The 56497-nt window shown below is 63.2% G+C and carries 55 protein-coding genes, 2 tRNA genes and 1 other RNA gene (1 of these 58 cut by a window edge); 27 read left to right on the forward strand and 31 right to left on the reverse strand.

The window, feature by feature from the left end; all coding sequences use genetic code 11:
• Together V6767_RS19430 and V6767_RS19435 are read right to left on the reverse strand one after the other, a co-directional pair.
• The coding region (locus tag V6767_RS19430) for a hypothetical protein (protein WP_448474970.1) at positions 1–203 on the reverse strand (203 nt) is incomplete at its 3' end.
• A gap of 294 nt (positions 204–497) precedes the next feature.
• Positions 498–572 (reverse strand) — tRNA-Gln (locus V6767_RS19435).
• A 438-nt stretch (positions 573–1010) separates the two neighbouring features.
• On the opposite strand from V6767_RS19435, the gene V6767_RS19440 reads away from it, so the two are divergent.
• Positions 1011–1913, forward strand: coding sequence for an MBL fold metallo-hydrolase (locus tag V6767_RS19440; RefSeq protein ID WP_448474971.1), 903 nt, complete (start codon positions 1011–1013; stop codon positions 1911–1913).
• Here V6767_RS19440 and ppdK read toward each other — a convergent pair.
• The 4 genes from ppdK to V6767_RS19460 all read right to left on the reverse strand — a co-directional run bounded on the left by ppdK (position 1895) and on the right by V6767_RS19460 (position 9801).
• Complete coding sequence (gene ppdK / locus V6767_RS19445; protein WP_448474972.1) at positions 1895–4570, reverse strand: pyruvate, phosphate dikinase; 2676 nt, start codon at positions 4568–4570, stop codon at positions 1895–1897. The two genes, V6767_RS19440 and ppdK, sit on opposite strands and share 19 nt — an antisense overlap.
• Before the next feature lie 170 nt (positions 4571–4740).
• A complete protein-coding gene (locus V6767_RS19450; protein ID WP_448474973.1) occupies positions 4741–8202 on the reverse strand; it encodes a chromosome segregation SMC family protein in 3462 nt (1153 codons plus the stop codon).
• A gap of 306 nt (positions 8203–8508) precedes the next feature.
• The gene (locus tag V6767_RS19455; protein WP_448474974.1) at positions 8509–9171 is read right to left on the reverse strand and encodes a DsbA family protein; all 663 of its coding nucleotides are present in this window, start codon (positions 9169–9171) and stop codon (positions 8509–8511) included.
• Between the two features lie 120 nt (positions 9172–9291).
• A complete protein-coding gene (locus V6767_RS19460; protein WP_448475020.1) occupies positions 9292–9801 on the reverse strand; it encodes a DUF721 domain-containing protein in 510 nt (169 codons plus the stop codon).
• A gap of 101 nt (positions 9802–9902) precedes the next feature.
• Between V6767_RS19460 and mutY the strand changes: the two genes are divergently transcribed.
• Both mutY and V6767_RS19470 read left to right on the forward strand, forming a co-directional pair.
• Entirely contained in the window at positions 9903–10973 is a 1071-nt protein-coding gene (mutY, locus tag V6767_RS19465; protein ID WP_448474975.1) for an A/G-specific adenine glycosylase, read from the forward strand.
• Positions 10963–11577: an HAD family hydrolase gene (locus tag V6767_RS19470; protein WP_448474976.1), complete on the forward strand. Its 615-nt coding sequence runs from the start codon at positions 10963–10965 to the stop codon at positions 11575–11577. The genes mutY and V6767_RS19470 overlap by 11 nt, the downstream gene beginning before the upstream one ends.
• A 160-nt stretch (positions 11578–11737) precedes the next feature.
• Here V6767_RS19470 and V6767_RS19475 read toward each other — a convergent pair whose 3' ends face one another.
• The gene (locus V6767_RS19475; RefSeq protein WP_448431257.1) at positions 11738–12859 is read right to left on the reverse strand and encodes a DNA methyltransferase; all 1122 of its coding nucleotides are present in this window, start codon (positions 12857–12859) and stop codon (positions 11738–11740) included.
• Between the two features lie 227 nt (positions 12860–13086).
• Here V6767_RS19475 and V6767_RS19480 point away from each other — a divergent pair, with 227 nt between their 5' ends.
• Complete coding sequence (locus V6767_RS19480) at positions 13087–14511, forward strand: DUF1254 domain-containing protein (RefSeq protein WP_448474977.1); 1425 nt, start codon at positions 13087–13089, stop codon at positions 14509–14511.
• A 55-nt stretch (positions 14512–14566) separates the two neighbouring features.
• Here V6767_RS19480 and V6767_RS19485 read toward each other — a convergent pair whose 3' ends face one another.
• A complete protein-coding gene (locus V6767_RS19485) occupies positions 14567–15079 on the reverse strand; it encodes a DUF6790 family protein (protein WP_448474978.1) in 513 nt (170 codons plus the stop codon).
• A 189-nt stretch (positions 15080–15268) separates the two neighbouring features.
• Here V6767_RS19485 and V6767_RS19490 point away from each other — a divergent pair, with 189 nt between their 5' ends.
• Positions 15269–16030, forward strand: a complete 762-nt coding sequence (locus tag V6767_RS19490) for a MauE/DoxX family redox-associated membrane protein (protein ID WP_448474979.1) — start codon at positions 15269–15271, stop codon at positions 16028–16030.
• Positions 16031–16051: 21 nt separating this feature from the next.
• Here V6767_RS19490 and V6767_RS19495 read toward each other — a convergent pair whose 3' ends face one another.
• The 5 genes from V6767_RS19495 to V6767_RS19515 form a co-directional block, all read right to left on the reverse strand.
• Positions 16052–16876 (reverse strand): TIGR00282 family metallophosphoesterase, encoded by an 825-nt coding sequence (locus V6767_RS19495; RefSeq protein WP_448474980.1) that lies wholly within the window; start codon positions 16874–16876, stop codon positions 16052–16054.
• A 107-nt stretch (positions 16877–16983) separates the two neighbouring features.
• Positions 16984–17577 (reverse strand): 5-formyltetrahydrofolate cyclo-ligase, encoded by a 594-nt coding sequence (locus tag V6767_RS19500; protein WP_448474981.1) that lies wholly within the window; start codon positions 17575–17577, stop codon positions 16984–16986.
• A 22-nt stretch (positions 17578–17599) separates the two neighbouring features.
• Positions 17600–17763, reverse strand: a non-coding RNA gene (gene ssrS, locus V6767_RS19505) — 6S RNA.
• 83 nt (positions 17764–17846) lie between these two features.
• Entirely contained in the window at positions 17847–18212 is a 366-nt protein-coding gene (locus tag V6767_RS19510) for a cell division protein ZapA (RefSeq protein WP_448474982.1), read from the reverse strand.
• A gap of 12 nt (positions 18213–18224) precedes the next feature.
• Complete coding sequence (locus tag V6767_RS19515) at positions 18225–18506, reverse strand: DUF4164 domain-containing protein (RefSeq protein WP_448474983.1); 282 nt, start codon at positions 18504–18506, stop codon at positions 18225–18227.
• Between the two features lie 473 nt (positions 18507–18979).
• Here V6767_RS19515 and tkt point away from each other — a divergent pair, with 473 nt between their 5' ends.
• Positions 18980–20962: a transketolase gene (gene tkt / locus V6767_RS19520; RefSeq protein WP_448474984.1), complete on the forward strand. Its 1983-nt coding sequence runs from the start codon at positions 18980–18982 to the stop codon at positions 20960–20962.
• Between the two features lie 211 nt (positions 20963–21173).
• Positions 21174–22175, forward strand: coding sequence for a type I glyceraldehyde-3-phosphate dehydrogenase (gap, locus tag V6767_RS19525; RefSeq protein WP_448474985.1), 1002 nt, complete (start codon positions 21174–21176; stop codon positions 22173–22175).
• Positions 22176–22455: 280 nt separating this feature from the next.
• On the opposite strand, the gene V6767_RS19530 is transcribed toward gap, so the two are convergent.
• Positions 22456–23370: an EamA family transporter gene (locus V6767_RS19530; protein WP_448474986.1), complete on the reverse strand. Its 915-nt coding sequence runs from the start codon at positions 23368–23370 to the stop codon at positions 22456–22458.
• Positions 23371–23642: 272 nt separating this feature from the next.
• Here V6767_RS19530 and V6767_RS19535 point away from each other — a divergent pair, with 272 nt between their 5' ends.
• From V6767_RS19535 to V6767_RS19560, 6 genes are all read left to right on the forward strand, one after another.
• Entirely contained in the window at positions 23643–24335 is a 693-nt protein-coding gene (locus V6767_RS19535; RefSeq protein ID WP_448474987.1) for a pyrimidine 5'-nucleotidase, read from the forward strand.
• 111 nt (positions 24336–24446) lie between these two features.
• Positions 24447–25235 carry an EF-hand domain-containing protein gene (locus V6767_RS19540; protein ID WP_448474988.1) on the forward strand — a complete coding sequence of 263 codons (789 nt, stop codon included), beginning with the start codon at positions 24447–24449 and terminating at the stop codon, positions 25233–25235.
• A gap of 186 nt (positions 25236–25421) precedes the next feature.
• Positions 25422–26273: a 2,3,4,5-tetrahydropyridine-2,6-dicarboxylate N-succinyltransferase gene (gene dapD / locus V6767_RS19545; protein WP_448474989.1), complete on the forward strand. Its 852-nt coding sequence runs from the start codon at positions 25422–25424 to the stop codon at positions 26271–26273.
• Between the two features lie 38 nt (positions 26274–26311).
• Positions 26312–27496: a succinyl-diaminopimelate desuccinylase gene (gene dapE, locus V6767_RS19550; protein ID WP_448474990.1), complete on the forward strand. Its 1185-nt coding sequence runs from the start codon at positions 26312–26314 to the stop codon at positions 27494–27496.
• Positions 27480–28064, forward strand: coding sequence for a hypothetical protein (locus tag V6767_RS19555; RefSeq protein ID WP_448431287.1), 585 nt, complete (start codon positions 27480–27482; stop codon positions 28062–28064). Before dapE ends, V6767_RS19555 begins: the two co-directional genes overlap by 17 nt.
• Positions 28065–28127: 63 nt before the next feature.
• Positions 28128–28592: a hypothetical protein gene (locus V6767_RS19560; protein WP_448474991.1), complete on the forward strand. Its 465-nt coding sequence runs from the start codon at positions 28128–28130 to the stop codon at positions 28590–28592.
• Between the two features lie 25 nt (positions 28593–28617).
• Here the strand turns inward: V6767_RS19560 and arsH are convergent, their stop codons facing one another.
• From arsH to def, 5 genes are all read right to left on the reverse strand, one after another.
• Entirely contained in the window at positions 28618–29310 is a 693-nt protein-coding gene (arsH, locus tag V6767_RS19565) for an arsenical resistance protein ArsH (protein WP_448474992.1), read from the reverse strand.
• Between the two features lie 20 nt (positions 29311–29330).
• Positions 29331–29744, reverse strand: a complete 414-nt coding sequence (gene arsC, locus V6767_RS19570; protein WP_448474993.1) for an arsenate reductase (glutaredoxin) — start codon at positions 29742–29744, stop codon at positions 29331–29333.
• Positions 29745–29825: 81 nt separating this feature from the next.
• On the reverse strand, positions 29826–30578 hold the full coding sequence (truA, locus tag V6767_RS19575) for a tRNA pseudouridine(38-40) synthase TruA (RefSeq protein ID WP_448474994.1): 753 nt from the start codon (positions 30576–30578) through the stop codon (positions 29826–29828).
• On the reverse strand, positions 30578–31516 hold the full coding sequence (fmt, locus tag V6767_RS19580; RefSeq protein WP_448474995.1) for a methionyl-tRNA formyltransferase: 939 nt from the start codon (positions 31514–31516) through the stop codon (positions 30578–30580). Before fmt ends, truA begins: the two co-directional genes overlap by 1 nt.
• Before the next feature lie 262 nt (positions 31517–31778).
• Positions 31779–32294, reverse strand: coding sequence for a peptide deformylase (def, locus tag V6767_RS19585; RefSeq protein WP_448474996.1), 516 nt, complete (start codon positions 32292–32294; stop codon positions 31779–31781).
• Between the two features lie 158 nt (positions 32295–32452).
• On the opposite strand from def, the gene V6767_RS19590 reads away from it, so the two are divergent.
• On the forward strand, positions 32453–33625 hold the full coding sequence (locus tag V6767_RS19590) for a DNA recombination protein RmuC (protein ID WP_448474997.1): 1173 nt from the start codon (positions 32453–32455) through the stop codon (positions 33623–33625).
• 176 nt (positions 33626–33801) lie between these two features.
• Entirely contained in the window at positions 33802–34701 is a 900-nt protein-coding gene (locus V6767_RS19595; protein ID WP_448474998.1) for a ribokinase, read from the forward strand.
• A gap of 465 nt (positions 34702–35166) precedes the next feature.
• Here the strand turns inward: V6767_RS19595 and mmsB are convergent, their stop codons facing one another.
• The 4 genes from mmsB to chvE (V6767_RS19615) form a co-directional block, all read right to left on the reverse strand.
• The gene (mmsB, locus tag V6767_RS19600) at positions 35167–36363 is read right to left on the reverse strand and encodes a multiple monosaccharide ABC transporter permease (protein WP_448474999.1); all 1197 of its coding nucleotides are present in this window, start codon (positions 36361–36363) and stop codon (positions 35167–35169) included.
• 7 nt (positions 36364–36370) lie between these two features.
• Positions 36371–37891 carry a multiple monosaccharide ABC transporter ATP-binding protein gene (gene mmsA / locus V6767_RS19605; RefSeq protein WP_448475000.1) on the reverse strand — a complete coding sequence of 507 codons (1521 nt, stop codon included), beginning with the start codon at positions 37889–37891 and terminating at the stop codon, positions 36371–36373.
• Between the two features lie 139 nt (positions 37892–38030).
• Positions 38031–39104, reverse strand: coding sequence for a multiple monosaccharide ABC transporter substrate-binding protein (gene chvE / locus V6767_RS19610; RefSeq protein ID WP_448431309.1), 1074 nt, complete (start codon positions 39102–39104; stop codon positions 38031–38033).
• Positions 39105–39287: 183 nt separating this feature from the next.
• Positions 39288–40358, reverse strand: a complete 1071-nt coding sequence (gene chvE, locus V6767_RS19615) for a multiple monosaccharide ABC transporter substrate-binding protein (protein ID WP_448470551.1) — start codon at positions 40356–40358, stop codon at positions 39288–39290.
• Positions 40359–40770: 412 nt separating this feature from the next.
• On the opposite strand from chvE (V6767_RS19615), the gene V6767_RS19620 reads away from it, so the two are divergent.
• Positions 40771–40847: transfer RNA gene (locus V6767_RS19620), tRNA-Arg, on the forward strand.
• A gap of 120 nt (positions 40848–40967) precedes the next feature.
• Here V6767_RS19620 and V6767_RS19625 read toward each other — a convergent pair.
• Positions 40968–41459 carry a hypothetical protein gene (locus V6767_RS19625; RefSeq protein WP_448475001.1) on the reverse strand — a complete coding sequence of 164 codons (492 nt, stop codon included), beginning with the start codon at positions 41457–41459 and terminating at the stop codon, positions 40968–40970.
• Between the two features lie 232 nt (positions 41460–41691).
• Positions 41692–42576, reverse strand: coding sequence for a VHL beta domain-containing protein (locus V6767_RS19630; protein ID WP_448475002.1), 885 nt, complete (start codon positions 42574–42576; stop codon positions 41692–41694).
• 67 nt (positions 42577–42643) lie between these two features.
• Between V6767_RS19630 and V6767_RS19635 the strand changes: the two genes are divergently transcribed.
• Positions 42644–43117, forward strand: a complete 474-nt coding sequence (locus V6767_RS19635) for a VOC family protein (protein WP_448475003.1) — start codon at positions 42644–42646, stop codon at positions 43115–43117.
• A gap of 39 nt (positions 43118–43156) precedes the next feature.
• Here V6767_RS19635 and V6767_RS19640 read toward each other — a convergent pair whose 3' ends face one another.
• Genes V6767_RS19640 through V6767_RS19655 form a run of 4 tightly spaced genes read right to left on the reverse strand, consistent with a single transcriptional unit; the run spans position 43157 to position 47484 of the window.
• Positions 43157–44665 carry an AMP-binding protein gene (locus V6767_RS19640; protein WP_448475004.1) on the reverse strand — a complete coding sequence of 503 codons (1509 nt, stop codon included), beginning with the start codon at positions 44663–44665 and terminating at the stop codon, positions 43157–43159.
• Positions 44662–45819: a thiolase domain-containing protein gene (locus V6767_RS19645; RefSeq protein WP_448475005.1), complete on the reverse strand. Its 1158-nt coding sequence runs from the start codon at positions 45817–45819 to the stop codon at positions 44662–44664. The genes V6767_RS19640 and V6767_RS19645 overlap by 4 nt, the downstream gene beginning before the upstream one ends.
• 1 nt (position 45820) lies before the next feature.
• A complete protein-coding gene (locus V6767_RS19650; protein ID WP_448475006.1) occupies positions 45821–46789 on the reverse strand; it encodes a fumarylacetoacetate hydrolase family protein in 969 nt (322 codons plus the stop codon).
• Between the two features lie 26 nt (positions 46790–46815).
• Positions 46816–47484: a TetR/AcrR family transcriptional regulator gene (locus tag V6767_RS19655; RefSeq protein ID WP_448475007.1), complete on the reverse strand. Its 669-nt coding sequence runs from the start codon at positions 47482–47484 to the stop codon at positions 46816–46818.
• 113 nt (positions 47485–47597) lie between these two features.
• On the opposite strand from V6767_RS19655, the gene V6767_RS19660 reads away from it, so the two are divergent.
• Genes V6767_RS19660 through V6767_RS19680 form a run of 5 tightly spaced genes read left to right on the forward strand, consistent with a single transcriptional unit; the run spans position 47598 to position 52185 of the window.
• Positions 47598–48671: a C4-dicarboxylate TRAP transporter substrate-binding protein gene (locus V6767_RS19660; protein WP_448475008.1), complete on the forward strand. Its 1074-nt coding sequence runs from the start codon at positions 47598–47600 to the stop codon at positions 48669–48671.
• A 57-nt stretch (positions 48672–48728) separates the two neighbouring features.
• Positions 48729–49250, forward strand: coding sequence for a TRAP transporter small permease subunit (locus V6767_RS19665; RefSeq protein WP_448475009.1), 522 nt, complete (start codon positions 48729–48731; stop codon positions 49248–49250).
• Positions 49247–50560 (forward strand): TRAP transporter large permease, encoded by a 1314-nt coding sequence (locus V6767_RS19670; RefSeq protein WP_448475010.1) that lies wholly within the window; start codon positions 49247–49249, stop codon positions 50558–50560. Before V6767_RS19665 ends, V6767_RS19670 begins: the two co-directional genes overlap by 4 nt.
• An 11-nt stretch (positions 50561–50571) precedes the next feature.
• Entirely contained in the window at positions 50572–51579 is a 1008-nt protein-coding gene (locus tag V6767_RS19675) for an MBL fold metallo-hydrolase (RefSeq protein WP_448475011.1), read from the forward strand.
• Between the two features lie 18 nt (positions 51580–51597).
• Positions 51598–52185, forward strand: coding sequence for a glutathione S-transferase family protein (locus V6767_RS19680; RefSeq protein WP_448475012.1), 588 nt, complete (start codon positions 51598–51600; stop codon positions 52183–52185).
• A gap of 115 nt (positions 52186–52300) precedes the next feature.
• Here the strand turns inward: V6767_RS19680 and V6767_RS19685 are convergent, their stop codons facing one another.
• Entirely contained in the window at positions 52301–53500 is a 1200-nt protein-coding gene (locus V6767_RS19685; protein WP_448475013.1) for a winged helix-turn-helix domain-containing protein, read from the reverse strand.
• Positions 53501–53650: 150 nt separating this feature from the next.
• On the opposite strand from V6767_RS19685, the gene V6767_RS19690 reads away from it, so the two are divergent.
• Genes V6767_RS19690 through V6767_RS19700 form a run of 3 tightly spaced genes read left to right on the forward strand, consistent with a single transcriptional unit; the run spans position 53651 to position 55517 of the window.
• Complete coding sequence (locus tag V6767_RS19690; RefSeq protein ID WP_448475014.1) at positions 53651–54328, forward strand: energy-coupling factor ABC transporter ATP-binding protein; 678 nt, start codon at positions 53651–53653, stop codon at positions 54326–54328.
• Positions 54328–54948 carry an energy-coupling factor transporter transmembrane component T family protein gene (locus V6767_RS19695; RefSeq protein ID WP_448475015.1) on the forward strand — a complete coding sequence of 207 codons (621 nt, stop codon included), beginning with the start codon at positions 54328–54330 and terminating at the stop codon, positions 54946–54948. Before V6767_RS19690 ends, V6767_RS19695 begins: the two co-directional genes overlap by 1 nt.
• Positions 54945–55517: a biotin transporter BioY gene (locus V6767_RS19700; protein WP_448475016.1), complete on the forward strand. Its 573-nt coding sequence runs from the start codon at positions 54945–54947 to the stop codon at positions 55515–55517. Before V6767_RS19695 ends, V6767_RS19700 begins: the two co-directional genes overlap by 4 nt.
• A 29-nt stretch (positions 55518–55546) precedes the next feature.
• Here the strand turns inward: V6767_RS19700 and V6767_RS19705 are convergent, their stop codons facing one another.
• Entirely contained in the window at positions 55547–55945 is a 399-nt protein-coding gene (locus tag V6767_RS19705) for an acyl-CoA thioesterase (protein WP_448475017.1), read from the reverse strand.
• Positions 55946–56183: 238 nt separating this feature from the next.
• Here V6767_RS19705 and V6767_RS19710 point away from each other — a divergent pair, with 238 nt between their 5' ends.
• Both V6767_RS19710 and V6767_RS19715 read left to right on the forward strand, forming a co-directional pair.
• Positions 56184–56438, forward strand: a complete 255-nt coding sequence (locus V6767_RS19710) for an exodeoxyribonuclease VII small subunit (RefSeq protein ID WP_448470589.1) — start codon at positions 56184–56186, stop codon at positions 56436–56438.
• A 34-nt stretch (positions 56439–56472) separates the two neighbouring features.
• A protein-coding gene (locus V6767_RS19715; protein WP_448475018.1) for a pirin family protein crosses the window boundary here: on the forward strand, positions 56473–56497 show its start. 905 nt of this gene lie beyond the right edge of the window; only the first 25 of its 930 coding nucleotides appear in the window; its start codon is at positions 56473–56475; the stop codon falls past the right edge of the window.

Here is a 56497-nt window from a genome sequence, read left to right on the forward strand (position 1 = left end):
GCGAGGCCTGTCGCGCAGTCAGCCAGATCGCGCGCGTAGATCCTGCACGCCTCTTTCCAGTCCGCGGCGTCTTTCACCCTGGTCTGCATCAGCTTGCGCCTGACCTGGCGCCGGATGACGAACGGACGCGACCAATCCAGCGAGCAGGTGCTGGCTGATGACTTCCATTCTGCGGTCAGAATTGTCGGCGGATGGCTCGGCATCCGGTCGGACTGAGACGATCGCGGTGACAAGGTCGACGACCAAGAAGGGAACGTGTGTGCAGGCTTACCTGAATATAACCAGCTTTGGTTGCATTTCCAGAGCGAACGAGAACACGGCGGCGCCAAGTGTAAACGGCGCCTCGGCGGAAAACATGGGCAATCGTCGGCATCGGCTTCAACCTCGTCTGACGCAGCCTGATGCCGTTTGTGTTACAGTTATGTGTGACACTGCGGGTTTGACGCGCAGTGAAACAGACAAAACTGTTTTTTATTTCAATGACTTGAATATCAAGTTGGCTGGGGTGGCTGGATTCGAACCAGCGCATGCCGATACCAAAAACCGGTGCCTTACCGCTTGGCTACACCCCAGCAAGGGCCCGCAGGCATGGGCCGGCGGTGCGCACAGCCTCTTAGCAAAGCTCGCGGCCGGTCTCAACGTCTAAATCTGTCCGCCTGAAGAGATTCTGGGTCATCGGGCGGGTAGCCTGCAGCCCAGATGATCCAGCTCTTTGTTTTGATCCATCGGCTGATCGAAAACCGGATTCCATTTTTTCGCCCCATGCGTGGATTCAAAAAGTGTGAGCGCCTTTGTGCATCCGAATGGATTCGCAGAGGGCGTTCTGGCCGGCGATAGGCACGGACGGCATTGAGCGCCGTGCCTTGGTTCGCACGCTTGGAGCGCGCACATTGGTCGAATGCACGCATAATGCTCTCAGGAGTTCATTCCGATCTTCGGGCCAGTGCTCCGGCCTTGCATTTTGCGCGCATGGTGTCAGACAGGCAGGGCAGAAATTGAAGGAAATGCGAATGGGCATACCCGAATTCGATCCGGCCTATGGACACGCCGTGCCGCTGGCGGAAGGCATTGCGCGGTTGACGGCGAACAATCCCTCGCCGTTTACTTTCTATGGCACGAACGGCTATCTCGTCGGCCGCGACGAGGTGGGCATCATCGATCCCGGTCCCGATATCGACGGACATCTGGAGCACTGGCTTGCCGCGATCGGCGGGCGCAGGGTCCGCTTCATCGCCGTCACCCACACCCATATGGATCATTCGCCGATGGCCCGCAGGCTGAAAGCTGAGACCGGGGCGCCGATCGCCGGCTTCGGCCCGCACGAGACCGCCCGCCCGCTTTTTGCCGGCGAGGTCAATCCCTTTGCCGAAAGCGCGGATAGCGCGTTTCAGCCGGATATCGTTCTCGACGATGGCGATACGATCGCCGCCGATAATGGCTTCGCGCTCCAGGCCGTGCACACGCCGGGCCACACCGCCAATCATCTCGCCTTCGCGCTTCAGGGCACGCCCTATCTGTTCTGCGGCGACCATGTGATGGACTGGTCGACCACGATCGTGGCCCCGCCCGATGGCTCGATGGGCGATTACATGGCTTCGATCGAGAAACTGCTGGAGCGCCCGGAAACCGTTTATCTCTCCGGCCACGGCGACACGATCCGCGATGCCAAGGGCGTGTTGCGGGCCACCCGCTCGCACCGGCGCATGCGCGAAAAGGCGATCCTCGAACGGATCGCGACCGGAGACGAGACCATCGCCGAGATCGTCAAGGTGATCTACCGCACCACGGACCCGAAGCTCCATGGCGCGGCAGCGCTTTCCGTACTGGCCCACCTGGAAGATCTGGTCGAACGCGGCCGGGTGGAAACGGATGGCGCGCCGATGCTCGACAACCGCTACCGGCTTTCCGGCTGAGACTGGCCGATCGTCGCCTGGGCGGCGGCAAGGCGGGCAGTCGGCACGCGGAAGGGCGAGCAGGACACATAATCGAGCGCCAGCCCCTCGCAAAAGCGGATCGAAACGGGGTCGCCGCCATGCTCGCCGCATATGCCGATCTGGAGATCGCCTCGGGTCTGGCGGCCGCGCTCTGCGGCCATCCGCATCAGTTCGCCGACGCCGTCGAAATCCAGTGAGACGAAGGGGTCGCGCTCGATAATGCCCTTCTTCTGATAGGTTCCGATGAAGCCCGGCGCATCGTCACGCGACATCCCGAACGTGGTCTGGGTCAGATCGTTGGTGCCGAGCGAGAAGAAAGCGGAGGTTTCGGCGATCTTGTGGGCGCGAAGCGCCGCGCGCGGCAGCTCGATCATGGTGCCAACGAGATATTCGATCTCCATGCCGGCCTCAGTCATCACCTCGCGGGCAACCGCATCGATGCGTTCCTTCACATAGTCGAGCTCGGCGCGCAGCGACACAAGCGGCACCATGATCTCCGGCACCACGGCCTCGCCGGTTGCGCGGGCTGCGGCAACGGCGGCCTCGAAGATCGCTCGCGCCTGCATTTCGGTGATCTCGGGATAGGAGATCGCCAGCCGACAGCCGCGATGGCCCAGCATCGGGTTGAATTCATAGAGCGCGTCGAGCCGATGCCGGAGCGCCTGCTTGTCCATGCCGAGCGCGTCGGCGACGTCGTCGACCTCGCTTTCGGTCTTAGGAAGGAACTCGTGCAGCGGCGGGTCCAGCAGGCGGATCGTGACCGGCAGGCCGTGCATGATCGAAAACAACGCCTCGAAATCGTCCCGCTGCATCGGCAGAAGCTGGTCGAGCGCGGCGCGCCTGCCCTCCTCGGTTTCGGCGAGGATCATCCGCCGCATCATGTGGATGCGCCCGCCTTCGAAGAACATGTGCTCGGTGCGGCAAAGGCCGATCCCCTCGGCGCCGAAATCGCGCGCGGCGCGGGCATCGGAAGGCGTGTCGGCATTGGTGCGCACCTTCATCCGCCGCACATCGTCGGCCCAGACCATCAGCCGCTGGAAATCCTCCGATAGCGCGGGCTTCTGCGTGGGCGCAGCCCCCTTCATCACCCGGCCCGTCGCGCCGTCGATCGTCACCTTGTCGCCGGCATGGAGCATCACCCCGCCAGTGCCGTGAAGGATATTGTCGAACCGGTCGACGCGCATATTGCCGGCGCCGGTGACGCAGGGAACGCCCATGCCCCGGGCGACGACCGCCGCGTGGCTTGTCATGCCGCCGCGCGTGGTCAAGACGCCGACCGCCGCCGTCATGCCCTGGATATCCTCCGGACTGGTTTCGGTGCGCACCAGGATGACGTTGCGTTTTTCCGCCTTGGCGGCAATCGCCTCCTCGGCAGTGAACACGATCTCGCCGGTCACCGCCCCGGGCGAGGCCGGCAGGCCGGAACCGATCTGGGTGCCGCGATATTCCGGCCGGATGGTCGGATGCAGCATCTGATCGAGCGTTGCTGGATCGATGCGCATGATCGCCTCGGCACGGCTGATCAGTCCCTCATCGGCCATATCCATAGCGATCCTGACGGCCGCTCCCGCCGCGCGCTTGCCGCTGCGGGTCTGCAGCATCCACAGCTTTCCGCGCTCGATGGTGAATTCCATGTCCTGCATGTCGCCATATTGGCGCTCGAGCCGCGCGGAAATGGTCACGAGCTCGCCGAATGCTTCCGGCATCAGCTTTTCGAGCGAGGGCTTTTCGCTGCCCGAGGCGATGCGCCCGGCTTCCGTGACGCTTTGCGGCGTGCGGATGCCGGCGACGACATCCTCGCCCTGCGCATTGACCAGAAACTCACCGTAGAGCGCATTCTCGCCGGTGGACGGGTTGCGGGTAAACGCGACGCCGGTTGCCGATCCATTGCCGAGATTGCCGAACACCATTGCCTGAATATTGACCGCCGTTCCCCATTCCGTCGGAATATTGTGGAGCGTGCGGTAGGCGATGGCGCGCGCGCTGGTCCAGCTTGCGAAAACCGCCGCGATCGCGCCCCAGAGCTGCTCGAACGGGTCCTGCGGGAAGTCGCAGTCGAGCTCTTCGCTGAGCAATTCCTTGTAGCTTGTGACGATATCCTCGAGCTGGCCGGCGGTAAGCTGGGTCTCGGCCTGGTGGCCAAGCTCGGACAACCGCTCCTCGAGAAGCTCCTCGAACACTTCCTGGTCGAGCCCGAGCGCGACATCGCTGTACATCTGGATGAACCGGCGATAGCTGTCCCAGGCAAAACGGGCATCGCCGGTGTCGCGGGCAAGCGAGAGCACGGTCTCGTCATTGAGGCCGAGATTGAGGATCGTGTCCATCATGCCGGGCATGGAGACGCGTGAACCGGAGCGGACAGAAAGCAGAAGCGGCCGGTCGCCCGAGCCGAAGCGGCGGCCGGTTGCCGCCTCCACGGCGGCAAGCCCTTCGGCGACCTCGTCCTTCAACCCGTCGGGAAAGCTGCGGCCATTGTCGTAGAAATAGCGGCAGACATCGGCGATGATGGTGAGGCCGGGCGGCACCGGCAGGCCCATGCGCGCCATTTCGGCGAGCCCCGCGCCCTTGCCGCCGAGCCGGTCGCGGTCAATCTCGTGCTCATCTCCCGCGCCGAAGCCGTAAACCCAATTCGCCATGCATCCGCCTTCATGCGCCTTCCGGATCATCTCCACCATTTCCCGGAAAGCGCGAATTCCTCTTCTGCTGCGAGACGTTAGAGCATCGCGGACGAAATGAGAATTGGGGACTTGCGAAAAAAGCAGCGCGAACGCCATTCTTTGGTCGATAGCTGAGGGCGAGACGGCCCTCAGACCTCCTCGACCAGTTTTTCGGCGGTCTGCAGGTCGACGGAAACCAGTTGCGACACGCCCTGTTCGGCCATGGTGACGCCGAACAGCCGGTCCATGCGCGCCATGGTGATCGGGTTATGGGTGATGACGATGAAGCGGGTCTCGGTGGTCGCCGCCATCTCGTCCAGCAGGTTGCAGTAGCGCTCGACATTGTGGTCGTCGAGCGGCGCGTCGACCTCGTCCAGCACGCAGATCGGGGCCGGGTTGGTGAGGAACACGGCGAAGATCAGCGCCATCGCCGTCAACGCCTGCTCGCCGCCGGAAAGCAGCGTCATGGTCTGCGGCTTCTTGCCCGGCGGGCGGGCGAGGATTTCCAGCCCCGCCTCCAGCGGATCGTCGGATTCGATCAGTTGCAGTTCCGCCATGCCGCCGCCGAACAGGTGCACGAACAGCCGCTGGAACTGATCGTTGACGGCGTCGAAGGCGGCCAGCAGCCGCTCGCGCCCTTCGCGGTTGAGGCTCTGGATCGCGCCGCGCAGCTTGCGGATCGCCTCGATAATATCGTCGCGCTCGTTGACCAGAACGTCGAGCTGGGCCGAAAGCTCGCTCTGCTCCTCCTCGGCGCGCAGGTTGACCGCGCCCAGCCGCTCGCGCTCGATCTTCAGCCGCTCCAGCGCGCGCTCGACCGAAACCGGTTCGGGAAGCTCGGCATCGGGGGCAAGGCCGGTCAGGCGGAAGGCTTCGTGGGGGGCGACTTCCAGCACCTCGGAAATACGCTTTTCCGCGCCCTCGCGGCGCTCGCGGGCGGAGACCAGCCGCTCCTCGGCGCGGCCGCGCTGCTCGCGCGCCTCGGCCAGATTTGAAAGCGCCTGGGCGGCAACCCTGTCGGCCTCGCGCTGGGCGGTTTCGGCCTCGGCCAACCGGTCGGCGGCGGCCTTGCGGGCCTCTTCGGCCTGCTCCAGTTCGCGGGTCAGCTGCCGGCGCTTCTCCTCGAACTCCTCAGGCGCCTCCTCAAGCGCTTCCAGTTCCGCGCGGGCTTCCTCCTCGCGGGACTTCAGGGTTTCGATCTGCGACTCAGCGCTTCTGGCGCGGTTCTGCCAGCCTGCCCGCTCCTGCCCGATCGCGGTCAGGCGGCGCTGGCGGGAATCGTTTTCGCGCAGCAGACCGTCATGGCGGGCGCGGGCCTCGGCCAGTTCGCCGCGATGGCGCGCCACCTCCGCGCCCTGCGCCGAAAGCCGGTTTTCGAGCGCGGAGTAATCCGGCGTTTCGGCAAGCGCCGCCGAGGCATTCTCGAAGCTCAGCACGATATCCTCGCCCTGCGCCTGCAACTGGCTCAGCGTTTCGGCGGCGACATCGCGGCGGCGCACCAGTTCGCCGGATGCGCGCTCGGCCTCGGCAAGCGCTGCCCGTGCATCGGCCACGGCGCGGCCCGCCATGCGCACCGCCTCGCGCGCTGCGGCCACCGCCTGCTCGTTTGCGCGAACGGCCTCGCCGGCCTCGGCCTGTGCCGCCTGGGCATCCTCCAGCGCCACCTCGGCCTCGCGGCGTTCCTCTTCGAGCGCTGCCAGCCGGTTCTTCTGGGACAGCCTGAGGGCCGCGGCACTTGGGGCATCCGCCCCTTTGATGAAGCCATCCCAGCGATAGACCGCGCCCGCCTCGGTGACCAGTTCCTGGCCCGGTGCGAGCTTTGCCATCAGGGCAAGGGCTTTGTCTTCGGCCACAAGCCCCACCTGGCGCAGGCGACGCGACACTTCGGCGGGCGCATCGACAAGCGTGTTCAGCGGACGGCAGCCTTCAGGAAGCGCGGCATCGCCGTCGCCATCGCCATTGCCGTGCCAGTGGGCCGGGGCATCGGCCTCCAGCGGGGCATCGAGATCGTCACCAAGCACCGCGCCGAGCGCGGTCTCGTACCCCTGCTCGATGCTCAGCAATTCGGCAAGCGGGGTGAAATCGCCGGCGGCAGCGCTTGCGGCCAGCATCCTGTCGATCGTGCGCGCCTCGGTCTCGATTTCCGAAAGCCGCGCACGCGCGGCCTCCACAGGCTGGCGGGTCAGCGCCTCGTTGCGACGCGCCTCGGCAAGCCGCTCGTCGGCTTCCTCGGCGGCGGCAAGCGCCTCTTCTTCAGCGACCGTCGCTTCTTCCAGCGCCGCCTGTTTTTCCGCCGGGTCCGGCAGGCCGGCAATGCGTTCGCTGATTGCGGAAAACTCGGATTGTGCGTCGCCGATCTGGCGCTCGATCCGCTGGCGGCGGTCGGTGAGGTCCGCGATGGTGCGCTCGAGCTGGCTGCGGTTGGCCGCAGCCTCGGCCCGCTCTGCCGTCAGCGTGGTGAACACCGCCTCGCTTTCGCCAAGCCGAGCCGCGGCTTCGTCCATCTTCTCCCGGGCCTCAGCAAGCTCCTCGCCGGACAAGCCGATCAATTCCGTAAGCTCGGCCTCCTCCTCGTCCAGCCGCGCGAGAATGGCACTGTTGTCGGCGATCATGGCCTCCTCGCGGCGAATGTCCTCGCCAAGCTGAAGCAGCCGACGGGAGAGTTCATCGCGGCGCTGGGTCTGGCGCGAGGCATCGTCCTCAAGCTGGCGGCGGGCGATCTGCAGACGCTGGAGAAGCGCCGCGGCCTTGACCTCAGCATCGCGCAGTTCCGGCGTCTTCAGGCCGGCGATCGCCTGGGCCTTGGCGGCTTCCATTTGCTGGTTGGCACGCTCGGCCACCGTCGCGGTCAACTGGTTGAGCGCGCTGGTCGCCTCGCCTTCCGCCGTCTTGGCATCGACCCATCGCAGATGCAGCAGGATCGCGTCATGAGCGCGGATATCGGCCGAAAGCATCTTGAACCGGGTCGCCTGCCGGGTCTGGCGCTTCAGGCTTTCGATCTGGCTGGTCAACTGCCCGGTGACGTCCTCGAGCCGCTCCAGATTGGTTTCGGCGGCGCGCAGGCGGAGTTCCGCCTCATGGCGGCGGGAATAGAGCCCGGAAATCCCGGCGGCCTCTTCCAGAAGCTGGCGGCGCGCCTGCGGCTTGGCCTGGATCAGCTCGCCAATCCGCCCCTGCCCGACCATGGAGGGCGAGCGTGCCCCGGTCGAGGCGTCGGCGAACAGCAGTTGGACATCCTTGGCGCGCGCCTCCTTGCCGTTGATGCGATATTGCGAGCCCTGCTCGCGCATGATCCGGCGCGAGACCTGGATCTCGTCGCTGTCGTTGAAGGCGGCGGGCGCGGTGCGGTCGGAATTGTCGATATGAAGGCCGACTTCGGCGGCATTGCGCGCCGGGCGATTGCCGGAGCCGGAGAAGATCACGTCGTCCATGCCCGAGGCGCGCATGTTCTTGTAGGAATTTTCTCCCATCACCCAGCGCAGCGCCTCGACAAGGTTCGATTTGCCGCAGCCATTCGGCCCGACGACGCCCGTCAGCCCCGGCGCGATGATGAAATCACTTGTTTCGACAAAGGATTTGAAGCCGATAAGGCGCAGGCGGGTGAACTTCATGCCGCGCGCCCCTTGATGGCGATCGGCTGGCCGAAGCCATCCGTGCCTGCCGCCGCCGCATAGCCCCCCCATCTTCTCGCCCCGGAGGGGAGAGATGTCGCGAAAGCGACAGTGAGGGGGGAGTCTTTCCTCTCGAACACCCTCACGATTGGATACGCTGCTTCACCCTCACTGCCCCTTTCGGGGCATCTCTCCCGCAAGCGGGAGAGAGTATCGGGAGCAAGCCGCAAGGCCAGATACACTCGCCCAAACGCAAAAAAGCGCGCGCCGTTGCTGGCGCGCGCCCGAAATTCTTCGAACGTACGGTCAAAGCATGCTGTTGATGAGGGCCGACATGGTGTCAACCGACATATCCCCCGCATATTTCTTTCCGTTGATCAGGAAGGTCGGCGTGGCGTTGACCCCGAATTCATCCGCACCGCGCGTTCTGACTGCGTTAATGTCATCAAGCAGCTTCTGGTCCGTCAAGCAAGCCTGAAAGCTTTCCTGTGTAAAACCGGCAAGTTTCGCCATTTGCAGCATGGCGGCGCTGCCGTCTTCGGCTGTCGCCCAGGTGCGCTGCTGCTGGAACATCATGTCGACGAACGGCAGATACTTGTCGTTCGGCGTGCAGCGGGCAAGCATGAAGGCCGCCATGGCGCGCGGATCGAAGGGAAATTCGCGGAAGATATAATAGACCTTGCCGGTATCGATGAAGTTTTCCTTGATCGCCGGGAAGGTCTCTTCCTGATACTTGGCGCAGTGGGGGCAGGTCATGGAGAGATATTCGATGATCTTGACCGGCGCATCCGGTTCGCCGAGCGCAATATCGGGAAGGCTGCCGGGTTCCAGCGCCTTTTCCATATCGACGCTGCCCTGGCTCTTCGGCAGGTCCTGCGCCATGGTGGATGAGAAGCCCATGGAGCCGATTGCCGCGCCGACAGCCGCGCCGCGCAGCAGGTTCCGCTTTGTGATCTCGAATTCAGGCATAGTCTCTACCTCGTCTGTTTCCCGTAGCTCTCACTAGCGACCGCAGCCCGAATGTACAAGCCGCCCGCCGCGCCAAGGCTTCAAACAAATGTGACCTGAGCATGCTGAACGATGGCTGAATTAGCGGCGCCCTTTGCGCTTCTCGCTCATGACACCGGCACCCAGTCGCATGATCGCTTTCCTGAGCGCCTCGGATTCGATGCCTTCGAGCCGCGCCTCAAGGTCACGCTTTTCCGATGGCGAGAGCATGGGCTTGGGACGATGATTTCCGCCGAGCGGCTGGACCGGCTTTTGCACCACCCTCACCCGCTCGATCGCCACATAGCCGAAGAAGCCATTGACCCGGTGGATCAACTCGTCCTGGGCGTGGGTGAGAAACAGAACCCGCGCGCCCTCGCAGGCAATCGTCAGCGTTCCCGGCCTGAAACCGCCATCCTCCTCAGCGCCCGACCGTTTCGGCCAGGCGATCTTTTCGGGGCGGGAGAATTCGGCATAGGTCTCGCCGGCAATCTCCGGCCAGGCATTGAGAAGCGCTGTGGAGATGCCGGCGCGTTTTGCGAGAATCGGATCGATGAGGCCGTTGGCGACATCGGCAATCTGGCTGGCGCTTCTTGAACGGGTGGGACGCATCATGCTCTTTCGACAATAAATATGAAAACGGGCAGCAGATGTTGCCCGTTCGCGCCCGGCACTGTACGCGATCAGGAGAAAAAGCACAGCACCGGAATTTCATGGATCATTTTTCTCACGACCTGCTCACCTGGTACGACCGCCATCACCGCGACCTGCCCTGGCGGACCGGCCCCGGTGACCGGCTGAAGGGCGCGCGAGCAGACCCCTACCATGTCTGGCTTTCCGAGATCATGCTGCAGCAGACCACGGTGCAGGCGGTCAAGGCCTATTACCAAAAGTTCCTCGCCCGCTGGCCGAGGGTCGAGGACCTGGCCGCAGCCGAAACCGACGAGGTCATGGCCGCCTGGGCCGGGCTCGGCTATTACGCCCGCGCCCGCAACCTGAAGAAATGCGCAGAAACCGTCGCGCGCGAACATTGCGGCGTGTTTCCCGACACGCTCAAGGGGCTGAAGGCGCTGCCCGGCATCGGCGATTACACCGCAGCAGCAATCGCCTCGATCGCCTTCGACCGCCCCGAAACCGTGGTCGACGGCAATGTCGAGCGCGTCGTCACCCGGCTTTTCGCAATCGAGACACCGCTGCCCGCCGCCAAGCCCGAAATCCGGTCATGGACCGCGAAGCTGACGCCGCGCGAACGGCCCGGCGACTTCGCCCAGGCGATGATGGATCTCGGCGCCACGATCTGCACGCCGAAGCGGCCGACCTGCGCGCTCTGTCCGTTCCGCGGGCACTGTCTGGCGCTTGCCAATGACGATCCCGAACGGTTTCCGCTGAAGATGCCGAAAGCCGCACGGCCGGTGCGAAAGGGTGCCGCCTTCGTGGCCGAAACGCCGGATGGCCGCGTGCTGCTGCGCACCCGCCCCGGCGCGGGACTTCTCGGCGGCATGGCGGAACCGCCGACCACCGGCTGGACGGCCCGCCAGGATGGCGAGACCGGCAGCGACGCCGCCCCTTTCGCCGCCGACTGGAGCCATGCCGGCGAGATCACCCACGTCTTCACCCATTTCGAGCTGCGGCTTTCCGTCTGGCATGCGGTGACGGCGGAGCAGCCCGTTGATGGCGGGCGATGGGAAACCGGGCTTGGCGAAAAAGCGCTTCCCAGTGTAATGAAGAAGGCCATTTCCAAGGCCATCCCCGATGCATTCAAACGGAGACCCCATGACCGCTGAAATCCGCCATATCGTCTACGACATCGGCCATGTTCTGGTGCATTACGACCCGCTGATCCCGTTCAAGCGCATCATTCCGGACGAGGCGAAACGCAACTGGTTTTTCGCCGAAGTCTGCACCAATGCCTGGAACCACGAGCAGGATCGCGGTCGCCCCTGGGCGGAAGCCGAGGCGGTGGCGATTGCCCGCCACCCCGAGGAGGCCGACAATATCCGCGCCTTCCGCGCCCACTGGCCGGAGATGATCCCCTATTGCTATGACGATTCCGTGGCCCTGTTCCGCAAGCTCGCCGCCTCAAAACACGACGTCACCCTGCTGACCAATTTCGCGTCAGACACTTTCAGCATCTGCCGCGCGCGCTATCCGTTTCTGGAGGAAGGCCGGGGCATCACGGTTTCCGGCGAGATCGGCATGGTCAAGCCCGACCGCGATATCTTCGAGCGCCATGCAGAAACCTTCGGCCTGACGCCGGAGGCGACGCTGTTCATCGATGACAAGGCGGAAAATATCGAGGGCGCGAAGACTGCCGGCTGGCACGGCATCCGCTTCGTCAACGCCGCCCAGCTGGAACGCGACCTCGCCAAATACGGCATCACCGTATGAAATAATTCGGGCCCGGCAGGGACCGGGCCCGAAGGATGCGTCTTGTCTGGAGGTCAGGACGCCTTTTGCAGGGTTTGCCTAACAACCGATAAACGATAATGCTAAACAAATTCTATATTTAGTTGCATTATCGCTAATATAGGTTGTGACTGGCGGCCGCTCAGATTGCCGCCGTCGCCGCGCGGATTTCGCCGCGCAGCCGGTCGATCGGATGGCGTTTGCCGGCCTCCTCATAGTGCCAGAAGGTCCAGCCATTGCAGGCCTCCGCGCCCTGCACCTGAGCGCCGAGCCGGTGGATCGAGCCGGCGGTCTGGCCGCTGACCAACGTTCCGTCGGCGCGCACCAGCGCCACATGGTCGCCCTTGGGCGAGGTCAGGCGGTCGCCGGGCGAAAGCAGGCCGCTCTCGATCAGCGACACGAAGGCGACGCGGGGCAGCGATTTCTTGCTCGGCAGCGGCTTCAGCATATCCGCCGAAAGCGGATCGATCGCGTCGATACGCGCCTGGGCGGCGTCGATATACTCCTGCTCGCGCTCGACGCCAACGAAATGGCGGCCGAGCCGCTTGGCGACAGCGCCGGTGGTGCCGGAGCCGAAGAACGGATCGAGCACGACATCGCCGGGTTTCGTGGAGGACAGGATGATGCGCGACAGCAGCGCCTCGGGCTTCTGGGTCGGATGGACCTTGCGGCCCTCCTCATCCTTCAGCCGCTCGCCGCCCGAGCAGATCGGGAACAGCCAGTCGGAGCGCATCTGCACATCGTCATTGGCCGCCTTCATCGCGTCGTAATTGAAGGTATAGCCCTTGGTTTCCGCATTGGGGCTGGCCCAGATCATGGTCTCATGCGCGTTCTGGAACCGGCGACCCTTGAAATTCGGCATCGGATTGGTCTTGCGCCAGACAATGTCGTTCAGGATCCAGAAGCCGAGATCCTGCATCTTGGCGCCGACGCGGAAGATGTTGTGGTAGGAGCCGATCACCCAGATCGTGCCGGTGGGCTTCAGCACCCGCTTGCAGGCAAGCAGCCAGGCGCGGGTGAAGGCGTCATAGACTTCAAACGAAGCGAACTGGTCCCAGGCGTCGTCGACGGCATCGACCTTCGACTGGTCGGGTCGATGGAGCACGCCGCCAAGCTGGAGGTTATAAGGCGGATCGGCGAAGATCGCGTCGACCGAGTGATCCGGCAGGTTTTCAAGCGCTGCAACGCAATCGCCCTTGATGATGGTGTCGAGCCACGGCGCGGGACGCGCCGCCTTTGCCTGAAGGGCGGAAACCGGAACCATGTGATACTCGCTTTTTACACATACTCGAAAACTGGTGACGAACCGGATTTTCCGCGAGTTTGGTTACCAAAGCCTGAAGCCCGCGCAAAAATGTCGCGCCCTGCTTTTCCCGCATCACAAGTGTTCGGCCATGCTGTATTCATATTTCAGGTTGTATAGAGGCCAGGATTGAAACCGCCGCCGGCACGCGCAGCTTGCGACGGCACTGTGCGCAACAGGAGATACAGATGTACAAGCTCTTCATCGCCGGCCTTGCGGTTGCCGGCCTTCTTCTTGTCCCGGTCAGCGGCATTGCCGCCGACAGAACTAACGATACCGCCAGGATCGCCGAGGAGGCGACCGTCTACGGCCTGCCGATGGTGGACCTCTACAAGCTGATGTACGATCAGGCGATCGACACGGGCAATTCGCAGTTCAAGGCCCCGTTCAACACGCTGCACAATGAATCCAACGTGTTCACGCCTGCCGATACCTCGATCGTCACGCCCAACAGCGACACGCCCTATTCGGAGCTCTGGATGGACCTGCGCGCCGAGCCGCTGGTGCTGTGCGTGCCCGCAATCGACAAGGACCGCTACTACTCGGTGATGCTGACCTCGCTCTACACCTTCAATTTCGGCTATATCGGCTCGCGAACCACCGGCAATGACGCCGCCTGCTACGCCGTGGCCGGGCCCGACTGGAAGGGCGATGCGCCGAAGGGCATTGCCAAGATGTTCCAGTCCGAGACCGAGTTCGCGACCGCGCTCTATCGCACGCAGCTCTTCAACCCGGCCGATATCAACAATGTCCGCAAGATCCAGGCCGGCTACACGGTCGAGCCGCTTTCCGCCTTCCTAGGCGAGCCGGCGCCTGCGCCGGCCCCTGCGATCGACTGGCCGAAGATCGACGACCAGTCGGCGAAGGAGAATCCCCTCGGCTATCTCGCCTTCCTGCTCGAGTTCGCTCCGGCAACCGGCCCGGCGGCGGTCGAGAAACCGCTGCGCGAAGAATTCGCCAGCATCGGGCTGGAAGCCGGCAAGCCCTTCCCCCCGGCAGATGCCGGCGAGGCCGAGCTTGCGGCGATCGAACAGGGCGTGAAGGCCGCCCGCGCCGATATCGCCAACGCGATCAAATCCATGGGCAAGATCGAGAACGGCTGGAGCGTGAGCACCGGCGTTCAGGGCAACCGCGATGGCTATGACGGCAATTGGGGCCTGCGCGCCGCCGTCGCCGTGGCTGGACTGCTTGCCAACGACACCGCCGAGGCGGTCTATCCGATCACCAATATCGACATCGACCACAACAAGCTCGACGGCTCGAAATCGGATTACACGATCACCTTCAAACCCGGCGAACTGCCGCCCGCCAACGCCTTCTGGTCGGTCACCATGTATGACGGCAAGACCCAGCATCTCGTGCCGAACCCGATCGACCGCTACCTCATCAACGCGCCAATGCTGCCCGAGCTTTCAAAGAACGCCGATGGCTCGCTGACCCTCTACATCCAGAAAGACGCGCCGACGGACCCCGCGAAAAAGGCCAACTGGCTGCCCGCGCCCGACGGGCCCTTCTATGTCGCGATGCGGATCTACTGGCCGAAACAAGCCGTCCTCGACGGCGACTGGCAGCCTCCGGGCATCGTGCCCCACGCTCTCGCTGAGAAGGGTTGATGAAAGAGGCGACCGGGTCTTTGCGACTTGGCCGCCTCGAGACAGACCGGCCCTTTCAAGCTGAGCGGTGCGCCCCCTCCCGGCTCATCGCCAGCAGTGCCAGCCCGAAGACCGGCAGAAGGATATCCGTCCAGAACACGACGCCGGCATTGCCGGGTGCGAAATTGTGGGTGCGGACCATGTCGATCACGTGGCCGACCGCGGCACCCCAGAGAAAGCAGGTGGGGCCGACGATCGCGGCGATCCTCAGGCCGCGGTTGCCGGCGACAGCCATGAACCCGACGACCGCGAAGCCGAGGCTGGCATAGCCGACCTCCGCCTGGAACGGGCTATCCGCCCAGCCGATGAACGAGGCCGTCATCTTGCCGAAGAAGACATGCATGATGAAATTATAGAACAGCGAAACGCCGATCGAAAAGAACAGGAACCATGCGAGCAAGGCCTCGACCACGGCGCCTTGCGGACGCGGCGGTCGCTGAGCGGCAAGCGCGATCGCCGCGGCGATCAGGCCAAAGACGAAGCAGGTCAATGTGAAATTCGAAAGCGCAAAGGTGATCGCAGCGGCCATCCGGCCCTCCCTTTCCCCGCCGCCCATCGCGGCGCCGGCTCACATGATAGTCTCAGTCGGGGTTTCTGGAAATCGGCTTTCGCTTCCCCCGGGGAACATAACCGACGGCGTTTCGTTGGGCCTGAAAGAGCCGTTTCCCGATCTCCATAACGGGCACGGCCACAACGCCTGCAGGATTGGAGGGAAGGAATGGCCGAGTCCGCGAAAACCACCAGACTTTACCGGATGGTGATGCCCGATCACATCTGCCCCTATGGCCTGAAATCCAAGGACATGCTGGAACGGCACGGCTATGAAGTCGAAGATCATCATCTGAAGACCCGCGAGGAGACCGACGTCTTCCAGCGCGAGCATGATGTGGAGACAACGCCGCAGACTTTCATCGATGGAGAGCGGATCGGCGGCTATGACGATCTCAGGGTGTTTCTTGGCGTTGATCCGCCCGAGGAGGAGCAATCCGACACCAGCTATCGCCCGGTGATCGCGATCTTTTCGGTCGCGGCCCTGCTCGCGCTGGGCTTGGCCTTTCACCAATACGGCACTGTGTTGACATGGCAGAGCGTGATCTGGTTCATCTCTCTCTCGATGACGATCCTCGCGATCCAGAAGCTGCAGGATGTGGAACAGTTTTCGATCATGTTCCTGAACTATGATCTGCTGGCGAGGCGCTGGGTGCCCTATGGCAAGGTCTATCCCTATGGCGAGGCCCTTGCGGGCATCCTGATGACGGCCGGCCTGCTGCCCTGGCTCTCCGCGCCGGTGGCGCTGTTCATCGGGACGGTGGGCGCAATCAGCGTGTTCAAGGCCGTCTATATCGACAAGCGCGAACTGAAATGCGCCTGCGTCGGCGGCAATTCCTCCGTTCCGCTCGGCTTCATCTCGCTCACCGAGAACCTGATGATGATCCTGATGGGCCTTTGGATGGGCGGACGGTTCCTTCTGGGCTTTTGATGGCAGGGAGCCGAAGGGTCCCTAAGCCCAGAACGCCGGCACCGTTTCCTCAAGCCGCGGCCCCAGACGCAACGGCGCGATCTTTTCCGCCAGTCCCGTGCGATCCGATATCTCGACCCCGAGGCCGCAGATGGTGGCCGGGCCGGTGGCAGCTTCGAAGCGGGACTTGTTCATCTTCGAGATGAAGCGGTTGAGCGGCTCTTCCTTGTCCATGCCAAGGGAGGAATCGTAATCGCCGCACATGCCGGCATCCGACATGAAGCCGGTGCCGCCATTGAGGATCTGGCAGTCGGCGGTGGGCACATGAGTATGGGTGCCGACGACGAGGCTGGCGCGGCCATCGACGAAATGGCCGAAGGCCTGTTTCTCGCTGGTTGCCTCGGCATGGAAATCGAAAACGATCGCATCGGCCTCGCTCTTCAGCGGGCAGGCCTCCAGAATGGTCTCGGCGGCCTTGAAGGGATCGTCAAGTTCCGGATGCATGAACACCCGACCCATGATGTTGGCCACCAGAACCCGCGCGCCGTTCCTGGCGTAGTAGAGCGAGGAGCCGCGGCCGGGCGTGCCCGCCGGATAATTGGCGGGGCGCAGAAACTGCTCGTGCCGGTCGGCGAAGATGATCGCGTCCTTCTGGTCCCAGACGTGGTTGCCGGTGGTCACAACGTCTGCGCCGGCATCGATCGTATCCTGGAAGATCGACTCGGTGATGCCGAAGCCGCCGGCGGCATTCTCGCCGTTGACGACGACGAAATCGAGCTTCAGCTCGCTGATCAGGCCGGGCAGCCGTTCCCACACCGCCGTGCGCCCCGTCTTGCCAACCATATCCCCCAGAAAAAGCAAACGCATGAAAAATCCATCCTGCCGCGCGCGCCGCGCATTGGTTTTGCGGCCGGTTTAGAGCCGTTGAGGCGGTCATGGCAATGATTTTGTGCCGCAAGAGGCAACGCGGCAGCTCAGAGACCTTCCGGCGGATCGCCGAACCAGGCGAGCCCCGCCTCGGTGATCACGCCGTCGAGCGGCATGTCATGGGCTTCGGCGGGCACCGCCGGCGCTTCCTGCAAATCGAAGGCGACGGCGATCAGCAACGGCTTGCGGCCCTTGGCGGCAAGCCGCTCGATCGCGCGGTCATAGTGGCCGGCGCCATAGCCGATACGGTTGCCCTTTCGGTCGAACACGGAAAGCGGCATCAGGAGAATATCCGGATCGACGATCTCAGCGTCCTCCCCCGGCGCCATTGTGCCGAAGCCGCCGGGCACCAGCGTCCCGGCCGCACTATGGGCGCGGAAGACGATGGTCTCGCGATCGAGCACCGCCGGCAGCGCCAGCCGCGCGCCGGCATCCTCCAGCATATGGGCAAGCAGCGTGACATCGACTTCGGAGCGGATCGGGTGATAGGCGGCAACGCACTTGCCGGCGGCAAGCCCGGACAGCGCCTCGGCGCCATGGGTGGCGATCGCGAGGCTCTTTTCCTGCCGCTCGTCAACGGACAGCGCGTCGCGCCGTTTCAGGCTTTCATTGCGCAGTTCGGGCTTTGTGGGAAGGGCCAAGAGGGTTCTCCCCCGGTGAGAAGTGCGGTCCACGGCGACCGATGGAATCGGTTGGATCCTGGGCGCCTACAGAAGTAGGTGGGCGCCATATAACCCAGCCCACGGGCCGGGTCAGGGACAGCTCCCTTAGGATCGAGTAAGGCCCCGGGGATTCGTGTTGACTCCTGTCGAGAAGCGCAGACCGTATCTCCTATATAGAGCGTCCGATGGTCCTCTGGAAGGGGGAGGCAGACCGATATTTTCGGCCGCGAGCCGGGACATGGCAGCAGCTATTTCGTGACGCCGGAGACCTTGCGCGACAGCGTCGTGATCCGCTCGGCGAGGTTTTCCAGCCTGTCGGCCAGCGCATCTGCCTCGGCGGTGCGCGCCTCGTCGGCGGAGCCGGCGGCGCGGCGCAATTCCGCAAGCTCGGCAGCATTGGCGTCCACTGCCGTCTGCAGATCGTGGAGTTCGTCCATGATCATAATGCCGGCCATCACGGTCAGGCGCAGGTCGCCGATCTCGCCGAAACTGCCGCGCAGATTGGAGATGTAGGAATCGAAGCGAGCTGCGAGGTCCAGCAGGTGCTCCTCCTGACCTTCCTCGCAGGCCATGCGGTAGGCCTTGCCGTCGATATTGACCGTGACTTGCGCCATCTGCCTCGCCTCTTATTTCTCGTGAGCGAGAACGGAGCGTATGGTCTCCATTGCCGCCACCAGCCGACCGGAAACCTCGCGGTTGACTTCCTCGAGCCGGTTCGCGCGAAACTGCGCCTGATCGAGTTCGCGCGCGAGACCGGCCCGGTCCTCATGCACGATCCGGACCTCGTTTTCGAGCTCCTCGCGGTTCTGGAGGTTTTCCGCGCGGGCGTCGATCGCATTCTCGAGAGACGAAAAAGCCTTTTCGAGCGCGGCAAGCGCGGCGTCCAACCGGTCAGTGTTTGCGACCATTCTTTACAACCCCGTGAGGGAATTTGACCCGGCATCTTCTGCAAGCCGTCACGTCGCCGGGAGCGAATCGCCAAGATGCTCTAATTATCATCATGATCTTAGGGAGAGTTGAGAGCAGAGGTCAACGCAGCCTGATAGTTGTCAATAGGAAACTTCGTTCGCGCGACCTGACAGATTCGCCTGTCGTATCAGGCAGGTTTTGCCGCAACGGGCCTTGCCACCAGCAAATATGAGAGAGCAGCAGCGCCCGCAAACTTGCCGATTTAAGCGGTGGCAGGCCCGTATGAAATGGTGTAGGGTCCCGACGTTTCCGGGCAAGGGGGCGCCTGAGGACGGCTGCCTTGTCGTCCGGATCAACATAATAGTTTTCGCGGCAGCATTGCCGTCCGGCGATTTCGCCGGTAATCCGTCGACCAGTGTCACTCCCGAAGACCGATGTCATTCCCACAGACTCAAGAAAAGCGAAGAAGAACATGACTTCTCTTGATAAACACAACCGGATGGCCAACGCGATCCGCTTCCTCTCCATGGACGCCGTGCAGAAGGCCAATTCCGGCCATCCCGGCCTGCCGATGGGCGCGGCCGATGTCGCCACGGTGCTGTTCACCCGCTTCATGCGTTTCGATCCCAAGAACCCGAACTGGCCGAACCGCGACCGTTTCGTGCTCTCGGCCGGTCATGGTTCGATGCTGCTTTACTCGCTGCTTTATCTCCTCGGCTACGAGGATATGACGATCGAGGATATCAAGAACTTCCGCCAGCTCGGCTCCAAGACCGCCGGCCATCCCGAATACGGCCACGCCTGCGGCATCGAGACCACCACCGGTCCGCTCGGCCAGGGCATTGCAAATGCGCTCGGCATGGCGATCGCCGAACGCAAGCTCGCCAATGAATTCGGCGACGAGCTGATGGACCATTACACCTATGCGCTGTGCGGCGATGGCTGCCTTATGGAAGGCATCAGCCAGGAGGCGATCTCGCTCGCCGGTCACCTGAAGCTCAACAAGTTCGTGCTGTTCTGGGACAACAACTCGATCACCATCGACGGCGCGGTTTCGCTGGCCGATTCGACGGACCAGATCGCCCGCTTCAAGGCCTGCAACTGGCACACGATCGACATCGACGGCCACAATCCGGACGAGATCGCGGCCGCGATCGAGGAAGCCCACAAGTCCGACAAGCCGACCCTGATCGCCTGCAAGACCACGATCGGCTACGGCGCGCCCAAGAAGGCCGGCACCAACAAGGCCCACGGTTCGCCGCTCGGCGACGAGGAAATCGCAGCAACCCGCAAGGCGCTTGGCTGGGAATACCCGGCATTCGAAGTACCGGAGGAAATCCTCGATGCCTGGCGCGTTGCCGGCCTGCGCTCGACCAAGATGCGCGTCGAGTGGGAAAAGAAGCTCGACGCCGCCAAGGCCGACGTGAAGGCTGAGTTCAACCGCCGCTTCGCCGGCGACCTGCCCGGCTCCTTCGATCGCGCGATCCAGAAGTACAAGAAGGAACTTGCAGAGGAAAAGCCGACGCTCGCCTCGCGCAAATCCTCGCAGAACGCGCTTGAAGTCATCAATGGCGTTGTTCCGGAAACCATCGGCGGCTCGGCCGACCTGACTGGTTCCAACAACACCAACACCAGCCAGACCGCGCCGATCAAGCCGGACGATTTCTCCGGCCGGTTCATGCACTGGGGCATCCGCGAGCACGCCATGGCCGCCGCCATGAACGGCATCGCGCTCCATGGCGGGCTGATTCCCTATTCCGGCGGCTTCCTGATCTTCTCCGACTATTGCCGCACCTCGGTGCGTCTGGCGGCGCTGATGGGCATTCGCGTCATCCATGTGTGGACGCATGATTCGATCGGCGTCGGCGAGGACGGCCCGACCCACGAGCCGGTTGAGCAGATGGCGTCGCTGCGCGCCGTGCCGAACCTTCTGATGTTCCGCCCGGCCGATGCCACCGAAACCGCCGAATGCTGGCAGTTGGCGCTTGAAAGCAAGCACGCCCCCTCCGGCATCGCGCTCACCCGCCAGAACCTGCCGGCGGTGCGCACCCATTATTCCGAGAAGAACCTGTGCGCGACCGGCGCCTATGATCTGATCCCGGCCAATGACGCCGAGGTCACGATCTTCGCCGCCGGCTCCGAAGTCGGGCTCGCCGTCGAGGCGCAGAAGAAGCTGAGCGACAAGGGCATCGCCACCCGCGTCGTTTCCGTGCCGTGCATGGAACTGTTCTTCGATCAGCCGGAAGATTACCAGAAGGCGATCATCGGCAATTCGCCGATCAAGGTCGGCGTTGAAGCCGGCGTGCGCATGGGCTGGGACGCCTTCATCGGCACCGACGGCATCTTCATCGGCATGACCGGCTACGGCGCGTCGGGCAAGGGCGAGGCCCTGTTCGAGCATTTCGGCATCACCGCCGATGCCGTGGTCAAGGCCGTGGAAAAGAAGCGCGCCTGATTTGACGAAACGCAAGCCGCCCGGCCCCAAAGCCGGGCGGCGCGCCGGAAATTGGTGCAAACCGAAGATGTTTGCTGAAATTCCGGCCATAACCGCTTATATCGGGGTCAAGGCCTCGCAAGACCGTTTTCTCCGCTCCCTTCCCGGAGGCTTCCAGAGATGTGCGGGCTTGAGACTTTGTGAAACTATTCGCGAATAGGGAGTTTCTTACATGACTGTAAAAGTTGCCATCAATGGCTTTGGCCGCATCGGCCGCAATGTTCTGCGCGCCATCATCGAATCCGGTCGCAAGGATATCGAGGTCGTTGCCATCAACGATCTCGGCCCGGTCGAAACCAACGCCCACCTTTTGAAATACGACTCCGTGCATGGCCGTTTCCCGCATGAGGTCAAGGTGGATGGCGACACGATCGACGCCGGCCTCGGCCCGATGCGCGTCACCGCGATCCGCGATCCGAAGGACCTGCCCTGGAGCGACGTCGACATCGCGCTGGAATGCACCGGCATCTTCACGGCCAAGGAAAAGGCCGAAATGCTGCTGGCAAGCGGCGCGAAGCGCGTTCTGGTGTCCGCGCCGTCCGCCGGCGCCGACAAGACCATCGTTTTCGGCGTCAACCACGACAGCCTGACCAAGGACGACATCATCGTCTCCAACGGTTCGTGCACCACCAACTGCCTGGCGCCCGTCGCTTATGTGCTGAATGAAAAGTTCGGCATCGAGCGCGGCTACATGACCACGATCCACTCCTACACCGGCGATCAGCCGACGCTGGACACGATGCACAAGGATCTCTACCGCGCTCGCGCGGCGGCCCTTTCCATGATCCCGACCTCGACCGGCGCCGCCAAGGCGATCGGCCTCGTCGTGCCGGAACTGAAGGGCAAGCTGGACGGTTCCGCCATCCGCGTTCCGACCCCGAATGTCTCGGTCGTCGACCTTAAGTTCGTGCCGAGCCGCGACGTGACCGAGGAAGAAGTCAACGCCGCGATCAAGGAAGCCGCCGAAGGCAAGCTGAAAGGCGTTCTGGAATACAGCGACGAGCCGCTGGTCTCCAAGGACTTCAACCACGACCCGGCCTCCTCGATCTTCTCCGCCCAGCAGACCAAAGTTCTCGAAGGCAAGCTGGTGCGTGTGCTGTCATGGTACGACAATGAATGGGGCTTCTCCAACCGCATGGGCGACGTCGCCGTCGCCATGGGCAAGCTGCTGTAAGCAGCGCTACGCGGTTTGAACGCCATCGAGGCCGGGTTCGTCCCGGCCTCTTTTTTGTTGGACATTCCCGAAGCGCTGTTGGCTCTGGCAGTGCGTGCAAACAGCGCTCATCGTGTGGCCTGGATGCTCGTGTCAAGCACGAGCATGACACGGAGTGGGGTGTGCGGCAGAGGATGACGGCGGCTGTTTTTCCAACACCCTCGCCCCCTCTCCGGGTCACCCTCGGGCTTGACCCGAGGGTCCAGGCAGCACTCTCCGCGTGGCCGTAAGGGCGAGACCTTCACGCAAACAGCAGCACCAGCACGCCGCAGACCACCAGCCCGCAGCCGAGCAATTCCACGCGGGTGATTTTTTCGCGGAAGAAAAGCACCGAGGTGGCGATGGTGAACAGCATTTCGACCTGCGCCACCGCCTTGACGATCGAGGCCTGCTGCAGGGTCATGGCGATGAACCAGCCAAAGGATGCGGTCGCGCCGACAAAGCCGACGGCAAGGGCGGGACGCCATGCGCGGATAACCTTCCCAAGCTCGGCGCGATCGAAGACGAGCATGTAGGCGATCATCGCGACGGCCTGGATCACGATCACCACCAGCAGTGTGAAGGCCGCCTGCATGATGCTGTCCGGCTGCGGCAGCGTGGGCGCCAGCGCCAGCGAGGCCGCGCGGTAGGAGACCGCCGAAAGCCCGAACAGCGTGCCGGACGCGATACCGATCAGCGCCGTCCGGGTCATCAGACCGGCAATCAACGCAGACAAGCTGACGGCGCTGCGCGACAGCGAAATCAGCATGACGCCGGCAATCGAAATCAGGATGGCGATCACCGCCACATAGGAGATCGTCGCCCCGAAGAACAGGAAGGCTAGGATGGCGGCCTGCGCCGGCTCGGTGCGCGAATAGGCCGTGCCAACCGCGAAATTGCGGAAGGAAAACAGATAGACGAGCAGGAAGGTCGCCGCGATCTGCCCTGCCGCGCCGATCACCGACCAGAACAGGAAATCACCGGTGACCGAGGGCACGGGCCGGTCGAGACCATAGGCGAGAATCGCGAAATAGAGCGCGGCAAACGGCACGCCGAAACCGAAACGGGTGAAGGTGGCGCCAAGCGTGGCCATGCGCCCTTTCAGATATTTCTGAAGGGATGAACGCAGATTTTGCAGGAATGCGGCCGCGAATGTGATGCCGATCCAGATTTCCATGGGAATTGACCTTGAAGAGGATGAAAGGGGTATATCTGACGGCGGAGGCCGCCGTTTACCGCTTCAAAGTCGTCCGTTCACCGTCTTGCAGAAATCGGCAAAGAACCGCACCGGCAGGCGCTTTCGGTCCTGCAGGATGATCGGGCTCTGGCGAATGCGTGTCGACATAGCCCCTGTCTACCACGCCCCGGGCAATAGCGCCAGTTGGCCAAAACGCAAAGCCCGTTCCCTTCCCGCCCGCACTCTGCCATAAGGCAGGCATGACAACACCGATGACGCATCCGAACAAATCCGATTTCGACACCGTCCGCGACTGGGTTTTCGATCTCGACAACACGCTTTACCCGCATCACGTCAACCTGTTCTCGCAGGTCGATCGCAACATGACGGACTATGTCGCCCGGCTGCTCTCGTTGCCGCATGACGAGGCGCGGGTCTTGCAGAAGCAGTATTACCGCGACCACGGCACCACGCTGCAGGGGCTGATGATCAACCACCAGATCGACCCCAACGACTTCCTCGAAAAGGCGCACGAGATCGACTACACGGTGATCGAGCCCAATCCGGTGCTGGGCGAGGCGATCAAGGCGCTGCCGGGCCGCAAGTTCATCTTCACCAACGGCTCCGTGCCGCATGCCGAGAAGACTGCTGCCGCACTCGGCATCCGCGATCATTTCGACGATATCTTTGATATCGTCGCCGCCGGCTTCGTTCCCAAGCCGGATGCGATAGCCTATCGCAAGTTCCTCGACCGCTCCGGCGTCGACACCAGTCATGCGGCGATGTTCGAGGACCTGCCCCGCAATCTGCGGGAGCCGAAGGCGCTCGGCATGCGCACCGTGCTGATCGTGCCGCCCAACCTGGAATACGGGTTCGCGGAGGCCTTCGAGCAACTCGGCGACGAGACCGGCCACATCGATTATGTGACGGAAAACCTGACGGGCTTCGTGACAAGTCTATTATGATGAACAGAGTATAAATTACCGATTATTCAGGCTACCTTTCCGTAAATTAAGTCGTCTTTCAGCAGGCGCTCACCTACTCTTTCCTCGTAGCCCCAACACGAGGAAGAAGTCATGAATCGCAAGCAGTTCACCGTCTCCGCCCTTGCCGCGACGCTGGCGCTCGGCGCCGCCGCAACCCCGAGCCTTGCCCGCGACATGCGCGGTCAAGCTCCCGAGCGCGGCTTCATCTATCTGCTCAAGACCTCCGACGCCAACAAGGACGGCAAGATCACCGAGGACGAGGTCGTGTCCTTCCAGGACGGCCGGTTCGAGGAAATCGACGTCAATGGCGACGGCGTGATCACGCCCGGCGAATATTCCGACTTCCGCAAAGCCCAGTGGCAGGCGTTCCGCGACGCCCATCCCCGCCCTGAAGGCAAGATGGCCGCCCGCGACGACGCGCCTGGCAAGCCCGGCCCCGGCGGCAAGATGGCAGCGCAGAATGGCGGTCCGGACGGCATGCCCGGCCCCGGCGGCAAAATGGCGGCGCGGAATGGCGGCCCGGACGGCATGCCCGGCCCCGATGGCAACCCCGGCCGCAAGATGGCAAACAATGAAGCCGGCCCCAAAGGCATGAACGAGGATGCCCCGCGGCGCATGGCGATGAACGGCGACGGCCCGCAGCACCGCATGGGCGGCCGCGACGACGATCACGGCAGGAACCGGGATGGCAAGAATTGGGGCGGAAGGCCCGGCAATGTCGAGCGCATCTTCTTCATGCGCGCCGACACCGACCGCAGCGGCCAGGTGAGCCAGGAAGAGTTCGCCCAGCTCGCCGCCAAGATGTTTTCCCGCATGGACCGCAACGGCGACATGGTGATCACGGTCGAAGATCTGCCGGATCGCCGTCCGATGCGCTGATCGGCGGCTTACAGACCTCCATCGAAGTGCCCCCGCCCCTGCGGGGGCATTTTTCGTTTGGCATGACGGCGGCTTGTCCGGGAAGAACGGTCGGCAAAGATTGACGCCGTGGCTGGGCTCGCTTAGATCGGTTCAGACCAAGGCTTATCTTTGCGCCCATCGGCGCGACCGGCACAGGATACCAGCATGACCGATCTCACATCCCTCGAGAAAACCATCGACAACGCCTTCGAAAACCGCGGCGAAATTTCGGTTTCGACCAAGGGCGAGGTGCGCGATGCCGTCGAAGAGGCGCTGAACCTGCTCGACAGCGGCGAGGCAAGGGTCGCCGAAAGGCAGGAGCACGGCGCGTGGAAGGTCAACCAGTGGCTGAAGAAGGCGGTGCTGCTGTCGTTCCGCCTGAACGACATGGAAGTGGTCAAGGGCGGCCCCGACAACGCGACATGGTGGGACAAGGTGCCCTCCAAGTTCGAAGGCTGGGGCGATAACCAGTTCCGCGCGGCCGGCTTCCGCGCCGTGCCCAACGCGGTCGTGCGCCGCTCGGCCTATATCGCGCCCGGCGTGGTGCTGATGCCCTCCTTCGTCAATCTCGGCGCCTATGTCGATGAAGGCACGATGGTCGACACCTGGGCCACCGTCGGCTCCTGCGCCCAGATCGGCAAGAATGTGCATCTGTCCGGCGGCGTCGGCATTGGCGGCGTGCTGGAGCCGATGCAGGCGGGCCCCACCATCATCGAGGACAATTGCTTCATCGGCGCGCGGTCCGAAGTGGTCGAGGGCTGCATCGTGCGCGAGGGCTCCGTGCTTGGCATGGGCGTCTATATCGGCCAGTCGACCAAGATCGTCGACCGCGCCACGGGCGAGATCAGCTATGGCGAAATCCCGCCCTATTCGGTCGTCGTCGCCGGCACGCTGCCGGCCGCAAAGCCGATGGGCAATGGCGCGCCCGGCCCCGGCCTCTATTGCGCGGTGATCGTCAAGCGCGTCGATGAAAAGACCCGTTCCAAGACCGGCATCAACGAGCTTCTGCGCGACTGACCACTGGCAATCGCCGTGGAAATATCCAGATAGAGATGATGAGCGCCACCGATCCCGTCGAGAACCTGAAAACCCTGATCCGCTGCCCCTCGGTGACCCCGGAAGAAGGCGGCGCGCTCTCGGCGCTTGAGGCGATGCTTGCCACGCTCGGCTTTACCGTCGAGCGAATGACGGCGCGCGGCGGCGACACGCCGGATGTCGAAAATCTCTACGCCCGGCTCGGCGCGGACGGCCCGCATCTTATGTTTGCGGGCCATACCGATGTGGTGCCGCCCGGCGACGAAGCCTCCTGGAGCCATCCACCCTTTGCCGCCGAAATCGCCGACGGTCTGCTTTACGGTCGCGGCGCCGTTGATATGAAGGGCGGCATCGCCAGTTTCGTGGCGGCGCTCGCCCGCTTCATCGGCGAAAACGGCAGGCCCCCGGGCTCCATCTCGCTGCTGATCACCGGCGATGAGGAAGGTCCGGGCATCAACGGCACGGACAAGCTGCTACAATGGGCGGTTGCCCGCGGCGAGCACTGGAACGCGGCCCTTGTGGGCGAGCCGACCAATCCGGACGCGCTCGGCGACATGATAAAGGTCGGCCGCAGGGGCTCGCTGACCGGCCGGTTGACCGTGACCGGCGTTCAGGGCCATGTCGCCTATCCGCACCTTGCAGACAACCCGCTCAGGACCATGGCCGGCATGCTGGACGCGCTGATGGGCAAACCGTTGGATGAAGGCACGGACCTGTTTCCGCCCACCAATCTGGAGGTAACCTCGGTCGATACCGGCAATCCGGCCACCAATGTGATCCCTGAAAAGGCAACGGCGACCTTCAACATCCGTTTCAACGATCTCTGGAGCGAGGAAACGCTGAAGGCCGAAATTCTTGACCGGATCGGACGCGCGGCCGCGGCCGGCGGAAAGGACACCACCCGTTTTGCGGTCGAATGGCTCGGCCGCGTCAGCCCCGTGTTTCTCACGCGTGACGAACAGCTTGCCGGCAGCCTGTCTGATGCGATCGAGGCGGTCACCGGCAAAACGCCGCAGCTTTCCACCACCGGCGGCACGTCCGATGCCCGCTTCATCAAGGATTACTGCCCGGTTGTCGAATTCGGCCTGGTCGGCCAGACCATGCACAAGGTGGATGAGCGTGTGGCGGTCGCCGATCTCGAAAAGCTCACCGAAATCTACCGGCATTTCATAGAGAGGTGGTTCGCGCTTGCCGCTGCTTGCTGAGGTCCTTTTCTACCTGCGCGGACTTTGGCTGTTGTTCAAGGCCGATCCGGCCCATGCGCGCTATCTGGATTTCACCGAGCGGGGCGTGGCGCGCTCGTTCTGGGCGCTTGCCTATTGCCTTCCGCTGATGGTGGCGAGCGAGCTGGTGAGCCTTACCCGCCTTGTGCAGCCCCCGATCGACCTCACGCTCGTAACGCTTCTGCGCACCACGCTGATCCAGGGACTGAGCTGGATGGCGCCGCTGGTCGTGCTCGGCGTCGTTTGCATGGTCTCCGGCCTGCCGCGCGCCTTCCTCAAGATCATCGTCGCCACCAACTGGCTGAGCCTGCCGGTGAACATCTTCGCAGCACTCGCGATCTTCCTGATCGCGACCGGGCTGCAGCCGCTGGCGACCATCGTGCTGATCGTGTTCCAGACCGTGCTGCTCGGCGCCTTTCTGTTCGAAATCCGGATCGTCTACATGCTGATGGATGAAAAAGTGCTGCCGACGGCGGCGGCGATCATCGCCTCGGCGATCACCGCGCTGCTGGTCACCGATATCGGCACGCGCTATATCGTGGGTGGGTGAGAGCGCCCTTACTTGACAGGTGCCGCCGCTCACGCAAAGATTGTATGCATCGGGGGATATGTCATGACCAGAAAAGCGCTGGCGCTCGCCGTTCTGCTGGGGCTCGTCGCCTGCCAGACGGGGCCGGTTTCGATTTTGTACAAGGAAGGCTCGACCCGCGCCGAGCGGCAGGAAGCCTATGACCAGTGCTTCATCGCCGCGCTGAAGGATGTGCCGCAAAACATGGTGACCGAAGTGACCGGCGGCTACAGCTACCCCGGCTTCGTGAGCTGCGACACCAATGGCGACACCACCATATGCGGCGAAGTGGGCGGCTACACCACCCCGGTGGAAAGCTATAGCTACGACACCAACGAGAAACTGCGCCAGCGCCTGATCAACCGCTGCCTTGCAGACAAGGGGTTTTCCGACGTCACGATACCCTATTGCCAGACCAAGGAAGAGCGCGCCGCCTATCAGATGCAGGTCGCCCAGCCGCCGCTCAGCGAACTCACCTGCGTCACCGGCCAGACCGTTTCAACGCAGTGAGGATGCGCCGCCGCGCGTTCCGGCGTCAGGCGCCGGTCTGGCGCGCGTGTTTCTCGGCCGCCTCGATCCGCTCGGAATAGCGCTCCGTGAGGTATGCGCTCTGCCCGCGCAGCAGAAGGGTGAACTTCACCAGTTCCTCCATGACATCGACGACGCGCCGATAATACGGTGACGGCTGCATCCGCCCGCTCTCGTCGAATTCGTTGTAGGCCTTGGCAACGGAGGATTGGTTGGGAATTGTGAACATCCGCATCCAGCGGCCGAGAATGCGCATCTGATTGACGGTATTGAAGCTCTGTGATCCGCCGCACACCTGCATCAGCGCCAGGGTCCGCCCCTGTGTCGGCCGCACGCCGCCCGCCGAAAGCGGCAGCCAGTCGATCTGGGTTTTCATGACCGAACTCATCGCGCCGTGCCGTTCTGGCGAGCACCAGACATGCGCCTCGGACCAGATCGAGGCGGACCGCAGCTCCTGCACCTTTGGATGATCTTCATCGGTGCTGCCGACCAGCGGCAGGCCATGCGGATCGAAAATCCGCACCTCCGCGCCGAATGCCGCAAGCAAACGCGCCGCCTCCTCGGTCAAAAGCCGGGAATAGGAGCGTTCGCGCAGCGACCCGTAGAGCATCAGCACCCTGGGCGGATGCGCGATCCGGTTGCCGGAAAACAGGCGTTCGGGATCGACAGGGCGGAAGGCCGTTTCATCCAGCGCGGGCATTGATCCCGCGTCCGGCAGGTTCACTTTTTGCCCTGCGGCGAGACCACCTCGCCGTCTTCCTTGGTGAAGCCGCCGATTGCCGGGTTCGGCAGGATTTCGAGCACGGTCTCCGACGGACGGCACAGTTTTGCGCCTTTTTCGGTCACCACGATCGGGCGGTTGATCAGGATCGGATGCGCCATCATGGCGTCGAGCAGTTCGGCATCGGAAAGCGCCGGATCATCGAGGCCGAGGTCTTCATAGGGCGTGCCCTTACGGCGGAGCAGATCGCGCACCGGAATTCCCATCGCCGCGATCAATTCCTGAAGCTTTTCGCGCGTCGGCGGGGTCTTCAGATATTCGATGACCTCCGGCTCCTCGCCGGATTGCCGGATCATCGCCAGAACGTTGCGCGACGTTCCGCAGGCGGGATTGTGGTAGATGGTGACGGACATTGCAACCTCAAACATATCCATAAAGCTGGAAATATAGATATATTGGAAGACCGAACGACGCAAGCCCCGGCCGGATGTCGTTCAATCGCCGGGATAGTCCACCTGCATGAAATAAAGCCCTTCCGGCGGGGCCACCGGGCCGCAGGCCTTGCGGTCGCGCGCCTCCAGCGCCTGGCGCACGTCTTCCGCCGACATCTTGCCCTCGCCGGCAAGTTTCAGCGTTCCGGCAAAGGAGCGGATCTGGTTATGCAGGAAACTTTGGGCGGTGGCGCGGATTTCGATGATATCGCCGTCGCGCGTGACATCGAGCCGGTCGAGCGTGCGCACCGGCGATTTCGCCTGGCACTGCACCGAGCGGAAGGTCGTGAAATCATGCCTGCCGACAAGCACCTGGGCCGCCGCATGCATCGCCGCATGATCGAGCGGCTTCGGCACCCACCAGCCGCGCTTCCACTCCAGCGCCGGATGGGCGCGGCGGTTGATGATGCGATAGAGGTAATGCCGCCGAAGTGCGGAAAACCGGGCATCGAAATCCGGCTCGGCCTCGACCACATCGACCACCGAAATACCATCGCCGGCAAGCCTGAGATGCGCATTGACCGCATTCAGAATCGTGAACGGGCTCCAGGGCTTCGCGAGATCGACATGCACCACCTGGCCGCGGGCATGAACGCCTGAATCCGTGCGCCCCGCCCCGCGGATGGAAACGGTCTCGCCGGAGAACCCAGCCACCGCCTCCTCCAACGCGCTCTGCACCGAGCGCCCCTCGGCCTGGCGCTGCCAGCCGACAAAGGCCGTGCCGTCATATTCGACCTTCAGGCGGTAACGCGGCATCAGGCAAGCACCGTTGCCGGGAGAAGCGGCGTGCCGCGCAGGAAATCCTCTGCCGATAGCGGCTTTCCGCCGGCCTTCTGCAGCCGGAGGAGCCGCACCGCGCCGTTTCCGCAGGCGATCGTGAGGTCTGGACCCGCAAGCACCGTGCCGGGCGCCCCCTCGCCTTCGCTGAGCGCGCTTTCATGCACCTTGACCCGCTCCAGCCGCTTGCCCGCCGGCACCTCCATCCAGGCGCCCGGAAACGGCGCGAGCCCCCGGATATGATTGTGCACCTCGGCGGCCGGCCGGCCGAAATCGATCCGGGTTTCGCCCTTGTCGATCTTCTTCGCATAGGTCACGCCATCTTCGGCCTGCGGCGTCAGCGGCAGATCGCCCGCCTCGAGCTTTACCATCGCCTCCGCCATCAACCGCGCGCCGTCATGCATCAGCCGGTCGTGCAGCACGCCTGCCGTCATGTCCGGACCGATCGCGACCCGCTTGGTCAGCGCCACCGGCCCGGTATCGAGCCCCTTTTCCATCTTCATGATCATCATGCCGGTCTCGCTGTCGCCGGCCATGATCGCGCGCTGGATGGGTGCCGCGCCCCGCCAGCGGGGCAGGAGCGAAGCATGGCCGTTATAGGCGCCAAGCCGCGTTCCGTTCAGAATAGCCTCAGGCAGCAGCAGACCATAGGCGACCACCACCGCGACATCGGCATCGAGCGCGGCGAAGGCGGCGCGATCTTCGGATTCACGGAAATTTTCCGGCGTGCGTACCGGCAGGCCAAGCAGTTCGGCCGCCTGATGCACCGGCGATTTGACTTCCGTAAGCCCGCGTCGGCCTGCTGCCCGCGGCGGCTGGGTATAGACGCACGCAATATCGTGGCCCGCCTCCTTCAGCGCCCGAAGGGTGGGAACGGAGAATTCCGGCGTGCCCATGAAAATGATTCTGAGGGTCATGATCGCTCCTTCCGGCCCACGCAATGCGGCAACCGCGAAACCGCAGCAACCGGATAGATAGAACGCGGCCGCCGCGTTGCCAAAGACAAATCTCCCGCACCCGGAAATACACCGAACCGCAACGGCCTCCCAGCGGGCCGAAACGACGCGCTTCGATGTCGCAAGCAGGCCTTCAGGGTTCGCCAATCAACGGAAGCGCGGACCCGCTCTCACCATGCCGTTTCGAGCGTCTTGCAGGCATGCCGCCTCGATGAAGCATGTCCTAAAGCTTGTGCTTGGCCGCCTTGGTGAACTTCTTGATCACCCGATCGCGCTTCAGGCGCGACAGATAATCGATGAACAGCGCGCCGTCGAGATGGTCGATCTCATGCTGCAGGCAGGTGGCGAGCAGGCCGTCGGCCTCGATTTCCTGTTCCTTGCCGGCAAGGTCTGTATAGCGCACCCGCACGCTCGCCGGACGTTCCACCTCGGCATAAAACTCCGGTATCGACAGGCAGCCCTCCTCATAGACCGAGCGCTCGTCCGAGGTGTGCAGCACGGTGGGGTTGATCACCACCATGGGCTGCTTTTCGCCCTCGTCCCTGTTGGCGACATCGAGCACCAGCATGCGCCGGGGCACGCCGACCTGGATCGCGGCAAGGCCTATGCCCGGAGCCTCATACATGGTCTCCAGCATATCGTCGGCAAATTTCTTCAGGTCGTCGTCTATGCGCTCGACCGGTTTCGAGACCGTACGCAGCAGAGGGTCCGGCAAAATAATCAATGGCATCGTGGTCATGCCCACCCCATAGCGCATGTTCGCGCCGGGGGAAATATTTTCATACGGTCTACCTCAACCCTCCCGTCCTCTTTGTTGCCTGCTAATCATTTTGTTCACGTTTTGATCTTTATTTCAAGAGAAATCTGCGCTAGGTTTGAGATAAGAGAGGTAACGTTATGGATGCAGTGATGGCCCGACTGGCAGCAATGGACACGGCGACGCTCGCCATGGCCGGCGCGTTGTGCATTCTGATAGCCGCCCTCGTCATTCTCCTGGCCCGGCGCGGCGGGGCGCGGCAGGACAAGGGCCTCGAACGCGAGCTGCAGCAGCTGGTGCAGGCGCAAAGCGAGATGCAGGGCCGCATGGCGACGATGGCGGAACTGTTCGGCAGCCGCCAGTCGGAGCTGAATGCCGCGCTCGGCTCTCGCCTCGACGGTCTTTCGCAAAGGATCGGCACCACGCTGCACCAGCAGCACCAGACCACCCACGAAAACCTCAGACGCCTGCAGGAGCGGCTTGCCGTCATCGATGCGGCGCAGAACAATATCCAGTCGCTGGCCAAGGATGTGGTGGGCCTGCAGGCGATTCTGTCGAACAAGCAGACCCGCGGCGCTTTCGGCCAGGGGCGGATGGAGGCGATTATCGCTGATGCCCTGCCCGCCGGCAGCTTCCGGTTCCAGGCGACGCTGTCGAACGGGACCCGGCCCGACTGCGTGGTGGACATGCCGAACGGCGCGCCGCCCCTGATCATCGACGCCAAGTTTCCGCTGGAATCATGGAACGCCATGCGCGCGGCGGACAGCGACGAGGCGGCGCGCGCCGCGAGCCAGCGTTTCCGGCGTGATCTTGATACCCATCTCCGCGATATCGCCGGCAAATATCTGTTGCCCGGCGAAACCCAGGACACGGCCTTTCTGTTCGTGCCTTCCGAATCGATTTTCGCCGATATTCACGAGCACTATGAGGCGGTGGTGCAGCGCGCCCATGCCATGCGCGTGGTGATCGTCTCGCCGACGCTGCTGCTGTTGTCGATCCAGGTCGTGCAGGCGGTGATGAAGGACCAGCGCATGCGCGAACAGGCGCATCTGATACAGGGCGAGGTCGCCAATCTGTTGGCAGACCTCACCCGCCTCAACGAGCGCGTGGCAAAACTGGAAAGCCATTTCAACCAGGCCCGTCAGGATGTCGAGACGATCCGGATATCCACGGGCAAGATCGCCCGGCGCGGCGAACGGATCGCGACGCTGGAATTCGAGACCGGCCGAAAGGATGCTGAACTGTCTTCCACGCCTGATGAGGAACAGCAGGGGCTCGGTCGCATGAAACTGCGCGTCGTCGATGAGGACTGATTGCCATCGCGGCTTGCGCGCAATAAAAGCGCAAGAGAGAGCACCGGCGGCCGGTTTCGCAATAGGCCGACTGGATGCGATGTTTGAGTGTGCCGGACCGGCGAGGCGTGAAAGACGGCCTCGCCTTCCGGCGGAAGGCTTCGCGTAGACCAGGCGAGGCTGACGGGAGTACTGCCATGATCACGGTTTTCGGTTCCATCAATATGGATCTCATCGCCACCACGCCGCGCCTGCCGAAGCCGGGCGAAACCGTGGCGGGAACCTCCTTTGCCACGGCTCAAGGCGGCAAGGGCGCAAACCAGGCGCTTGCCGCGCGCCGCGCGGGCTCCGCCGTGGCCATGGCAGGCGCCGTCGGCAATGACGAGTTCGCATCCGCCGCAACCGCCCTTCTTGCCGAGGCCGGCGTCGACCTTTCAGCCGTGAAAACCACCGATGGCCCCACCGGCACGGCGATGATCCTTGTCGGCGGCGACGGCGAAAACGTCATCGTCATCAATGCCGCGGCCAATGGCGAGGTCACCGAGGCAGATGCCGAGGCTGTCGTGGCGGGAATGGCGGCAGACGACATATTGGTGCTGCAGCTCGAAATTCCGGCCAATGCCATCCGCGTTGCGCTAAAGGGTGCCCGCGAGAAAGGCATCCGTACGATCCTCAACACCGCGCCGCTGACGCCGGAAGCGGCCGAGCTCGGCGCGCTCGCCGATATCGTGATTGCCAATGAGACCGAGTTCGAGCGGCTCGTCGGGGCTGAAGAGCTCGGCAGCGAGGGGCGGATCGCGATGCTGAAAACCCGCCATGACGAAACCGGCCAGACCATCGTGATCACGCTCGGGGCCGAGGGCGTGGTTGCCATGCATGAGGGCGACTTCCACCGCATCGACGCGCTGAAGATCGACCCGGTCGATACCGTCGGTGCCGGCGACACCTTCTGCGGCTATTTCGCAAGCGGGCTCGATCAGGGGCTGCCATTCGCGGAGGCCGCGCACCGCGCCGCTGTCGCGGGCGCGCTCGCCTGCCTGAAGCCCGGCGCCCAGCCGTCGATCCCGGAAAAGGCCGCGGTCGACGCACGGGCCTGAAATCATCGGTCCCTGGCTTTACGCCATCCATTTCCCGGAGATCATCGGGCGGTTCAGACCAACCGGCCGATGATCCAGCCGCGCGAGGTTTTTTGACCTTGCCGGACGGCGGAAACGCAAATCCGCATTCGTCTTTCAGGTAGACGCCCGACGCCAGCGCCCTATTTCAAAGGAGGCTGCGCTTGTCGGGCGCTGCCGTTCGGCATGGTCACAAGAACCCGAATATTGGGGCGCTGGACCCCAATTGTTAAATTTTTTACTTTTCTTTTGATCCATTTTGCGAGATGACGCGTTAATGCCCTATCCAGACGCGCCAAGGTGCCGGCTCGTCCGGCAGTCTGGAAAAAAGGGGGTGCGCCCCGTGCCCCGGCACATCATCCCCCGATGTGCCGGGGTTTTTCGTGTCGAGTCCAGGCTTCGCGGCCGGAGCGGCAGGGCGAGATCGCCCTGCCTTCCTCGGAGAATTCAGGCCTTGTTCTTGTTGTAGACGTCGAAGACGACGGCGGCGAGCAGCACCAGGCCCTTGATCACCTGCTGGTAATCGATGCCGATGCCCATGATCGACATGCCGTTGTTCATGATGCCCATGATGAAAGCGCCGACCACAGCGCCGACGATTTTGCCGACCCCGCCCGACATCGATGCGCCGCCGATGAACACCGCCGCGATCACATCAAGCTCGAAACCGTTGCCGGCCTTGGGCGTGGCGATGTTGAGGCGAGCGGCGAACACGAGACCGGCAAGTGCTGCCAGCATGCCCATGTTCACGAACACGATGAAGTTCAGCCGCTTGGTATTGATGCCTGAAAGGGCCGCCGCCTTCTCGTTGCCACCGATGGCATAGACCCTGCGCCCGAAGGTCGTGCTTTCGGTGATGAAGGTGTAGATCACCGTCAGGATCGCCATCGAGATCAGCACGTTCGGCAGACCGCGGAACGAGGCGAGTTTCCAGGACACGAACACAAGCACGCCGGCGACGATGATGTTGCGGCCCAGGAAGAAGGACAGCGGCTCATCCTCGATGCCGTAGGCGACGTTGCGGGCCCGCGACCGCCAGGCGAGATAGACGATCGCGCCAGCGGCGATGATGCCGGCCACAAGCGCTGTCATGTTCGGCCGGCCGACGCCGAAGAGATCGGGCACGAAACCGGTCGACAGCAGCTGGAACGATCCCGGGAACGGCCCGACCGACTGGCCGTTGAGGATCCAGAGCGACAACCCGCGGAAGATCAGCATGCCGGCGAGCGTGACGATGAAGGACGGGATGCGCCAATAGGCGACCCAGTATCCCTGCCACGCCCCGATCAGCATGCCTGCGAAGATGCAGGCAAAGAAGGCGACCACGACCGGCACCTGCCAGTGGACAATCATCACCGCCGCAAGCGCGCCGATGAAGCCCACGATAGAGCCGACCGAGAGATCGATATGCCCGGCCACGATGATCATCAGCATGCCGAGCGCCATGATGATCACATAGGAGTTCTGCAGAAACAGGTTGGTGATGTTGACCGGTCGCATCAGCACGCCGTCGGTGACGATCTGGAAAAACGCGATGATGACGATCAAGGCGAGCAGGATGCCGTAATCGCGCATCCTGAGTGTCAGATAGGAGCGGATCGAGGGCTTGTGCTCGTCCGCGGCGGTTTCCTCGGGTGTATTCATCGCTCTCTCATTTCCTGACAATGAAGGACATGATGCGTTCCTGGCTCGCCTCCGCGGCGCTCAGTTCGCCCACCAATGCCCCCTCGTTCATGATATAAATGCGGTCGCACATGCCGAGCAGTTCCGGCATTTCCGATGAGATCATCACGACGCCCCGGCCTTCGGCCGCAAGCTCGTTCATCAGCGTGTAGATCTCGTATTTCGCGCCGACATCGATGCCGCGCGTCGGCTCATCCAGGATCAGCACGTCGGGCTGGGTGAACAGCCATTTCGACAGCACCACCTTCTGCTGGTTGCCGCCCGAAAGGTTGACGACGCGCTGGGCCACTGTCGGCGTGCGGATGTTCATGGCCTTGCGATAATGTTCGGAGGTTTTGGTTTCCTCGGCGGTATTCAGCACGCCATATTTGGAAACCCCGCCAAGATGGGCGAGCGTCACATTGCGGGTGATCGGCTCATCCAGGATCAGCCCCAGCCCCTTGCGGTCCTCGGTTACATAGGCAAGGCCCGCATGGATGGCCTTCGGCACGGTCGAGACGTCCACCTTCTCGCCGCCGAGCCAGACCTCGCCGGAGATATTGCGGCCGTAGCTGTGGCCGAAAATGCTCATCGCAAGCTCGGTGCGCCCTGCCCCCATCACGCCGGCAATGCCGACGATCTCGCCGGCGCGCACATTGAAGGCGACGTTCTTGATCACCTTGCGGTCGGCCTGCTCGGGGTGCCAGACGGTCCAGTCCTTCACCGCCATCAGCTCCTCGCCGAACTTGCGCTCGCGGTCGGGATAGCGGTTTTCCATGGTCCGGCCGACCATGGCCTGGATGATCCTGGCCTCGCTCACTTCTTCCGCGGCGCAATCAATATCGGCAACCGACGAACCATCGCGCAGCACCGTGATGTTATCGGCGACCTGCTCGACCTCGTTCAGCTTGTGCGAGATCAGAATCGAGGTGATGCCCTGCTTTTTCAGGTCCAGAAGCAGCTTGAGAAGCTTGGCGCTGTCGGATTCCGAAAGCGCGGCCGTCGGCTCGTCGAGAATGAGAAGGCGGACATCCTTGGACAGCGCCTTGGCGATCTCGACAAGCTGCTGCTTGCCAACGCCGATCTTCTCCACCAGCGTCGCCGGCGGGTCCTTCAGCCCGACCTTGCGGAGCAGTTTTTCGGTGCGGTCGAAGGTTTCCGGCCAGTCGATCACGCCGGCCCGCGACACCTCGTTGCCCAGGAAGATATTCTCCGCAATCGACAATTGCGGCACCAGCGCCAGCTCCTGGTGGATGATAATGACGCCCTTCTTTTCGCTGTCGGCAATGCCGGAAAAGGTCGCCAGTTCGCCGGCATAGTAGATTTCGCCCTCATAGGAGCCGTGGGGATAGACCCCGGAAAGCACTTTCATCAGCGTGGATTTGCCCGCGCCGTTCTCCCCGACCAGCGCGTGGATCTCGCCTTCCTCGACCTTCAGGTCGACGTCGCTCAACGCCTTCACGCCGGGAAAGGTCTTCGTGATCTTTCGCATTTCGAGCAATGTTGTCATGACACCTGTCACCGTTTGGCACCGGATCGCGCCTCAAGCGCCACCCATTCCGTCGACGCGTTACATGCCCCTGGGGCTCGCGTGCGTCAGCCCGCCGCCGGAAATGCCGGCGACGGGCCCATTGACCTCACCTCAGACCTCAATTCTCGATCTGCTGCATGGTGTAGTAGCCGCTGTCATCGACCAGGATCTGCTTCCAGTTGTCCTGGGTCACGATCACGGGCTCCAGCAGGTAGGACGGCACGTCCTTCTCGCCGTTATTGTAGGTGCTGGTGTCGTTGACTTCCGGCTCCTTGCCCTCGCCGATCGCTTCCACCATGCCGACAGTGACGCCGGCAAGCTTGCGGGTATCCTTGAAGATCGAGGAATACTGGTCGCCGTCGATGATCGCCTTGACGTTGGGCAGGTTGGAATCCTGACCGGTGATGATCGGCATCTTCATGTCGCCGGAGCCGTAGCCGATGCCCTTCAGCGACGAGATCGAGCCCATGGCGAGATCGTCGTTGGAGGCATAGACGCCGTGCAGCGGCTTGTCGGTGTAATAGGCCGAGAGCAGGTTATCCATGCGCGCCTGGGCGGCTGCGTTCGACCAGTTCAGCGTGCCGATCTTGTCCATGCCCATCTGACCCGACGGGATCACGATATCGCCGGAATCGATCAGCGGCTGGAGCACGGACATCGCGCCGTTATAGAAGAAATAGGCGTTGTTATCGTCCGGGGACCCGCCGAAAAGCTCGACATTCCAGGGTTTTGTGTCGGGGAAACGCTCCTTCAAGCCCTCCACGAGGCTGTTACCCTGCAAGACGCCGACCTTGTAATTGTCGAAGGTCGCGTAATAATCGACATCCGGCGTGTTGAGGATCAGCCGGTCATAGGCGATCACCGGAATGTCGGCGGCGGCCGCATTGGCCAGCGGCCCGGTGAGCGAGCCGCCGTCGATCGCCGCGATCACCAGAACGGTGACGCCCTTGGTGATCATGTTTTCGATCTGCGAAAGCTGCTGAGGAATTTCGTTTTCGGCGTATTGCAGGTCGGTCTTGTAGCCGGCGGCCTCGAACTGCTCGACCATGGACGCGCCGTCCTTGTTCCAGCGGTCAAGGCCCTTGGTCGGCATGGCGATGCCGACATAGCCCTTGTCGGCGGCAAGCGCCGGCGCGGCGACAGAAATTGCCGCGACAGAGGCGGCTGCGAAAATGGAGATAATCTTTCTCATGTCTCTCTCCCGTTGAAGGCCGATATGGCCCATCTCATAAATGCGCCTCCGCCCTTGCGGAGGAACTTCGCCCCGGCCCCGGACAGACGCCGGGGAACATTGAGGCACGTAAGTCAAAACGGAACGAAGAAAAATCCTTCGCACCGGAAAGGGCGGGCGCCGCAACGCCCGCCCTTGTGGTGATTACTTGAGCTGGTCAAGGGTGTAGTAGCCGCTCTGGTCGACCAGGATTTCCTCCCAGTTGGAGGCGTCGATCGAGACCGGCGACAGCAGATAGGACGGGACCACCTTGACGCCATTGTCATAGGTCTCGGTGTCGTTGATTTCCGGCTCGCCGCCCTGAAGAAGGGCATCCACCATGCCGACGGTCACGCGGGCAAGCTCGCGGGTATCCTTGAACACCGTCGAATACTGCTCGTCGGCGATGATCGACTTGACCGAGGGGATTTCGGCATCCTGGCCGGTCACGATCGGCATCTGCTGGTCGCCGGTGCCATAGCCCACGCCCTTCAGCGAGGACAGGATGCCGATCGACAGCCCGTCATAGGGCGACAGCACGCCATGAACCTGCTTGTCGGTGTAGTTGGCGGACAGAAGGTTGTCCATGCGGGCCTGCGCCTCGGCGCCGTCCCAGCGCAGCGTGCCGACCTGGTTCATACCCATCTGGCCCGACGGGATCACGATATCGCCGGAATCGATCAGCGGCTGCAGCACCGACATCGCGCCGTCATAGAAGAAATAGGCGTTGTTGTCGTCCGGCGAACCGCCGAACAGCTCGACATTCCAGGGCTTGGTGTCGGGGAAACGCTGTTCCAGACCATCGACAAGGCTCTCGGCCTGCAGCACCCCAACCTGGAAATTGTCGAAGGTGGCGTAATAGTCGACATCCGGGCTCTCGCGGATCAGCCGGTCATAGGCGACCACCGGAATGCCCGAGGCGGCGGCATTTGCCAGCGCGTTGGAAAGCGTGGTGCCGTCGATCGAGGCAATCACCAGCGCGTCGACGCCCTTGGTGATCATGTTTTCGATCTGTGACAGCTGGTTGGGAATATTATCCTCTGCATATTGCAGGTCGGTGTCGTAGCCCGCCTCCTGGAACTGCTCGACCATGGACTGCCCGTCGGAAATCCAGCGCGCCGAGGATTTGGTCGGCATCGCGATCCCGATCGTGCCCTTGTCCTGCGCAAAGCTCGGCACGGCAAACGACGCAACCGTCACTGCCGCAACGGCAAATGCGGAAACTAACAATTTCATATCTCTCTCCCAATTCGCGAATATCTGTTCGCTCCGCGCCTCGGCCGGTGTGCCGGCGCTCAGGTCCTCCCCTTCGCAACCCGTGCGGTTGCAAAACGCAGATCGCGAGGGAAGGGTGTTATCAGAACGATGCCAGTGTCAAATTGAGATCAACGAAGCTGATATACCAATTCTGCTATATTTGCAGTCGGCACATTATCTAAGCCGTTGAATTTCCAGCCCGCCCGGCTGCGCAAAAACGAGACCGAAGCGGAGGCGCCTTATCCTTTGGTCTAACAGGCGCGTCACCCGGGCCTACCCTCTCCTGCACACCCTCGATCGGCATCGTTTTTGACATCGTGCGACTTTTGCGATTGATGCCGCCCGCAAGCTGGGTTAAACAATCCGCGCAGGCGGCCACCGCCTGCCCGAAGCGCCCGTAGCTCAGCTGGATAGAGTGTTGGATTCCGATTCCAAAGGTCACAGGTTCGAATCCTGTCGGGCGCGCCATTTTCTCTTTGTTTCAAATAGCCCGTCCCCGCCCTAATGTAGGTCCGGAATTCTGCCCCCGACGCGCCGGGAACCGCCTGTCCAGAGCGACGGGGCGATGCCGATCGATTGTGCGGTATTCTAAACGCCCATGGCGGACTTGGTTGCAAATGCCACGATAATCAGCGCAATGAGTATAAGGCCCAGAATGACTGGCATGGGAAGCCCTGTCCTGGGAGAGTTTGTGGCGTTTCCTGCGCCGCGAAGCACGATCGATGAGATCGTCAGCGCAGCCCCCAGGCCAGTGCCGATCCACTCCAGTGTCGACAGAAGCGTTGACATGGGATTGGGCGTCACGGGAAAAATCCGGCCCAGATCGAGCACATAGACGGCAATGAAGGCGAGACCGGCAAGCCCGGCCCAGCCGAAGCCTCTGCCGGTTTTCGCGACGATATAGGCAAGCACGAGGCTCCCCAGGCCGAGCACTGTCAGAAAGATATTGAACGCGCCCAGCACGATGGCTGGATACGCGCTGAAATCGCGCGTTTCAACAAAGCCTCCGGGCACCATAAGCGCCAGATTCAAGGCGGATGCAATCAAAAGCGCGGTGATGACGAAGCGGGAGGATGACATTCGATTTGTCCTTTTACGATGGCGCTACAGCGGGCGACGGCGCCGTCACGGCGGGCGTTACGCATTCGGCAACTGGCGGGTCTGAACTCCATGACCCCTGCGATCCGCGAGAGCCGTCTTCAGTCTGGACACGATTAGACCAGTGGTCTAATCGTGTCCAGACTATTTTCATGCGTCGGAAATGCGCGGCCAAAAGCGTCAGGTGAAAGAGACCGGGTTCCGAAGAAACGCCTCAAAAATCCTCGTATTTGAAGATCACGGTCTTTAGGCCGGGCGTGATCTCGGCATAGGCGCAGGCATCCTTGTCCAGTTCCGCGACCCATTGATGGCCGAGATAGGTTTCCATGTCGATCGACTGGCCGGGGGCGAGACGGGCGTAGGGCTGCCGTTTGCCGTCGAAATCGATCCAGTAGAGATCGAAGGGGAAATCGAGCGAGCGAGCGGCGGTGAACCGGATCTTGCGCTTGTCGCCCGTCGTTTCCGTGGCGATGCCGCCGAGACAGGCTTCGACCGAGGGCACATAGATTGTCTCGTCGTCCGCAGCGGTCGGCATCGCGCCGGTGGAAGGCAACGCGCCTTGACGGTCGACACATTCCCGGATCTTCAGCACGGCGGCGGCGGAGCCGGAAAGATTGAAGCGGAGCGGTTTTTCACCGTTGATCGCGACCGTCAGCGACGACGCCTGCATCAGAAAGCCGATCTCGTCCCGGGTGAGATGGGACACCGCGTGTCCACCCTCGAAGCCGAACTGCGAGTCGATATCGCGGTCGTCAAAGGAAATCAGCGCGCCGTCATAACGGTCCGCATCGCTGCGCCCCGTCGGCACGACCAGTTGCCAGTTATCCTGATAATTTTCGAGCACCAGCGGCCCGGCAGACTCGGTCTTCACCGCGCCGCAACCAAGAAAGCCCGACATCGAATGATCGATGGCATAGACCCGCCAGCCCTTGACCTCGCCATAGGGCACGATCGCGTGTTCCTCGCGATAATCCAGCCAGTTTGACCATGCTGCGCCGGCCTGAAAAACAATCGTCAGAATGAAGAGAATACGAAAAATACCGGCCTGCATGTCGCTGTCCCCCGCGCCACCGAATTTCGTCAACAGCAGTATTGCCATGGGACTTGCATTTCGGCAATCTCTCAATAGGATGATATCAACCTATTTAAACAAGGGAGGAAGAACATTGCACAAGAACACGATCTGCATTTGGTACGACAAGGACGCCGAGGCAGCCGCGCGGTTTTATGCTGAGGTGTTTCCCGACAGCGCGGTGACGCGGGTCAATCGCGCGCCGGGCGACTATCCCTCCGGCAAGAAGGGCGACGTGCTCACTGTCGAGTTCACCGTCTGCGGCATTCCCTGTCTCGGGCTCAATGGTGGATCGGCCTTCAGCCACAGCGAGGCCTTCTCGTTTCAGATATCGACCGAGGACCAGGCGGAGACCGATCGCTATTGGAACGCGATCGTGGGCAATGGCGGCGAGGAAAGCGCCTGCGGCTGGTGCAAGGACAGATGGGGCCTCTCCTGGCAGATCACGCCGCGCACGCTAATGGAGGCGCTGGCGGCAGGCGGCGATGAGGCGAAGCGGGCTTTCGAGGCGATGATGCAGATGCGCAAGATCGACGTCGCGGCAATCGATGCGGCCCGCAAGGGCTGAGAGGGGTCGCGCCGCCAGGAGACCAGGCAGCCCTGATCGTCAGCCCTGCCCGCTCTCCCGCAGCCGCAGCTCGGTTTTCAGAACCTTGCCATAGGCATTCTTCGGCAGCGCTTCGAGGAAACGATAGGCCTTCGGGCTCTTGAAGCGGGCGATCGAGGCGAGGCAGTGAGCATCGAGTTCCGCCTCGCCGCAGGCCGCGCCCGGCCCGGTCACCACGAAGGCCACGACGTCCTCGCCCCATTCGGCGGAGGGCCGGCCGATCACCGCAACCTCGTCCACCGCTGGGTGGGTCAGCAGCGCCTCCTCGACCTCGCGCGGATAGATATTGGTGCCGCCGGAGATGATCACGTCCTTGGAGCGGTCATGCATGGTGACGTAGCCATCGGCCGACAGCGCGCCGCGATCCCCGGTTCTGAGCCAGCCACCGACAAGGGCTTCCGCGCTTGCCTCCGGCGCGTTCCAGTAGCCGGGCATGACGAGCGCGCCCTGCACCACGATCTCGCCGATCTCGCCCGGCGCGGCGGGCGTGCCGTCATCGCGCAGGATTTGCACCGTTACCACCGATTGCGCCCGTCCGACCGATGTGATCCGCATCGGCCAATCGGGATGATCCCGGTCGGCGATCTCGGCGCGAGAGAGCGCGGTGATGCCCATCGGGCATTCGCCCTGGCCGTAGATCTGCACGAATTTCGGACCGAAATGATCGAGCGCCGCTTCGATATCGGCGCGATACATCGGCCCGCCGCCATAGACCACCGTGCGCAGTCCCTCGCCCCGGCTGCCGGATGCGCGGGCGGCGTGGGTCAGCCGGTGGACCATGGTCGGTGCCAGAAACGCGCTGACGGAGCCATGGGCGGCGGCGATTGCCAGAAACTCATCTTCATCATAGCCGCCAGAGGGCGGACAGATATGGCCCGCGCCGCGCAGCACGTGAACCAGCGCGTAGAGCCCCGCGCCGTGGCTCATCGGCGCGGCATAGAGTGCTGCGTCCCTGCGGGTCACGTCATCGACATCGGCGAGATAGCTGAGCGACATGTCGGCGAGCATGGCGTGGGTTATGATCACGCCCTTGGGCCTGCCGGTGGTGCCGGAGGTGTAGAACAGCCATGCCAGCTCGCCGGGCCCGCGCTCCTCCGTCGTCATCGGCTGCATCTGCGTTGCGCGGGCAAATATCTCGCCCGGCACGGTCAGCATCGCCGGAGCCTCGATCCCCGCAGCAAGGCTTTCCGAGACCAGCGCCAGCCGCGCGCCGGAATTTTCGATGATCCAGTTCGCCTCTTTCGGATGGAGCTTGGCGTTGACCGGCACCGCGGCCGCTCCCGCCTTCCAGATGCCGAACAACGCGATCAGATATTCCGGACAGCTCTTCATGAACAGCACGACCCGATCGCCCGGCGCGACGCCCGCTTCCTCAACGAGCCAGCGCGCGAAACCGCCGGCGCGCGCATTGAACGCGGCATAATCCGTCACCGTTTCGTTGCCGACGAGCAAGGCGGGCGCTTCCGGCCAGCGCTTCGCCGCGCGGTCAAGCCAGTGCGCGATATTCATGTCGCCGCCGCCTCCAGCACCGAGGCGTAATTGGCGACGCCGGAACCGCCCATGTTGAAAACCAGCGCGCGCTCCGCGCCGGCGCGCTGCATCTCGCCCGCCTCGCCCAGAACCTGCCTTGCGGCCATGACATGCATTGAAACGCCGGTGGCGCCGACCGGGTGGCCCTTGGCCTTCAGCCCGCCGGAGAGATTGACGGGGAGGATGCCGTCCCGCGCGACCCAGCCTTCCTCGATCGCCCGGTGGCCCTCGCCGGGCGCGGCAAGCCCCATCGCCTCATAGATCATCAGTTCGGCGATGGTGAAGCAGTCATGCACTTCCGCGACGTCGATATCGCGAATGTCGAGCCCGGCCGCCTCCATCGCCTGTCGGATCGCGCGGGCGGCACCCGTCAGTTCCGTCGCCGAGCGCCGCGACATCGGCAGGAAATCGCTGACCTGGGAGCGCGACCGGATGGCAACCGCCCTCGCAGCACCCCGCGCCGCCTCGTCGCGGGTGACCACGAGTGCGGCCGCGCCATCGGAAATCAGCGAACAATCGGTGACCTTCAGCGGATCGGCGATCATCGGATTGCGATTGGAAACCTGCCGGCAGAAATCGAAATCGAGCGGCTTGTGCATCTGCGCCAACGGGTTCGCCATGGCATTGGCGTGGTTCTTGACCGCGATCCGGGCCAGCGCATCGGTCCTGTCGCCATAGGCGGCGGCATAGGCCCGCGCGAAGCGGGCAAAGATTTCGGGGAAGGAGACGCCGGCCTCCTCCCTCTGGTCGGACGCGCCGGCAAGCCCGGCGGTCACTTCCGGCGTGGTCAGATGGGTCATCTTCTCCACACCGATCACCAGCGCCGCATCCACCCTGCCCGCCTCAACTGCGTCGATCGCGCCCCAGAGCGCCGCCGAGCCGGAGGCGCAGGCGTTTTCAAGCCGGGTCGCGGGCGTGAAACGCAGATCGGGATCGATATCGAGCGCCAGCGAGGAAGCGAAGGCGTCGCCGACCATGCCGGAATTGAAGTGCCCGAGCCAGATGCCGCCGATTTCCGAAGCGGGAACGCCGGAATGCTCCAGCGCCTCCCGCCCGGCGGCAACCACGAGTTCGGGCAGCGTTTCGGCTAGCCTTCCGAAGGGCGTATGGCCCCAACCGATGATGCGCGCCATGTCAGTCGACCTTGACCAGCCGGTTGCGCAGGATGCCGATGCCCTCGACCTCGAGCTCGACGACATCGCCGGGCGACAGGAAGCGCATATGCTCCAGCCCGCAGCCGTTTCCGACGGTGCCCGAGCCCATAAACTCGCCGGGGCGCAGCGTCTCGGAGGCCGAGACGTGCTCGATCACCTGTTCGAAGCTCCAGAACATCGTGCCGGTATTGCCTCGTCCCCACTCCTCGCCATTGACGCGGCAGATCATGGTCTTGTCATTGGGATTGCCGAACTCGTCCGCCGTCACCAGGCACGGGCCCATCGGGTTGGCGGTGTCGAAATCCTTGCCCTTGGCGGGGCCAAGCTGGCCGCCCATTTCGGCGGTCTGGGCATCGCGGGCGGTGAAATCGTTGAAGATCGTGTAGCCGAAGATATAGGGACGGGCATCGGCCGCCCTCACGTCCTTGGCGGTCTTGCCGATATAGATCCCGAACTCCAGCTCGAAATCCATGAATTTGGAATAGCGCGGCCAGATCACATCGGTTTCGTGGCCGACGACGGAGAAGCGGTTGGCCTTGTAGTAGATCGGCTGCTCGTAGAAGGTTTCCGGCACCGACAATATGCCCTTGCGGGCCATCTCCGCCTCGGCCTCTTCGGGGTTGTCGAACTGCCTGGCGCGCAACTTGCGGGCCTGCTGGAAGGCCTGCTTCAGATGGGTCTCGAAGCACAGGCAGTCGCGCATCTGGATCGGCGGTTCGATCGGCGCCATCAGTCGCACGGCGCTCCGTTCCAGCATATGGCCGTTCGCGGCAGAGGACTCCGCCTGCCGGGCGCGTTCGAGTGCCGCGTCACCGCCCTCGATCAGCCCCTGGATCGAGGCGATAGCCCCATCGGTGGCAGCAGCAAGATCGAGGATGCGATCGCCATCGCCGAGAAGCACACCGGGGCGGCCGACGCCATCGCCGCGATCATAAGTCACCAGTTTCATCGAATTTCCTCCCAAGAAAACATGAGTTAGCTATTGGCTGTCTGGCTCCGGTCACGGTGCTTCAGGCCGGCCGTAAGCATCGCCACGATATGGGTGGCCGCCGCAGAGGTGTCGGCCGAGTTCGCCGTGCCCCCGGAAAGCCGGGCGATGCGGCCATTGTCCATCATCACGATCATCATCGCGCCGAGCATGGTCTGGTAGGCCCAGTTCACCTCGGCCTTGGTCCAGTCCGGAAAACATTCCGCAAGCGCGTCGAGCATCATCTCGGCCACCGGATCGAAGGTCTCGCGGAAAATCCCCCGCCCCTCCGAGCTCGGATCGGAAAGCTCGCGCGCCAGAATGCGGCCGAAGGCGCCGTCATTGGCGTCGTCGCGCAGGCCGAACATCGGCACGATCAGCGCCTTGACCACAAGCTCCACACGCCTGTCCCAATCCGGTTCCGAACGGGCGAGCTGAAGCCCGACCACGCGCTGGCCGCGGATTGCCGGCGAGCGGGTTTCGAATATGGCGCGGTAAAGCCCTTCCTTGGAGCCGAAATGATAGTTGATCAGCGCCACCGGCACATCGGCGCGGGCGGCGATCTTGCGCACCGTCGTCGCGTCATATCCGTAATTGCCGAACACGGCCTCGCCCGCCGAAAGAATCTTCTCCTTCGACGTCGCGCCTTGTTTTTCTTGCGTTTTTGGCTCTTCCACTATGCTTTCCCGACTTGAGTTGAACAAACAATAAAAAAGCTTGAACAGTTGTTCAAGTGCCATTATCCTTTTTTTTGGAGGCACCGGCAACGGTGGCAATCAGGGAGGATTTCATGAACCGAATTATCACCACACTTGCGCTTACAAGCGGCGTCGCGCTTGCCGCTCTCTCGCCGGCGATGGCGCAGGAGACGCTGCGTCTCACCATCGCATCCGGCCATCCGGAGGTGTTTCTCTGGGTCAAGCACATGCACGAGACCTTCATTCCCACGGTCAATGCCGCGCTTGCCGAAAAAGGCGATGTGCAAGTTGAATGGACCGAGGCCTATGGCGGCACGCTGATGAAGCTCGGCTCCGAGGCGGAAGCGCTTGAAACCGGCATTGCCGATGTCGCGATGGCATCCGGCGTGTTCGATCCCGCCGGCATGGGCATCCTCAACATCACCTACGCCATGCCCTTCGGCCCGATCGACCCGGAAATGGTCACATCGGCGGTTGAGGACGCGCTTTACAGCACCGAGGGCCTGATCGACCAGCTCACGGAGGAAACCGGCGTCGTCTATATCGGTGGCGGCGTGGCGATCGACGGCTACAACATCGCCGCCAAGCGCCCGATCAAGACCCGCGCGGACATGGACGGCATGCGCATCGGCGGCGCCGGGCCGAACCTTGCCTGGCTGAATTCCACCGGCGCGGTCGGCGTTCAGGGCAGCTATGTCACCTTTTACAACGACATCTCGACCGGCGTTTACGACGGCAATATCGGCTGGATGACGGCCAATGTGCCGGCCCGCATCTACGAGGTCGCGCCCTACTGGAACCGCACTGATTTCGGCGCGATGTATATCGGCGGCCTCGGCGTTGCCAAACGGCTCTGGGACGAGTTCTCCGACGACACCAAGGACGCCTTCCGCAAGGGCGCGGAAGCCTATTCCAAAGCCTTCTTCGAGGAGCAGGCGGCAAAATACGCGGCGAATGAAAAGACCATGATCGAGGGCGGCGGCGAGGAGATCAAGATGGAGCCCGCCGAACGCCAGGCCTGGATCGACGGCATGGACAACCCCGTGACGGCATGGCGCGATGCAGCGCTCGCCCGCGGCGAACCGGTGGACGAGATGCTGGAAATCTACCGCGATACGCTTGCCGAAGACGGCTTCACCTTCCCGCGCGACTATCTCGCCGAATAATCCCGCGCGGCCCGGCCTTCATTGCCGGGCTGTCCGAAGACCAATCTGGAGAAAATCATGGCAAATGCACGCGGCCGGCCGGGCCTGCTGCTTGGCCCCGTTGTCGCCGGGCTCAATGCCCTTGGCTCGGTCTGGATCCTCGGCCTTATGCTGCTGATCTGCGCCGACATCATCATGCGCGGCGTCTTCAACGCGCCGATCGCCGGCGTTGCGGAAATGGTGGCCTTTTCCATCGTCGGCATCGTGTTCCTGCAGCTCGCCCACACGCTGCGCAGCGGCTCGCTGACCCGGTCCGATCTGCTGCTGATCGTCGCCGAGCGCCACAGCCCACGGCTGAAAGGCTTTCTGCTGGCGCTCTACAATCTCGCCGGCGCTGCCATTCTGGCGATCGCTCTCTGGCACTTCCTGCCGTCGTTTCTCAGTGCCTGGGACAGGCCGGAACGGCATTTCATGGGCAATCCAGGATTCTTCCAGATACCGACATGGCCGCTTTACGGGCTGATGAGCATCGGCATGGCGGCGACCATCCTGCAGTTCCTGGCGAACTCGCTCGCAGCGCTTCGGGGAGAAGACGTATGAGCGGCGTGGAAATCGCGCTCGGCTCGGTCGCCTTGATGCTGGTGCTGATCTATGCCGGGCTGCATGTCGCGATCGCGCTGATCCTCGTCAGCTTCATCGGCGTGTGGGTGCTGAAGGACAATTTCGATCTTGCCGCCAACATGCTGGTCGTCGCCTTCAAGGATTCGATCACCGACCAGTTGTTCGGCGTGGTGCCGCTGTTCGTGCTGATGGGGTTGGTGGTCTCGATCTCCGGCATGGGGCGCGACACGTTCGACGTCGCGCAGCAGGCGTTCCGGCGCATTCGCGGCGGGCTCGGGGTCGCGACCGTCGCTGCCAACGCCGTGTTCGCGGCGATCACCGGCATCTCGATCGCATCCGCTGCCGTCTTCACCAAGGTCGCGGTGCCGGAGATGCGCGCCCGGGGCTACACGCCGGAATTCTCGGTCGGCGTGGTGGCCGGCTCCTCGGTGCTCGGCATGCTGATCCCGCCATCGCTGCTGTTCATACTCTACGGCATTCTGACGGAGCAATCTGTCGGCTCGCTGTTCATCGCCGGCGTGCTGCCCGGCCTGCTCCTGGCGGTCACCTACAGCATCGGCATCGTCGCCATGGCGCATCTGAAGCCGGGCTTCGTCGGCGGTCAGGCGGCGCAGGAATTCGACGCCCCGCATATGGGCTGGGGCGAGATCGCCGCCAAGCTTTTGCCGATCGCAGCTCTTGTGGCGCTGGTCCTTGGCGGCATCTATGGCGGTCTGTTCACGCCGACGGAAGCCGGTGGCGCGGGCGCTGCCGGCGCGCTTATCATCGCGATCGTCAAGCGCCGTCTGTCCTGGCGTGATTTCTGGCAGGTTCTGGTCCAAACCGGCCATACCACCGCCTCGATCTGTTTCCTGATCATCGGCGCCAGCCTCTATTCGCGCATGCTCGCCTTCACGGGCATGCCGGGCTGGCTCGGCCGCACGGTGCTGGAAGCCGGGTTTTCGACCGAGGGCGTGGTGCTCGCCATGGTGGTCGTCATGGTGCTGCTCGGCACCATTCTAGACAGTTCCTCGATCATGCTTCTGGTGCTGCCGATCGCGGTTCCGATCCTCAACGGGCTCGGCGTCGACCTGATCTGGCTCGGCGTGATCGCGATCCTCGCCGTCGAGATCGGCCTTCTGACGCCGCCCTTCGGCATCGCCGTCTACGTCATCAAATCAACGCTCGGCCCGGAAAGCGACATCACGCTCGGGCAGATCTTCCGCGGCGCGGCCCCCTTCGCGCTGATGATGCTGTTCGTGCTCGCGCTCGTATTCGCCTTCCCGGCCATCGCCACCGCATTACTTTAGGGAGAAGACCTATGACCAAATGGAAATACACCAAGGGACTGCACGATCTCGGCAATGGCTGCTGGGGCTATCTGGTGCCGGACGGTTCATGGGGCTGGTCCAATGCCGGGCTGATCGCCGATGGCGAAGCAACCCTGCTCGTCGACACGCTGTTCGACCTGAAATGCACCGGCGACATGCTGGCCGAGATGCGCAACGCCGTGCCGGCGTCGGAAAAGATCGGCGTCCTGGTCAACACCCATGCCGATGGCGACCACACCTTCGGCAACCAGCTCGTCAAGGGTGCCCGCATCATCGGCACCGAGGGAACGGTCAGCGATTTCAACCGCTTCGATCCCAAGGTGCTGCTCGCGGTGCAAAACGACCCGACGCAGTTCGGCCGCGCTGGCGAATTCATGGCCGAATGCTTCCGCCCGTTCGACTTTTCCGGCATCGAACTGACGCCGCCAACCGAGACCTTCAAGGATCGCATGACCATCAAGGTCGGCAACAAGACCGTGGAGCTGATCGAGGTCGGCCCGTCGCATTCGCTCGGCGACGCGCTGATCTATGTGCCGGAGGACAAGGTGCTTTACACCGGCGACATCCTGTTTTCCGCCGGCACGCCGATCGCCTGGTACGGGCCGATCGCCCGCTGGATCAATGTCTGCAACATGGTGCTGGAAATGGATGTCGAGATCATCGTCGCCGGCCACGGTCCGCTTTCCACCAAGGACGACGTGCGCAAGATGCGCGACTACCTGCTCGACATCACCGAGAAGGCCCGCCCGTTCTACGAGCAGGGCGTCGACTATCTCGATGCGGCCTACAAGATCGATCTCGGCGAATATCGCGACTGGAACGATGCCGAACGCGTTGTCGTGACGCTGCGAACGCTCTATGACGATTTCGACAATGCGCCGGTCCGGCCCACCCGCGTGCCCATTCCCTTCTTCGAGGAGATGAAGGATATGCGCGAAAGCCTTGGCAAGCCGCCGGTGCATCACGAATATTGCAGCCATGATCATCACGATCACTGAGCCTTTCGGGAGATATCCATGAAGCTGTTCCACGCGCCCGGCGCCTGTTCCGAGGGTATTCGGCTGCTGCTCGACAGGATCGGCCAACCCTACGAGATCCACGAGATCAATGTGCGGACGGGCGAGCAGCGCCAGCCCGACTATCTGGCGATCAACCCAAAGGGCAAGGTTCCCGCGCTCCTGCGCGACGACGGCAGGCTGCTGACGGAGTTTCCAGCGATTGCCTTCTGGCTCGCGCGAAAATATCCCGCGGCCGAACTGCTGCCGCAAGACACCGATGGCGAGGCAAGGGCGCTGGAACTGCTCGATTTCATCGTCTCCTCGCTTCACATGCGCGGCACCGCGCTGGTGATGCGGCCATCGGCCTTCGCTACCTCCGCCGAGGCGCAGGAAGAGATCAAGGCGACGGGCCGGCAAATGGTCGAGAAAGGGCTGGCGCAGCTCGAACGGGAACTCGGCGACCAGACCTTTCTGATGGGCGAGCGCTTCACCCTGCCGGACGCGGCCGCCTATTACCTGCTCGGCTGGCAACCTCGCTATCAGGTGCCGCTCGGAGAACGGCTGGAGGCTTATTACGCACGGCTTTCCAGGCTCTCTCCGGCCTGAGCATCAAAAGGCGCGGAGCGCTCATTTAAAGGCTGGAGCGCAAGAGACCGGCGTGGTCAATATGATCCTGCCGACAGGAATCCCTCAGTCGCCTCGGCTTGGGGCCTCCCGGTGATTATATAGCCTCGCCCCGCCAGCCCGGCAGGTACGCGACCGCGTCCACACCGGTGAAACGGGCGAGGCGCGCAAGCTCGGCGTCGAGTTTTTCAAAGCGCCCGGCGGATGGCCGCACACCCGGCTCCAGCCACAGCCTGCGGACATCGAGCGAGCTCCGCTTGCGGTCGGCCTTCATGTCGATCCGTCCGATCAGGCGGTCGCCCTCGATCAGGGGAAAGACGTAATAGCCATATTGCCGCTTCGGCTCCGGCACGAAGACCTCGATGCGATAGAAAAAGCCGAACAGCCGCTCCGCCCGCGCCCGGTCGCGCAGCAACGGATCGAACGGGCTCAGGACGCGCACCCGTGAGGGCGGCTCCGGCACATCGAAAATGGTCGGCATCTCGTCGGCAAGCGCCACCGCCGCGCGTGGCCTGCCGCCGTCGACGGTTTCGACCCGCACCTCGAGAAGCCGATCCGCATTGGCATCCACCCAGGCCTTCGCCTCCTGCGGCGTGACGACCGCGAAAAAGGCGGCGATCTCGCCGGAGGTCGCGAAGCCGAGACGGGTGAGCGCGGCGCGGCAGGCCCAATCGACAAATTCCGTGTGATCGACTTCGGCAAGACGATAGTGATCCGGGATCACTCGTTCGGCCAGATCATAGGCCTTCTGGAAATTATGCCTGTGGCAGATCGCGAAATGGCCGGTGCGCCAGTGATATTCCAGCGCGGTCTTGGCGGGATGCCAGTTCCACCAGCCGCCGGAAACGTGATCCTCCTGCTTCAGCGCGCGCGCAAAGATCGGACCGTTCGCCCGCACCTGTTCATAGGTGTGCTCGAACGCGGCGGCAAAGTCGTCCCCGTGCCATTTGCGCCAGCGCTCCTGCAGCCGCTCTTCCTCGCGGCGGAAGCGGTGCTTCCAATAGGGATAGAACCGCATCGGAATAATGGAGGCGTCATGGGTCCAGTGCTCGAACAGCGCCCTGTCCCGCTCCAGAAGCGCCGTCAGATGCTCGCGGCGAAAGGTCTGGTTGCGCGAAAACAGGATCAGGTCATGGGCGCGCTCGACCGTGCGGATCGAATCCACCTGCACGAAGCCGATCGCCTCGATCAGGTCAAGAAGCCCGGCCTTGTCCATCGCCCTGCCGGGCGGCGCGGACAGGCCCTGACGGGCGAGAAAGATGCGCCGGGCATCGGCGTTGGAGATCGTGATGGTCATGGCGCGAGCCTAATGCGATTCGGACAAAATAAGAACATCCGATCCGCGCCGCCCTGACACGGCGTCCCGGCAACCTGTGCAGCAACGGGAACGGCCCTTCCGGAACCGGACTTTCATGCCTATAAGAGGGAAATTTGTCCGGGGGCGAGATTGCAGATCGAATTCATTGAGGCCGGAGTCACGCATGAAGGCCGGGTGGCGCTTCATCCGCTGACGCTGTCGCTGACCGGCCGCAGGATCGGCGTGATCGGCCTCAACGGCTCCGGAAAGACCACCTTCGCGCGGCTGATCAACGGTCTGACCAAGCCCACGACCGGTGCCGTCGCGGTCAATGGCCGTGATACGGTTGCCGAAACGCAAGCGGTGATGGCGGATGCGGGCTTCGTGTTCCAGTCGCCGCAAAACCAGATCATCCTGCCGATCCTTCAGGACGATATCGAACTGGGACTGAAGGCGCGCGGCGTTGCCAAGGCTGAAGTGCCCGAACGCGCGCAGGAGGCACTCGCCCGGCTCGGCATCGCCCACCTCGCCAGACGCCGCGCCCATGAGCTTTCCGGCGGGGAACTGCAGCTTGCGGCCCTTGCCGCCGTGCTCGCCACCCGGCCCTCGCTGGTGATCCTCGACGAGCCAACCAACCAGCTCGACCTCAGGAACCGCCGCCGCGTCGCCGAGACGATCGCGGCGCTTGACGAGGATGTCATCATCATCTCCCACGACCTGGCCATCCTGCGCGATTTCGAGCGGGTGCTGCTGTTTCATGAGGGCCGACTTGCGGGAGACGGCGCGCCGGAAGACGTGATCGCGCAATATGAGGCGATGAACCGCTGATGCAATCGCTCTATGTCGAAGCCGACAGCATTCTCCACCGCATCTCGCCGGGCGTGAAGCTCGGCGGGCTGGTCGCCTTTTCGCTCGCCGTCTTTCTCACCGCAAACCTGTGGGGGCTCGCCGGTTTCGCCGCCGCAGCCGCATTCGTCTATTTCACCCTGCCGATCCGGCTGCGCCCGGCGCTGGCCCGGCTGGTGCCGATGGCGCTCGCCGTTCTGCTTGTCGGCGGTTTCAGCCTGATCTTCAACCCTTGGGAACAGGCGTTGGCCTCGGTTCTCCGGCTCTCCGCGCTGATGCTGGCCGCCGCCGCCATCACCGCCAGCACGCCCGTGCCGGACTTTATCGACACGATCACGCGCGCCGCTCGGCCGCTGGAGAAGACGGGGCTGGTGCGCGCGGCCGATATCGGGCTTGCGGTCGGGCTTGTCATCCGCTTCGTGCCGGATATTCTCTCCCGCTACGGCGCGATCCGCGATGCCCACAGGGCCCGGGGCATACGGTTTCGCCCGCGGGGCGCGATCGTCCCGCTGATCATCTTGACCCTGCGCGATGCCGACAGTATCGCCGATGCCATCGATGCCCGCGGCATTCGCGGCGAAGACAGAAGGAACGTCAAATGAACTCGCGTGATCTGGTTCTCGTGTCGCTTTTCGCGGCCATCATCGTGGCGCTCGGCCTGCTGCCGGCCATTCCGCTTGCCTTCATTCCCGTGCCGATCACCGCGCAGACCCTCGGCGTCATGCTCGCCGGTCTGATCCTTGGCCGCAGGCGCGGCGCGGCCGCCGTTCTGCTGGTGTTCGTGCTGGTCGCGATCGGGCTTCCGGTGCTTGCCGGCGGGCGCGGCGGCCTCGGCAGCTTCGCCGCGCCGACGGCCGGCTTCCTGATCGGCTGGCTGCCGGCGGCCTATGTCGCGGGCGCGCTTGCCGAATATGCGGCGGAGACCGAGAATGCGCTGCGGCAGACCTTCGGCTTCTTCGTCGCGGCCTTCGCGGGCGGCATCGTGGTCGTCTATTTCTTCGGCATCGCCTGGCTCGCCTATGGCATCGGCATGAGCATCTCCCCGGCAGTCGCAGGCTCGATGGGTTTCATCCCGGGCGATATCATCAAGGCGGTGCTGGCGGCGCTCGCCGCGCGCGCGGTGATGGTCGGCTATCCGCTGCTGCCCAAAAGCCTCTCCAGCGAGGCCTGATCGCGGGGCCGGCATCAGCCGTTAACGCTTCAGTCCAGAAACGAAAACAGCCAGTCCCGCGTCGCTTCCGGAAGGGGCGCGGGTTCTCCGCTGACGCGGTTGACGGCTGTCCACAGCAGTTCAACCTCGGCGGCGATGTGATTGCCGGATTGCACCGCGACATTGAAGCCGATCGACTTGCCGCCGATCTTGGCAGCGCGCACCACCAGATCCGCCGTCTCGCCGTTCTTCAGCCCGCGATAAAAGGTGCAGCCGACCTTGCGCACGACATAGGCGGGCTCGTTCTCCACCTCCGGACGGTACTGCCAGAACCGCGCAAGGGCTTCCTCTGCATGCTCGATATAGGCGGCGGTGTGCATGCGCCCATGCATGTCGATATCGCGATAGGGAACACGAAGTTCCGTTCTTTCAGGATGAAGTTCATCCATCGGCCACACCTTCCCGGCGCTAAGCAACGCCGTTACGCACGTTTTCACCGGCTATTCGCAAGAATGCAGCCGCGCTGCAATGCGGAAAAGCTCAGCACTCTATAGAACCTTTCCAAGTCAAACGCCATGATATGGTTATCTGATGGTTAGCGGAGACGACCATGCTTGACTTGCAATCGCGCCGGGGCGCATTACCTTGCCGAAACGAAATGCGCGCGAAAACTCGAGAGGCCAGACCATGACGGAAGCAACGAAACCGACCGATGTGAGCGGCCTCAGCTTCGAGCGCGCGGTCGAGGAACTCGAATCGATCGTGGCTCGGCTGGAGCGCGGCGACGTCGCTCTGGAAGAATCGATCAAGATCTATGAGCGCGGCGAGGCCCTTAAGAAGCACTGCGAAAAGCTGCTGAGCGCGGCGGAAGCCAGGGTCGAGAAAATCCGTCTCGATCGCGACGGCAGACCGGCAGGAACGGAACCGCTGGACCCACAATAACGATCGGCGCGAACCGGCGCCCGGAGTATCGGACATGTCGTTTTTTCCCGGCAAGGACC

The sequence above is a fragment of the Martelella sp. FLE1502 genome, assembly GCF_053484255.1.

Bases quoted from the DNA above. Each gene is read 5' to 3' on its own strand.
- dapD (WP_448474989.1), top strand. From the start codon at position 25,422: ATGACCGATCTCACATCCCTCGAGAAAACCATCGACAACGCCTTCGAA.
- V6767_RS19645 (WP_448475005.1), bottom strand. From the start codon at position 45,819: ATGGCGCGCATCATCGGTTGGGGCCATACGCCCTTCGGAAGGCTAGCC.
- mmsA (WP_448475000.1), bottom strand. From the start codon at position 37,891: ATGACAACATTGCTCGAAATGCGAAAGATCACGAAGACCTTTCCCGGC.
- arsH (WP_448474992.1), bottom strand. From the start codon at position 29,310: ATGCCCGCGCTGGATGAAACGGCCTTCCGCCCTGTCGATCCCGAACGC.
- V6767_RS19515 (WP_448474983.1), bottom strand. From the start codon at position 18,506: ATGGTCGCAAACACTGACCGGTTGGACGCCGCGCTTGCCGCGCTCGAA.
- dapE (WP_448474990.1), top strand. From the start codon at position 26,312: ATGAGCGCCACCGATCCCGTCGAGAACCTGAAAACCCTGATCCGCTGC.
- V6767_RS19595 (WP_448474998.1), top strand. From the start codon at position 33,802: ATGATCACGGTTTTCGGTTCCATCAATATGGATCTCATCGCCACCACG.
- V6767_RS19485 (WP_448474978.1), bottom strand. From the start codon at position 15,079: ATGGCCGCTGCGATCACCTTTGCGCTTTCGAATTTCACATTGACCTGC.
- chvE (WP_448470551.1), bottom strand. From the start codon at position 40,358: ATGAAATTGTTAGTTTCCGCATTTGCCGTTGCGGCAGTGACGGTTGCG.
- V6767_RS19705 (WP_448475017.1), bottom strand. From the start codon at position 55,945: ATGGATGAACTTCATCCTGAAAGAACGGAACTTCGTGTTCCCTATCGC.
- V6767_RS19670 (WP_448475010.1), top strand. From the start codon at position 49,247: ATGAGCGGCGTGGAAATCGCGCTCGGCTCGGTCGCCTTGATGCTGGTG.
- chvE (WP_448431309.1), bottom strand. From the start codon at position 39,104: ATGAGAAAGATTATCTCCATTTTCGCAGCCGCCTCTGTCGCGGCAATT.
- gap (WP_448474985.1), top strand. From the start codon at position 21,174: ATGACTGTAAAAGTTGCCATCAATGGCTTTGGCCGCATCGGCCGCAAT.
- V6767_RS19510 (WP_448474982.1), bottom strand. From the start codon at position 18,212: ATGGCGCAAGTCACGGTCAATATCGACGGCAAGGCCTACCGCATGGCC.
- V6767_RS19470 (WP_448474976.1), top strand. From the start codon at position 10,963: ATGACCGCTGAAATCCGCCATATCGTCTACGACATCGGCCATGTTCTG.
- V6767_RS19640 (WP_448475004.1), bottom strand. From the start codon at position 44,665: ATGAATATCGCGCACTGGCTTGACCGCGCGGCGAAGCGCTGGCCGGAA.
- V6767_RS19535 (WP_448474987.1), top strand. From the start codon at position 23,643: ATGACGCATCCGAACAAATCCGATTTCGACACCGTCCGCGACTGGGTT.
- mmsB (WP_448474999.1), bottom strand. From the start codon at position 36,363: ATGAATACACCCGAGGAAACCGCCGCGGACGAGCACAAGCCCTCGATC.
- V6767_RS19450 (WP_448474973.1), bottom strand. From the start codon at position 8,202: ATGAAGTTCACCCGCCTGCGCCTTATCGGCTTCAAATCCTTTGTCGAA.
- tkt (WP_448474984.1), top strand. From the start codon at position 18,980: ATGACTTCTCTTGATAAACACAACCGGATGGCCAACGCGATCCGCTTC.
- V6767_RS19650 (WP_448475006.1), bottom strand. From the start codon at position 46,789: ATGAAACTGGTGACTTATGATCGCGGCGATGGCGTCGGCCGCCCCGGT.
- V6767_RS19665 (WP_448475009.1), top strand. From the start codon at position 48,729: ATGGCAAATGCACGCGGCCGGCCGGGCCTGCTGCTTGGCCCCGTTGTC.
- V6767_RS19680 (WP_448475012.1), top strand. From the start codon at position 51,598: ATGAAGCTGTTCCACGCGCCCGGCGCCTGTTCCGAGGGTATTCGGCTG.
- V6767_RS19630 (WP_448475002.1), bottom strand. From the start codon at position 42,576: ATGGCAATACTGCTGTTGACGAAATTCGGTGGCGCGGGGGACAGCGAC.
- V6767_RS19700 (WP_448475016.1), top strand. From the start codon at position 54,945: ATGAACTCGCGTGATCTGGTTCTCGTGTCGCTTTTCGCGGCCATCATC.
- V6767_RS19540 (WP_448474988.1), top strand. From the start codon at position 24,447: ATGAATCGCAAGCAGTTCACCGTCTCCGCCCTTGCCGCGACGCTGGCG.
- mutY (WP_448474975.1), top strand. From the start codon at position 9,903: ATGGATCATTTTTCTCACGACCTGCTCACCTGGTACGACCGCCATCAC.
- V6767_RS19685 (WP_448475013.1), bottom strand. From the start codon at position 53,500: ATGACCATCACGATCTCCAACGCCGATGCCCGGCGCATCTTTCTCGCC.
- V6767_RS19460 (WP_448475020.1), bottom strand. From the start codon at position 9,801: ATGCGTCCCACCCGTTCAAGAAGCGCCAGCCAGATTGCCGATGTCGCC.
- V6767_RS19495 (WP_448474980.1), bottom strand. From the start codon at position 16,876: ATGCGTTTGCTTTTTCTGGGGGATATGGTTGGCAAGACGGGGCGCACG.
- fmt (WP_448474995.1), bottom strand. From the start codon at position 31,516: ATGACCCTCAGAATCATTTTCATGGGCACGCCGGAATTCTCCGTTCCC.
- V6767_RS19710 (WP_448470589.1), top strand. From the start codon at position 56,184: ATGACGGAAGCAACGAAACCGACCGATGTGAGCGGCCTCAGCTTCGAG.
- V6767_RS19440 (WP_448474971.1), top strand. From the start codon at position 1,011: ATGGGCATACCCGAATTCGATCCGGCCTATGGACACGCCGTGCCGCTG.
- V6767_RS19480 (WP_448474977.1), top strand. From the start codon at position 13,087: ATGTACAAGCTCTTCATCGCCGGCCTTGCGGTTGCCGGCCTTCTTCTT.
- V6767_RS19475 (WP_448431257.1), bottom strand. From the start codon at position 12,859: ATGGTTCCGGTTTCCGCCCTTCAGGCAAAGGCGGCGCGTCCCGCGCCG.
- V6767_RS19695 (WP_448475015.1), top strand. From the start codon at position 54,328: ATGCAATCGCTCTATGTCGAAGCCGACAGCATTCTCCACCGCATCTCG.
- V6767_RS19675 (WP_448475011.1), top strand. From the start codon at position 50,572: ATGACCAAATGGAAATACACCAAGGGACTGCACGATCTCGGCAATGGC.
- V6767_RS19560 (WP_448474991.1), top strand. From the start codon at position 28,128: ATGACCAGAAAAGCGCTGGCGCTCGCCGTTCTGCTGGGGCTCGTCGCC.
- V6767_RS19625 (WP_448475001.1), bottom strand. From the start codon at position 41,459: ATGTCATCCTCCCGCTTCGTCATCACCGCGCTTTTGATTGCATCCGCC.
- V6767_RS19455 (WP_448474974.1), bottom strand. From the start codon at position 9,171: ATGCCTGAATTCGAGATCACAAAGCGGAACCTGCTGCGCGGCGCGGCT.
- arsC (WP_448474993.1), bottom strand. From the start codon at position 29,744: ATGTCCGTCACCATCTACCACAATCCCGCCTGCGGAACGTCGCGCAAC.
- V6767_RS19490 (WP_448474979.1), top strand. From the start codon at position 15,269: ATGGCCGAGTCCGCGAAAACCACCAGACTTTACCGGATGGTGATGCCC.
- V6767_RS19590 (WP_448474997.1), top strand. From the start codon at position 32,453: ATGGATGCAGTGATGGCCCGACTGGCAGCAATGGACACGGCGACGCTC.
- ppdK (WP_448474972.1), bottom strand. From the start codon at position 4,570: ATGGCGAATTGGGTTTACGGCTTCGGCGCGGGAGATGAGCACGAGATT.
- def (WP_448474996.1), bottom strand. From the start codon at position 32,294: ATGACCACGATGCCATTGATTATTTTGCCGGACCCTCTGCTGCGTACG.
- V6767_RS19660 (WP_448475008.1), top strand. From the start codon at position 47,598: ATGAACCGAATTATCACCACACTTGCGCTTACAAGCGGCGTCGCGCTT.
- V6767_RS19530 (WP_448474986.1), bottom strand. From the start codon at position 23,370: ATGGAAATCTGGATCGGCATCACATTCGCGGCCGCATTCCTGCAAAAT.
- truA (WP_448474994.1), bottom strand. From the start codon at position 30,578: ATGCCGCGTTACCGCCTGAAGGTCGAATATGACGGCACGGCCTTTGTC.